This is a genomic window from Collinsella aerofaciens, assembly GCF_015552075.1.
In the GTDB taxonomy this organism is placed as follows: domain Bacteria; phylum Actinomycetota; class Coriobacteriia; order Coriobacteriales; family Coriobacteriaceae; genus Collinsella; species Collinsella aerofaciens_Y.
In genome coordinates, this window is record NZ_JADNDZ010000023.1 from 1 (window position 1) to 52,751 (window position 52,751).

Consider the following 52,751-nt stretch of genomic DNA (forward strand, 5'->3'; position numbering starts at 1 on the left):
AGCTGCGGAAACGCGGGGTCCGTTCAAGCTGTTGCGTTGAGATTGAAAATCAACCCTTTTTCGCAATCTTGTGGACGACCGTCTCCATAAGTTGACGATAGACAGTCAGGCATACAGCTTTGGGGTAAAGTATCCGGAGCCAACGATTCTGGAACGACTTTTCGAGAAAGGTGCCCGCGTGCTCAAAGCAGTCGTTTTCGATATGAACGAGACGCTTCTTAGCATCAACCTCAACGCGTTCATCCTTCGCTATTTTAAGGATGTCTCGTCGATGCTCGCGGATATCGGTCGCCGCAGCCGCGGTGGCACGATGGCGCGCCTCGGCACCATCTTGGTCGACCTCAACGCCAATCGCCGAAGCAGCACGGACAATCGCACCAATCTTGAGTTTTACCGCGCCGAGGTCGAGCGCCGATGCGGCATCTGCCTCTCCGATCCCCTCATCTACGAGGCGTTTACCTTCTACGACCGTGAAGTTCTTCCATACAAGAACGACGATGTCATTAACGCTCGCGCCATGCCGGGCGCGCACGCCGCGCTCCAGGCCGTACAGGACGCAGGGCTGCGCTGCGCGCTCTTTACCAACCCCAGCTTTCCGCAGGGGGCCATCGAGTGCCGCATGGGCTGGGGCGACCTGGCCGACGCCCCCTTTGAGCTCGTCACGCACATGGGAAACACCACCCGCTGCAAGCCCGATGCCACCTATTATCTTGAACAGCTTCAGGTGATGGGGCTCAAGCCGCACGAGGTCCTTATGGTGGGCAACGATCCCAAGCGCGACTTCCCGTCCCCCGATTGTGGCATCCAAACCGCCTTTGTGGGCCAGGGCAAGCCCAGCCGAGCCACCTGGCGCGGAACCATGGAAGACTTCGCCCGCGACTTTAACGCCGTAGTAGAAGCCTTCTACGAACACCAAGTAGCCGACGAACTGTCGTAGGACCCCTTGCTCCAAACCAAATATCGCCGCAGGTTGAGCACAAGTCAGCGAAAATGCCCCTAAGCGAGCAATGTGCCTTGAAAGAGGAGGGCATAGGCCTTCTGGCCATGCCCGACGATTGAAAGGCAGATTGCCGCTTAGGGGCGTTTGCAGCGTCAACTGGTTACGCGGTTTGGTAAAACCGCGTAACTAGCACACCTGGGTTTTGCCGATCATGATGTTGAGGATCTCGACGTCGGTGTCCTTCATGCCCACGCGGCCTACGTAGCCCATACTGGCGATCGTCTGCTCAACGGTATCTTGGATCAGGCCCTCGCCGGCGCGGAAGCCGCGGCCTTGCATGGCCATATCGTGGCCCAGAATCGCCGCATCGACGGCAGCCGAGATCTTGGCGGCACAGCTCGCCTTGGCGCCGTCGCACACGATGCCGCCCACGTTGCCAAGCGTATTCGAGACCGTCGCGCCAATCTGTTCGCGCGTGCCACCGCACAGCCAGGTAATCGCAGCGCCGGCGCCGCACGCAGCGCAAATAGCACCGCAAAACGCCGAGAGCGCACCAATATAGCTCTTGATATGCACGGCGATAAGATCGGACAGCATCACGGCGCGCACCAGGCGCTCGTGGTCGCAACGCAGGTACTCGGCATACTCCATGACGGGCAATGCGCAGGTAATGCCCTGATTGCCCGAGCCGCACACAATGGCGACCGGCAGCGCGCAACCGTTCATGCGGGCGTCGGACCCGGCGGCCGCACGGGCACGGGCGCGGCAAGCGACGTCATCGGCACGAGCACCCAGCAGCGTACGGCCCACCTCGGCGCCCCAAGCATGCGCGAGGCCCTCAGCACTGATCGCGCCATTCAGCTCAATCTGACGCTCAACGGCAGCGCGGGCGTCCTCAATGTCACCGTCCTCGATAAAGTCGATGATGGTCTCGATCGACATGGGCGTGTCGGCGTTATCTGCCGCACGATCAGCCACCACGCGCTCGGCGCAGGCGGCGCACTCCCCCGCCGACTTACCGCATACCGGAATACCGTCGAGCGTATGGCACGTGACATTAGTGTGGTGATCGGTAATCTCGACGACCGCGGTATGGCCCCCGGCCGTCGCAGTCACCTTGATGTAGAGGTTGGGCACACCCTCGACAAGCGACACATCGCAGTAGTCCGCATCGGCAAGCAGCTCGGCCACGCGGGCGCGGTCCGCGTCATCGACGCTCTCGAGCACCTCGAGCGCGCTCTTGGCGTCGCCGCCCACGGCACCCAGCACGGCCGCGGCTTCAATACCATGCATTCCGCCCGAGTTGGGCACGGTCACGCTCTTGACGTTCTTGATGATGTTGCCCGAGCAGGCAACATCCATATGATCGGGCTCGCAACCGAGCGTCTGGCTCGCCAGCGCCGCTGCATAGGCAACGGCAATGGGCTCGGTGCAGCCGAGTGCACAGACAAGTTCGCGGTTCAAAACATCGCAAAACGCGGCATCACGGATGGAATCGGTAGGCATAGGTATCTCCTGCTTGCATAACGGGCTGGGCTCTCAAAAAAGTTACCTCCTTTATTTGATAACAATGCATCAAAAACCGCAACCATGGTTCCGGCAGACGGCGCTCAAGCGCAAACTGACGACATTCATTCACGAGAAGCAAGTCTCGTTGCCTGCTAAAGCGTTTGACCAAAAAACGCTCGAGCGTTTACGCAAAAGTCGCGCTATTATGCAGTCGAACGCGGTAAACACCTTTAGCATTTGCGCCGCACAGACCAGAGAGGAACCATCCATGAAGATCGGTATCGGTAACGACCACGCCGCCGTCGAGCTCAAGAACATCATTTCCGAGCACCTGAAGGAGCGCGGCTGCGAGGTCGTGAACTTTGGCACCGACACCTCCGAGAGCTTTGACTACCCCATCGCCGGCTACAAGGTGGGTAAGGCCGTTGCCAACGGTGACGTCGATCTGGGTATCCTGATCTGCGGTACCGGCGTCGGTATCAGCCTGGCCGCCAACAAGGTCGAGGGCGTACGCGCCGTCGTGTGCTCCGAGCCCTTCAGCGCCAAGCTCTCCCGCATGCACAACAACACCAACGTGCTTGCCTTTGGCGCCCGCGTCGTGGGATCTGAACTCGCCAAGATGATTGTCGACGAGTGGCTCGACGCCGAGTTCGAGGGTGGTCGCCACGAGCGTCGCGTCAATCTCCTCAACGAGATCGACCACACGCGTGGCCTCAAGGTCGTCGACGAAGCCTAAAGACTTACAAAGCCATACACTAACGCCAGCCCCCGCCCGAAAGAAACGTCCGGACGGGGGCTCTTTAGTAGATTTGTGGGCATTTAACAAAAGTCTACTGAAATAAAAAGAGCGCCGCGGATGGAATTCCGCGGCGCCCAAGCCACACGCTAACAGCTTTAAGGAGTCAAAGCTGGTTTAGCCAAAGAAGCGCTTGATCTCGATCTCGGCGTTCTCCAGGCAGTCGGAGCCGTGGATCACGTTGGCGTTAACATCGACAGCGAAGTCGCCGCGAATGGTGCCGGGGGCAGCGTCAAGCGGGTTGGTGGCGCCCATGAGGGTGCGCATCTTGGAGACAGCGGAGAGACCGGAAACGACCATCTTGACGACCGGACCGCTCGTCATAAAGTCGCAGAGACCGCCAAAGAAGGGCTTGTCGGCCAGATGGGCGTAGTGCTCCTCGACGGTAGCGCGCTCGAGCGTGGTCATCTCCATGCGCTCGATGACAAGGCCGCTGCGCTCAATGCGAGCAACGATCTCGCCGATCTTACGGTCGCGCACGGCGTCGGGCTTAATCATGATGAAGGTCTTCTCGATAGCCATAAGGTAGCCTTTCAAGTAGGTTCGCGCGTGCCCAAGTCCCATTCCGGCACCCGCCTGGACTGCATCGTAACAGAGTTTTAGCTGCAGTTAAACAAAAAGCTGTTTATTGAAACGCTGCAATTTATTAAAGCGCTCCATATGTGTCACTTCTGTTTCGAAGCCCGATTAGAGTACCATCCGACCGCCCATCAACCGCACCGAACCGAGCGGACGGTCGGTTGCCACCCGCGAACGTACCCCCTTCACAACCTGCCCAAAGGTCCTACAGAAGTTCTCGACAAGCTCCTCCCCCAGGGCAACAAAATACGGACGCCCACATCAGCAGGCGCCCGTAAAGCGAAAACGATTTATCAATAAATGGCCAAAGCCGCTTCAGCCAAAACCTTACTTTGCCCCGTGACCCATTTCAACGACCTTGGTCAGCGACCCAAACACACCCTCGTCGGCCACGAGCTGTGCCTCGGCACGCTGCAACTGCACGGCAACGGCGGCAGGAGCGGTGCCGCCCTCGGTCGTGCGTGCGGCGACAATCGACGGGATATCGAGCGCCTCGGTAATGTCGCGCTCAAAAAGCGGGCTTGCCTCCTGGAACACCTCAAACGGCAGGTCCTCAAGATTGCAGCCGCGCTTCTCGCACATCAGGACCAGATGGCCCACCACGGCATGTGCCTCGCGGAACGGCAGACCACGCTTGGCCAGGTAATCGGCAACATCGGTAGCGGCAAGGTGCCCCACGCCGCACTCGCGCGCCATGGCATTCTCGTTGACGGTCCAAGTCGAAATCATTCCGGCCATAACGGACAGGCACTGCATGAGCGTATGGGCGGTATCGAGCGCGCCCTCCTTGTCCTCCTGCAAGTCCTTGTTATAGGCGAGCGGCAAGCCCTTCATGGTCACGAGCAACTGCACCAGGTTGCCGTACACGCGACCGCTCTTGCCGCGGATAAGCTCGGCAAAGTCGGGGTTCTTCTTCTGCGGCATGATAGACGAGCCGGTGGAGTAAGAGTCTGAAAGCGTGATAAAGCCAAATTCGGAGCTCGACCACAGCACGATCTCCTCGGAAAGACGCGACAGGTGCATCGCCGTGACGGAGCCGGCGTAATGCAGATCGAGCAGGAAATCACGGTCGGAAACAGCATCGAGTGAGTTAGGAATCACGCCCGCAAAGCCAAGTTCGGCAGCCGTCATCTGGCGATCGAGCGGATAGCTCGTACCAGCAAGCGCGGCAGCGCCCAGCGGGCAGTTGTCGGCGGCATCAAAGGCGGCCTTCAGGCGCGTAAAGTCACGCGCGAACATCCAGGAATATGCCAGCAGATGATGCGACAGCAGCACGGGCTGAGCGTGCTGCATATGCGTGTAGCCCGGCAGAATCACCTTGTCGTACTTCTTGGCCGCATCCACCAGCACATGGCGCAGCTCAAGATTGGCCTCCATGAGCTCCTTGGCCAGTGCCTTGACGCCCAGGCGCGTGTCGGTCGCCACCTGGTCGTTGCGCGAACGTCCGGTATGCAAGCGCTTACCGGCCTCGCCGATGCGACGCGTCAGCTCGCTCTCGATGGACATATGGATGTCCTCGTCGTTGATATCGAAGGTAAAGTTACCGGCATCGATATCCTGTTCGATCCCGGTCAGGCCCTCGGCAATCGCCTGCTCGTCCTCGGCACTGATAATGCCTTGGGCGGCCAGCATCTTGGCATGCGCCTTAGAGCCAGCGATATCCTGCTTATAGAGATGCTTGTCGACCGGCAGCGACGCGCCAAACTCCTGCGTGACCTCGGCCACGCCCGCCTCAAAACGACCGCCCCAAAGAGCCATGGAACCGTCTCCTTTCTCCAAATACCAAAACAAGCGCCCAAAGCAATGCGCCCTGTCGCTAAAGCGATTTATCAACCGCTAGTTTTACACACTCCCTGCCGTGCGCGAGGGCATATAGCTAATTTGCAAAGAAGTGACGCACCATGCACTTGGCGCCCAACGTCTCCCTCCGAATACTGCCCTGCGAACCATCGACCCAGGCCTTCAGGCTCATAGGGACCTCCTCGACCTTTGCAGCATCGAACTCGGGCGCGAGGGCAAGCAAAGCATGCACGACAGCATTGAACATAATGGATACTCCTCATATATATAGGCGCAGAGCCGCCAAATTGATAGAAGGAGCCCCGCCGGACAACCCCGGCGGGGCTCGGACTCAGCCGCAGTCGCGGCATCATATATGCGGGCGGAACGTAGGGGCCACCGATGTTAAGAAGTGTCAGCAAGCATAACGAAAGGTAGGGACCCCATGCGCCCGTTATGTATCACGCGGATGGGCCGCGCGGATACCAAGGAAAGGAAGACTTAAGCCTGGGCAGCGGCAGAGCTGGGACCCTGGACCTTGGCCCACGTCTTGAGCGACAGCGTATCGATCTCGATAAAGCCGGCGCTGGCCTTCTCGTCAAACGTGGTGTCGCGGTCGTAGGTAGCCAGGCCGTAGTCGTAGAGGCTGAAGGGGCTCTTGCGGCCGACGACATGGCAGTTGCCCTTAAAGAACTTCAAGCGGACGGTGCCGGTCACGAACTTCTGGGTGTCGGCCATAAAGGCGTCGAGCGCGTTCTTGAGCGGGCTGTACCACTGGCCGTTGTACACGGCGGTGGCCCAATCCTGCTCGAGCTTGATCTTGGTCTTGAGCAGGTCGCCCTCGACGCAGATGTCCTCGAGCGCCTTGTGGGCGGTGATGAGCGTCAGGGCGCCGGGAACCTCATAGCACTCGCGGCTCTTGAGGCCCACCAGACGATCCTCGACCAGGTCAAGACGGCCAAAGCCGTTGTCGCCCGAAATCTTGTTGAGGGCGATGACGATCTCGGAGAGCTTCATCTTCTTGCCGTCGACGGCGACAGGCTTGCCGGCCTCAAACTCGATCTCGGTATAGGTCGGGGTGTCAGGCGTGTCCTCGGGGTTCTTGGTCATAACCCAAGCGTCATCGAGCGGCTCATTCCAAGGGTCCTCCAGGTGACCGCACTCGATGGCGCGACCCCACAGGTTGTCGTCGACGGAGTAGGGGTTGTCGTTGGCACCCTCGGGAACCGGCACGTTGTGGGCGTGGGCATAGGCGACCTCGTCGGGACGGCACTTCAGGTCCCACTCGCGAACCGGGGCGATAACCTTGAGCTCGGGGTCGAGGGCCTTGACGGCGGCCTCAAAACGGACCTGGTCGTTACCCTTGCCGGTGCAGCCGTGGGCGACGTAGGTCGCGCCAAACTCGTGGGCGACCTCAACAAGCTTCTTGGCAAGCAGCGGGCGAGACAGGGCGGAGAGCAGCGGGTACTTGTTCTCGTACATGGAGTTTGCTGCGATGGCTTTGGTCAGGAACTCATCGGAGAACTCGTCGCGCAGGTCGAGCACCTGGCAATCGAGAACGCCCAGGTCGAGCGCCTTCTGCTTCTTGGCATCCAGTCCGGTCTCTTCCTGGCCCACGTTGCCGCAGACACAAACGACATCGAGATTCTTCTCGTCCTGGAGCCACTTGACACATACGGATGTATCAAGACCACCGGAATATGCGAGAACGACTTTTTCCTTGCTCATGGCTGTTTCCTTTCGCCCTTGGTAGCTAGTTAGAACATCGGTCAGTTGCAAGTCACCTTGAGGTCAAAAACCGTGCAATATCAGGTTATTCAGCAGAATGCATCACAGGCATGCCCTAGAAACATGCGGCTATGTCGTGCTAAGACTCAACGACCTCAAAATGACTCTGTTGAGGCAATTCGCCCCATGCGGACAGAGACGATTGTTATCGTCGTCGGGAAATTGCGCGCTGGCGTCGGATGGCATTGTCTGCAGTGGTGATGATCTTTACGAACTGCATCTGCCTCTCCTTTCACGTATCGCCGGGCGCAATTCAAATATCGTAAACGGTACCTTTTACTCGGTAAGCGGTTGTTTTCCGTCTCCGTTTTCGATGGTCGCTATATTACGCTAAAGTGCCCGCAGCACAAGCGACAAATTCAAATTTCTGAAAAGTTTTTTCATTACTTTGTGAAGCGTGGTGCAAATACGCACCATTCCTGCGAAAATACGCTCGACTACTAGTTGATGGTTATAACGTCTGAAACAATCTCGAAACGAAAGGCGCATTTTTATGCAAACTTACGAATCGGACGCCAATATCGGAAACATTAAGATTCTCGCCGTCGATATGGACAAGACGCTGCTGACCGACGAGCGCGTGCTGCCCCAGGGTCTTGATGAGCGCCTGGACAAGCTCGCCGACGCCGGCATCGTATTCTGCCCCGCCAGCGGACGTCCCGCCCCCAAGCTCGAGGAGATGTTCGAGGGCATCAAGAACCGCCTCGCCTTTTGTCCCGACAACGGAGCTTGCGTGATCTATCGCGGCAGCTATATCTATAAGAGCAATATTGACGTGGAGCTGTATCAGCAGGTCTTGAACCGTGCCTCGGAGGATCCTCGCGCTGTCCCCGTCCTGTGCTGCTTCGACGAGTTCTACGTGCTTGCCCGCGACCATCAATACCACGACGAGATCAGCGTCTACTACAACACAATCAACTACGTCGACAGCTTTGAGGGCATCGATTTCGAGTCCAACAAGATTTCGGTCTTCTTCCCAGGCTACGACGCCGAGCCCGCTTTCCGCGAGACCTATAGCCCCGAGTTCTCGGACAAGCTCTACGTCACCAACGCTGGGCGCGAGTGGATCGACTTTATGAACCTGGGCGTCGACAAGGGCGCCGGCATCGCTCACCTGTGCGAGCACCTGGGCATCGATATTGCCGATGCTGCCGCCGTGGGCGATACCTACAACGACATCCCCATGCTGGAGCGCGTCGGGCATAGCTTTATCGTGGACAATGCCGAGGAGCACATGAACGCGCACGCCAAGTGGCGCATTCCGAGCAACAACGACGGGGGCGTACTGACGCTCATCGACGCTATCTTGGCGGCCCGGTAGCCGTCCCATCGGGCCTGGCCGGGCGGCACAGGATAACTTTTCGCTCGGTCAGGTCCTGCGCAAGACGAAAGCCACATTAAGTGGCTTTCTTTGCGTGCGGAATCTACGAAAAGTTAACCTGTGCCGCCCGGCCAGGCCCTAGGTTTACTTGTTTGCCGCCTAGATGGCGTCTTGAGTGTCTAGATACTTAGGCTGAATTTAATTGAACGAAGGGGGCTCCTTGTTGGCAAGGAGCCCCCTTCTGGTTTGGTTACTTTAGGGTTGTGGGCACTTCCCTATTTGGCGTCGGCCCAGGTTATGCCGGTGCTGGCTTCGGCGATTAGGGGGACGCGGAGGTCTACTACGTGCTCCATGACGTCGCGGACCATGGTGGTTAGGCGCTCGACTTCGTCGATGGGGCACTCAAAGTCCAGTTCGTCGTGCACTTGCAGGATCATGTGGGCGGCAAAGCCTTCCTCTTCCAGGCGGCGGCTTACGCGGGCCATCGCGATCTTGATGATGTCGGCGGCGGTTCCCTGCATGGGATGGTTCATGGCCGTGCGCTCGCCAAAGCCGCGGAGTTGCGGGTTTTTGGCCTTGAGCTCCGGAATATGACGACGGCGGCCGTACATGGTCTCGGCGTAGCCCGTCTGCTTGGCGCGTGCCACCACGTTGTCGAGGAACGTGCGCACGCCCGGGTAGGCCTCGTAGTAGCGGTCGATCATGTCGCGTGCCTCGGCCATCGAGATATGCAGCGACTGCGACAGGCCGTAGGCCTGCTGGCCATACACGATGCCAAAGTTCACGGCCTTGGCGCGACTGCGCAAGTCGGGCGTTACCTCGGACACCGGCACACCAAACACGCGCGCCGCCGTCTCGGCATGGAAGTCCTCGCCCTCGTTAAAGGCGCGCACCAAGTGCTCGTCACCCGAGAGATGCGCCAGCAGACGCAGCTCGATCTGCGAGTAGTCCACCGCCAAAAAGACGCTTCCCTCGCCTGCCGAAAACGCCGTCTTGACGGTACGACCCAGCTCCGAGCGCGTCGGGATGTTCTGCAGGTTCGGGTCGCTCGAGGACAGACGCCCCGTTGCTGTGATGGTCTGGTTGTACGTAGTGTGCACACGACCGTCACCACGGCGTAGCGGGCCCAGCGTGTCCAGATAGGTGGACTTGATTTTGGACTTCTCACGCCAGTCCAAAATCAGGCGCACGATCTCGTGGTCGCGGGCAAGGTCACTCAGCACCTTGGCGTTGGTCGAATAATAGCCGCGCTTAGTCTTCTTGAGGCCCTTGGTCGGAAGCCCCATCACATCAAAGAGCACATGCGACAGCTGCATGGGACTGCCAATATTAAAGGTCTCGTCACCCGCCAGGTCACGAATGCTGCGCTCGACCTCGGCAATCTGAGTCGCCAGGCCCTCGGACAGACTATGCAGACGGTCGGGGTCTACGAGCATGCCCGCGCGCTCCATCTTGGCAAGCACCGGCACAAGCGGCATCTCGATGCCGTCGAACACGTTGGTGGCGTTCTCACGGGCCATGCGGTCGCGCAGCGGTGCGACCAGCGCCAGCGTTAAGGCCGCCGTGCGAGCGGCGGGCGCGGGGGCGTCCTCGCCGGCACCCTCTGCACCGCGCGCCGCAGGCAGCGCCATCTGCAGATAGGTATCGGCCAGATACGCCTCATCGAACTCGGAGCGGTCGGAATCCAGCAGGTAGGCGGCAACCACGGTATCGAAGATGCGCGTGGAATCGACTGCCAGCGGGTCCATAAGCTCGGGCTCAGAAGAATCGATGGGCGAAAGCTCGTGCAACAGCGCCTTCATATCCGGGCTCGCCACGCGACCCTCCATAAACAGACGCGCGAGCACGCCGGCAATCACGCCGTGGACGAAGTTGAAGCCCTCAACCTCAGCCGCCGCACAGCTGTCGCCCTCCTCGAGCGCGAACAGGCCCTTGGACGTCGCCAGCCACAGCGTGCGCGTCAGTCCAAAGAGCGCGCCCTCTTCCTTGTCGTCGTCCACCACGGCGGCAACCCACTCGTCGGCATCAATCGCGCGGGAGACCTCAGCCGCAACGGCACCAAGCGCGTCAGCTTCGCCGGCGGCTGCACGAACCATCGCAGGTATCTCAAACACACTGGAGGCAGCAGCAGCCCCGCCCTCGCCGCCAATCAGCGCCAAGAAACGGTTCTGCATGGCGGTGATACCAAGCGTACCCAGCGCCGCGGAAACCTCATCGGCAGAAAACGCCGGGAAGGACGTCGCCTCAAAATCGAGCTCAACGGGCGCATCGGTGCGGATGGTCGCCACCTTACGGCTCAGCAGTGCGTCGTCGATGTGTGCACGCAGGTTTTCACCCATCTTGCCCTTGACCTCGTCGGCATGCGCGATGACCTCGTCCAAGCTGCCGTACTGTGCGATGAGCGCACTCGCCTTTTTGGGACCGATGCCCGGCACGCCGGGGATGTTGTCGGACGTGTCGCCCTTCAGACCATAAAAGTCGGGCACGAGCGCCGGCGTAATGCCGTGATACAGGTCATCCACGCTCTCGGGCGTCATAATCGCAACGTCGGACAGGCCCTTACGGGTCGAGACCACGTTGACGTGCTCGGTAACAAGCTGATACATGTCGCGATCACCGGTCACCAGCAGCATGTCACAGCCGGCCTGCTCGCCCAGGCGCGCCATAGTACCCAGGATATCGTCGCCTTCCCAGCCCTCGGACTGCAGAATCGGCACGTTGAGCGCGGTGAGCAGCTCCTTAATCATAGGGAACTGCGCATGCAGATCGGGGTCCATGGGCGGACGTTGCGCCTTATACTGCGGCAGCATCTCCATGCGCACGCGCGGCTTACCCTTGTCAAACGCCACGACCACACCGTCGGGGTTAAAGGCATCGATCATCTTAAGAAACATGTTCAGAAAGCCAAAGATCGCGTTGGTGGGGCGACCGTCCGGCGCGTTCATGGTCGGCGGCACGGCGTGAAAGGCGCGGTGCATGAGCGAGTTGCCGTCGATAACGGCAAAAGTGCGGCGCTTGTCAGACATATTAAATACCTCGCTTTGGGCTGGGCACGGTTTGCTCACTCCAGTTTACACGCTCCCCGCCCCGCGGCCACCTCACATAAAGCTCCCCCGCCATCGTGAGCCCGCGCGTGATACGATGGCTCACGGTACATCAACCAGCACGATCGATCCGAAAGGAGCCTGCGTCATGGAGCGTCCCTGCGCATGGAAAAAGTACACGCCACAGCAAGTCGAGGAGCTCGAGGAGCTTTGCCGCGGCTATAAGCAGTTTTTGAGCGAGAACAAGACCGAGCGCCTGTGCGTCAAGACCGGCATCAAGATGGCCGAGGAGGCGGGATACGTCGACCTGGAGACCGTGATCGCCGAAGGCCGCGAGCTCAAGGCAGGCGACAAGGTGTACGCCGCCAATCACGGCAAGGACCTCATGCTCGTCAACCTGGGCAACGCCCCGCTCGAGCAGGGCTTTAACATCCTGGGCGCCCACGTGGACTCGCCGCGCCTAGACCTTAAGCAGAACCCCGCCTTCGAGGCCGGCGACATGGCCTACCTCGACACGCACTACTACGGTGGCGTCAAGAGCTACCACTGGGTGGCCTCCCCGCTCGCACTCGTGGGCGTCATCTGCAAAAAGGACGGTACCACCGTCGACATCAATATCGGCGACAAGGCGGACGACCCGGTCTTTACCATCTCCGACCTGCTGATCCACCTCTCGAGCGAGCAGATGTCCAAGCCTGCCAAGGACGCCGTCGATGCCGAGATTCTCGACGTGATCGTGGGCGGCCGCCCCGTCAAGTTCGATGAGGACGACAAGGACGCCCCCAAGGAGCCCGTCAAGCAGATGTTCCTGGATATCCTCAAGGAGCAGTACGACGTCGAGGAGGAGGACTTCCTCTCCGCCGAGATCGAGGTCGTGCCCGCCGGTCCCGCCCGCGACATGGGCCTCGACCGCTCCATGATTCTGGGCTATGGCCATGACGACCGCGTCTGTGCCTACCCCTCCATGCTTGCCCAGATCAACGTCACCAACGTGGAGCGCACGAGCATCACGCTCATCGTCGATAAGGAGGAGATCGGCTCCGTGGGTGCCACCGGTATGACGAGCCGCTTCTTCGAGAACACCGTCGCCGAGATCATGACGCTCGCCGGCGAGGATAGCCCGCTGGCCCTGCGCCGCGCGCTCGCCCGCAGCCGCATGCTCTCCTCCGACGTGTCCGCCGGTTTCGACCCGGGCTATGCCGGCAAGTTCGAGACGAAGAACGCCGCCTTTATGGGTCGTGGCCTGTGCTTTAACAAGTACACGGGCAGCCGCGGCAAGGGCGGTTCCAACGACGCCGATGCCGAGTACGTGGCCCTCGTCCGCGACATCATGGACGAGGCCGGCGTGGACTTCCAGACCTGTGAGCTCGGTCGCGTCAACGCGGGCGGTGGCGGCACCATCGCCTACATCATGGCCAAGTATGGCATGAACGTCATCGACTCCGGCGTTGCCGTCCTGTCCATGCACGCCCTGTGGGAGGTCGCCAACAAGGCCGATATCTACGAGGCCTATCGCGGGTACAAAGCCTTCCTCGAGCGCGCCTAACCAACCCTTGTAAGGCGCACCAAACCAGCCCTTTATAACTTGCGGTGGAATACGGACTAACCTGGCCTTCAACCGGCTCGCGCAGACCGTATTCCGCCGCGACTTTTTTGGCAGAGGAGAGTTCATGCTCCAGGTCATCGTTTCACCCGCCAAGCAAATGCGCGCGGCACAAGATGCTTTTGAAGTTCAGGGGATTCCGCCCTTTGCGCGCGAGACCGCTCAGCTGCACCATGCGCTCTTGGACATCGAACGAACCGAAGGCGACAGCGGCCTACAAGCTCTGTGGAACGTCAGCGACAAGCTGCTGGCCCCTTGTCTCGACATTTTGCATGAGTTCGAGCCCATCTTGGGGAACGGCGATCTCGACAATCCCGCACTCGCCCGTCACCTCTCCCCCGCCATCATGTCCTATCACGGCATTCAGTACCAGAGCATGGCACCCGAGGTGATGGATTCAGTGCAGCTCGCATGGCTGCAAGACCATCTGTGGATCCTCTCCGGCCTCTACGGGTGCGTTCGTCCCTTCCATGCCGTCGAACCGTATCGACTGGAGATGGGCGCGAAGCTCGCCGTTGACGATGCCCAAGACCTCTACGCGTTTTGGAGCGACAAGCTCGCGCGGGCTATCGCCCCGGCAGGCTCAAACACCACGATCGTCAATCTCGCCAGCGTAGAGTATGCCAAAACCGTTCTGCCCCACCTCGCGGACGACGCCATGGCCGTCACATGCCTTTTTGGCGAGGGTATCCGCAACGGCAAGCCCATCCAGCGCTCGACCGCCAGCAAAAAGGCGCGCGGCTCCATGGTGCGGTGGATGGCAGAAAACAAGCTCGAGGATGCAAGCGAACTTACCGCATTCAACATCGGCTATCGGCACATCCCCGAGCTTTCAGACAAAAACACCCTGGCATTCATGAACGCGCAGGCACAATAGGCCCGCCGTTTCCAAACGCCCCGTTACTCCGCCAAGCCATCGGCCTTTGCAATCTCGCTCGTTGAGCCATCTTGGTAGGTAACCTTAACGCGCTCTACGTCGGATACCGTAACGCCCGACGGAGGCTCCAGACGCCATTCCGTCAGGGCGATATCCATGGTCGTGGGCACATCTCCTTGATCTTTGAGCTTCACCGTCAGCGTTTTGAGCGCCGCGTCAAACGTCACGCGTTCGATTTCTTCACCTGGAATGGACCCACCACTCAGCTGCAACTGCACAAACTCATCGCGCGGGTACCAATAATCGCCCGGAATGGCGAGCGTATTGGCATTACCGCCGGTACTCCTCACCGTCATAATCGGTAGGCCATCATCAGCCTCGAACTCCCATGCAGCGCCGCCGTGACCGCCAAACGTCCAGATACAAAAGGCAATCACCAGCACGGCAAGCACCGCAAAACCAATCGCGACAAGGCCATGGTGTGCACGGCTTTCCTCGGCCGATACATCCCATTGCGTCTCTCGATATAGATGCTTGTCTTCCATGTTCGCCTCCCCACAGGCACGCTCGTTAGGCCAATCGTACCCATTCGAGCTATACTTGAGCCCATTACATAAACGGGGAGCTTGCGGGACAAGACGGCAGGCTGAGACTGGGCGCGCCCGCCCTGACCCGCAAACCTGATATGGGTAATGCCAACGAAGGGAGCCGTGCCAATGAGCACACAGACCGAGCCCAAGCTCGTCACGCAAATCGACTTCGCCCGCGCCGGGCAGATCACGCCGCAGATGAAGGAAGTCGCCGAGCGCGAGCATCGCGACCCCGAGTACATCCGCGAGCGCGTGGCCGACGGCCGCATCGCCATTCCCGCCAACATCGTGCACATCAAAAAAGGCATGCGCGCCTTTGGTGTCGGCGAGGGCCTGTCTACTAAGGTCAACGTCAACCTGGGCATCTCGGGCGATAAAGCCGATGCCGCCGAGGAATGGAAGAAGGTCAAGATCGCCGAGGACTTTGGCGCCGACGCCATCATGGACCTTTCCAACTCGGGCAAGACGCGCCAGTTCCGCCAGCAGCTCATCGACGAGACGCCGCTCATGGTGGGCACCGTCCCCATGTACGACGCCATCGGCTACATGGAAAAGCCGCTGGTCAAGCTTACCAAGGATGACCTGTTCGAGGTCGTGCGCGCGCACGCCGAGGACGGTGTGGACTTTATGACCATCCACTGCGGCATCAACAAGTCGGTCACCAAGACCTTTAAGGAGACCGGCCGCTTGATGAACATCGTGAGCCGCGGCGGCTCGCTGCTGTTTGGCTGGATGGAGGTCACCGGCAACGAAAACCCCTTCTACGAGTACTTTGACGAGCTGCTCGAGATCTGCCACGAGTACGACGTGACGATTTCGCTCGGCGACTCCTGCCGCCCGGGCTGCCTCTACGACTCCAACGACGCCACCGAGACCGCTGAGATGATCGAGCTGGGCAAGCTGTGCAAGCGCGCTTGGGCTGCCGGCGTCCAGGTCATGGTCGAGGGTCCGGGTCACATGGCGCTCGACGAGATCGCCGCCAACATGAAACTGCAGAAGCGCCTGTGCCACAATGCCCCGTTCTATGTGCTCGGGCCGCTGGTGACCGATATCGGCGTGGGTTACGACCACATCACCGCTGCCATCGGCGGCGCCATCTCCGCCAGCTCCGGTGCCGACTTCCTGTGCTACGTGACGCCGGCCGAGCACCTGTGCCTGCCCAACGCCCAGGACGTGCTCGATGGCCTCATGGCCACCAAGATCGCCGCACACGCCGCCGACATCGCCAAAAAGGTGCCCCACGCCCGCGACATGGACGACAAGATGGGCCAGGCACGCCGCAAGCTTGACTGGGACGCCATGTGGGAGTGCGCGCTCGACCCGGTTACGGGCAAGAAGCGCTACGAGGAGTCCCCCGCCGCCACCGAGGGCACTTGCACCATGTGTGGCAAGATGTGCGCCGTCCGCACCGTCAACAAGATCTTCGAGGGCACCACGATCGACCTCGGCATGGAGGACTAACCTGTCGCCGCGGCCGCTTCTGTCGGCGAGCTGGTGCCTGTCAATTGTTAACGTGTGAACATTTGCTTGCATTTGCGTAAAGATTGCATCGCCCGCCCGGGTTCGACATAGAGTCGGCCCGGGCATCATTATAATGCTGGCTTAAAGACCCATTTGATTCCGACCGAACAAGGGAGCGAACATGGATCGCAGTAAGGTACCTGCCGTTCTATCCATCGCAGGATCCGATTCCAGCGGTGGCGCCGGCATTCAGGCCGACATCAAGACCATCACGGCGCACCGTCTGTATGCCCAGACGGCCATCACCGCCATCACAGCGCAAAACACACTGGGCGTTACCGCCGTGCAGGATATCTCGCCAGATATCGTAGCCGCGCAAATTGACGCCGTTTTTGACGATATCCGCCCGAGCGCCGTCAAGATCGGCATGGTTTCTTCTGTCGAGATTATCGATGTTATCGCCGACCGCCTGAGCGCCTGGAAGGCGACAAACGTGGTAGTCGACCCCGTCATGGTAGCCACCTCGGGCGCACGGCTGATTGCCGAAGATGCCGCAGAGGCGCTCACTCGCCGCCTGTTCCCGCTAGCGACGGTTATCACGCCCAATATTCCCGAGGCCATGGCCCTGCTCGACTACGAGGTCGACTCCGAGCGCACGCAGCAAAATGCTGCCATGCTCCTCACCCGCCGCTTTGGTTGTGCATCCCTCGTTAAGGGTGGGCATCTTGTCAACGAGGCCAACGATGTACTGGCCGAACCCGCGCCACTCGATGACGAGGGCAACCATCTGGGAGATCCACTCACCACGTGGTTCCGCCACAAGCGCATCGAGACCGACAACACGCACGGCACCGGATGCACGCTCTCGTCCGCCATCGCCTGCGCGCTGGCTCAGGGCATGGATCTTGCCGACGCCGTCAACGCCGGCAAGGCATACCTGACAGGCGCTCTGGCCGCCGGCCTGAACATGGGCAAAGGCTCCGGCCCTGTCAACCACATGTGGCAGTATTAAGATTCGCAGCCCAAGCCACCGCAAAGGCGCCCGCCCCCTTTGCGGTGGCTTGGGGTCGCGCTACTCTCCGAGCATCTCTTGGAGCTTGGCTGCCACGGCGTGACCCAGGCTCTCATGGCTTTCGGGCATCATATGCAGATAGTCGATATCGCCCGGCTCGGCAAAGTCGGCGGCATTCAAAAAGTCGCAGCCAAACTGCTCAGCCACATGCGCGTAGTACTCACCAAAATGTTCCGAGGCTTCTACGGAATGCTCGTCAAAATCGGTCATATATACGTCGGCGATCTGCGGCTTAATCTTGATAGGCGCCATCAGCAGAATGCGCGGACAAGGCGCAGCGTCGGTCCACGGAAACGCGCGGACGGCGCGAATCAGCGCCATGGCGCCACGAGTGATATCGGCAGCCGTCACGTTAAAGACCGTCTTGCAGTCGTTGGTGCCCAGCATGATCACAATGGCGTCCAGCGGCTTATGGGCCTCGAGCATCATCGGAAGCGCGCGAATGCCGTTAAGATTGGTGTCCAGATGGCACATGTCGTCGCGTACCGTCGTGCGGCCGTTGAGGCCTTCTTCAATTACATGCCAGCCCTCGCCTAAGTCACGTTGGGCCACGCCACACCAGCGCACATCCCGCGCATAGCGCACCGCGGTGCCGTCGCGCATGCCCGCCGGATCGTAACCATAGGTGTTGCTGTCGCCAAAGCATAGAACGTTTTTCATCGTAAGCCCTTCCTTTTAGTAAAAAGCCGGCGGGAGCAGCCTCTCCCGCCGGCTCGACCTATCTGTCAACACGTACCGGTTACAGGTACTTGCGCCAATCGTCCTCGTCCTCATCATCCTCGGTAGCAGCCTGGGCCTGCTCGGCGGCGCGAGCTGCCGCAGCGCGAGCGGCAACCTGAGCATAGGACTCCTCGTTGCGCTCGGGGAAGTTTGCCAGCACGTGCTCGAACTTGGCAAAATCCTCATCCCAGCGCGTAGAAGGCACGGCAAAGAAGACTTGCTTGACCTTAAAGTCGCCCGACGCGAGCTCCTTGCGGAAGAGCTCGGCCACGGCCTCTGCGTCAAAGCCGTTGTTGTCGCAGCCCCAAGCACCCAGCACGAGCTTCTCGCGACCCAGCTCGTCGCAGATGGCAAGCACAAAGCGAATGCGGTCGCGCAGGGCATCCAGCAGAGCATCGTCGCTCACGCGATACTCCTGGCGGGCGCGCTTAACGTTGGGCGCGGCGGCCACGATCACGTCGGCGTATGCATGCACGTGGTTGCGGTCGAAGCGCACCGCAGGCACCACTAGGGCGCGGTTACGATAGAGCTCGCAGTTGATGTTGCGGCGACGGTTCTCGCCGTACCATTTGCGCTGCTTATCGAGAACGTTGTACAGATACGAATCGGCGCACAGTGTGGCCTCCTGGCCCAGATAACCCTGAATATAGCCACCGCCCGGGTTGGTGAACGAGGCAAAGGCGAGCACGGCCATGTCGCAGAACTGCGCATAGCCACGACCGTTGTCCAAGATGGCCTGCGTGGCGGAGGCATCGAGCACGGTGACCTCAGGCAGAGACGCAGCAGGCTCCTCAGCAGGCGCGGACTCAGCTTCGGCGATTTCCTCGGCAGGCTCCTCGACGGGCTCAGGAGCTGCCTCGGTCTCGGGCGCTGCCTCGCTCTCGGGTGCTGCCTCGACCTCGGCAGCCTCCGCGCCCTCGACGTCCTCGGCAATCTGTTCTTCGGTGGTCACAGCACTCTGAACCTTGGCCTTCATCGCCGAGACAAAGCCGGCAGGCATACCGTCAAACTCGCGAACACCGGCAAGCGAACGCTCGATATCCTTGGCGCACGCTTCGGACACAGTTGCCACGTGACGCTCGGCGGCCTTGGCACGGCCCTCGCGCTTGGGATTGGGCTGACCCGCTCGGTTGGACCTGCGGTTACGGTTCCTGTTGTCGACGTCTGCCATAAGTGGTCACCTTTCTCGGTCTCTGCCGCTATCGGCTTTTCCCATCCATGATACCCCGCCGCGTACAAAAAAGACGGCCCCGAAGGACCGCCTTTCGCATCGATTTACACGCACGGCAAGCACCGCCGCAATTCGCCACTAGTCGCGACGGCCAAGGATGTTCAGGATGCGCAAGAACACGTTGATAATGTCCACGAACAGATTGGACGCCATGAGCACGGCGTTGGGCAGCGTAGGCGGCACCGTCGTGGCAACATAGGTGTCATAGCCAATAAAGCCGGCGAACACCACGATCACGATCAGGTCGGTGATGGTCTGCGAGACGCCCATGAACATCAGCACGATCTCAACCAGAATAGTGGCGAGCAGAATGCCAAAACCGATGCCATATACGCGCTGGAAAAACTTGGGGAACGTCACGCCCAAGGCGCCAAAGACAAAGGTGATGGCGGCCGTGGCGATAAAGGCAGTGTTGATGGTGGGCAGGTCGTAGTTGGCAAGGCCAAACGACGCGGTCAGGCCAAAGGTGCTCGCAAAGATTACGTAGCCCACAAGGGATAGGCCCACGGACTGCTTGCTGGCGGCGGCCGACATCATGACCATGCCGACGATGGTCAAAATAAATGAGCCAAAGACCAGCGGCAAAGCGGCGCCGCTCATCATCATGCGGGCAAACGCCATGGTGCTCGTAAAGTAAGCACCAGCGCCCATGGCACAAAAGCCCAAGAAGATGAGGGCAGACATGGCAAGATTGTACGCACGCGGCGACATCTCCTTGGCACGGCTTGCGCCGGCCTCGATGGGGCCGTTCTGATAGCCCTGGATATCGTTCATAATTTCGTCCTTTCAAAAAGTGCCGTGAAAGACGGCGCAGCAGGTGACAAGATTCCTGTCATTGTACCCGAATGCCGTACGTCCTTACCCACGGCGCTCGCCCTCGAGCGTACGATCAAAGGCCCAGACCCACCAACGCATCACGTGCGCCTGCGAGCCGTCCGCCCGCTCGCGCGTCTGGTCCTCCAGATACAACTCGGTCGCGTGCCCGCCAAAACGCACCTTATAGGTCGCCGTACGGATGCCGTGGACCGTCAGGCCAAACCCGGTGGTCGAGATAATTTCATCGATTGTAAAACAACGTCCGTCGACCCAGCAGACGGCGACTGGCACGACTTGTCCGCCCGCGAGGATGCGAGCCACGACGTCCACATACTGCTTGTGTACGCGCCGAGTTTTGCCGTCTGTCTGTCGATATTCCATGCCTCCTATTATCGAACGCATGTTTGCATGTTGTAAAGCGAACAGACTGTGGTTTTGGAGTGTCGTAGTAATCGCACGTGTCCGCATGGCGTGTTAGCAAAAAGAACACCCGCGGTCAACAGGGCTAATATTCAATTTTAGTGCCAAAAAGTTCACTTCTCCCATCAGAACTCGGTAAAGAAACCCGCAGGAGGTGATACGATTTATCATGTTTTTGTAACGTGCCTGCAAACTTCGAGAAAGCCCATATATGGACGTAACGTTCTCAACCTTCCTCGGCCAAATTGTGTCGAACCCAGTCCTTGCCGTCACCGTGATCCTCGCGTTGGGCGCCATCTTCGTCAATGGATGGACCGACGCGCCCAACGCCATCGCGACCTGCGTCACTACGCGTTGCATGCCCGCCCGCGCCGCCATTCTCATGAGCGCCGCATTCAACTTCCTCGGCGTGCTCATCATGACGCACTTTAACGCGAGCGTCGCCAACACCATCTCACATATCGTCGACTTTGGCGGAAACAGCACCATGGCGCTCGCCTGCCTGTGCGCGGCGCTGTTCTCCATCGTCGTCTACGGCGCCACAGCGTCGCGTTTTGGCATCCCCACCTCGCAAAGCCACAGCCTTATCGCCGGCCTGACCGGTGCCGCCATCGCCCTCGGCGGCGCGAGCAGCGTCAACGTCCACGAGTGGATGAAGGTCATCTACGGCCTGGCGCTCTCCATCGGCCTGGGCTTTGTTATGGGCTGGGTCCTGTGCAAGCTCGTCTCGATTCTTTTCGCCGCCGCCAACAGGCGACGTGCCAATGTCTTCTTTAAATACGCTCAGATCGCGAGCGCCGCGGCCATGAGCTTTATGCACGGCGCGCAGGATGGACAGAAGTTCATCGGCGTGCTCTTTTTAGGCGTGGCCTTCGCCAACGGCCAGACGAGCATCGGCGATGCCGGCATCCCCATCTGGATTATGCTGCTGTGCTCGGCCACTATGGGTATCGGCACCAGCGTGGGCGGCGAGCGCATCATCAAGTCCGTCGGCCAGAGCATGGTCAAGCTCGAGAAGTATCAGGGCTTCTCTGCCGACCTCGCAGGCGCCGCGAACTTGCTGCTTGCCACCCTTACCGGCATCCCCGTGTCCTCCACGCACATCAAAACCTGCGCCATCATGGGCGTCGGCGCCGTCAAGCGCCTTTCGGCCATCAACTTCGGCGTGGTCAAGGACATGATGTTCACCTGGTTCTTCACCTTCCCCGCCTGCGGACTCATCAGCTTTGTCATGGCCAAGCTGTTCATGATGTTCCTCTAATCAAACCGAACGTCCATCCGGACCGCAACACTTCGCCCACCCGTCTTCGCCTCGAAAGGACCCACCCATGGCAAAGAAACCCGATTCGTTCTACTTTGACAACTACGTTGCCTGCGCCGACCTCGCCGTCCAGGCCGCAGAGCTGCTCACCAAGATTTTCGAGAACTTCGATCCCGCGCAGATTCACGACATGCTCAATAAGATGCATGCGATTGAGCATGCGGCAGACAAGAAGCACCACGAGCTCGAAGACGCCCTGCTCACCGCCTTTATCACCCCGCTCGAGCGCGAGGATCTGGACCTGATGAGCTGCGCGCTCGACACCGTGCTCGACCGCATCGAGGGCGTCGTGCAGCGCGTCTACTTCACCAACATCCAGAGCATCCATCCCGACGCCATCGTCATCGCCCACAAGGTGACTGACGCCTGCCGCGCCATGAAAGACCTGATGGTCGAGCTGCCCAACTACCGCAAGTCCAAGACCCTGCGCGAACTCGTCATCCAGATCAACACCATCGAGTCCGAAGCCGACGAGCTCTATATCAACGCCATGCGCAACCTGCACGTTAACGGCAAGGACCCGCTCGAGGTCATCGCCTGGCGTGACGTGTACGCCTTCCTGGAGTACTGCGCTGACTGCTGCGAGAATGTGGCCGATGTCGTGGATTCGATTGTCATGAAGAACAGTTAATTGGGGGTACGTGTCCCGGCGGCGAAGGGCCGGCCACGGTTTGCTTTCTCACTCCAGCTGCTTTGCAGAGTCGTTCGAAAGCAAACCGTGGCCGGCCCTTCGCCTTACGTACCACCATTGGGAACTTTGGCTGATACTTTGAAAGCAATGAGGCTTTTGTTGGCAGGGCCTTTGAGCCCGATTGGGGACTTTGGGACCGCCTTAAACGTTTGGCTGGATGGAGCTTTGGGTACCCTTTGTTTTGCTTTGGGTTGATACACTGAATTTGGAGGGCTTGGTTGTGAGTTATTTGGATCTGGCTCGGGCTCGGTATTCTTGTCGTGAGTTTGAAGATCGGGCTGTGGAGCAGGCTGTGGTGGATGCCATTGTTGAGGCTGGGCGTATTGCTCCTTCTGCTTGTAATAATCATCCAACCCGTGTGATGGTGTTGGATACGCCTGAGCTTCTGGAGAAGGCTGCTGCTTGTCAGCCTCGGTTTGCTCGTGATGGGTCTATCTTTGGGGCTCCGCTTGTCTTTCTTATTTGCAGCGTTACCGATGATGCTTGGGTGCGCCCGTATGACCAGATGAATTCCAGTGAAATCGATACGTCCATCGTGTGTGATCAGATGATGATGGAGGCCACCGAGCAGGGCCTGGGAACGTGCTGGGTATGCCATTTTAAGCCCGAGGTAGCCCGCGAGCAGTTCAACCTGCCCGAGGGCGTCTATCCCTATCACATGCTCGTCTGCGGCTATCCCGCCGACCATATCGCCGACCCCGAGCATCGCGAGGCCCGCACCATTCCCCTCTCCGACTTCATCCTTAAGTAGATTATTGGGACATGCCTTAACACCTACCTTTGACCTCCAGCCCGTCCGCCGAGCTCTGCACCACCACGCGTAGGGCTCGGCGTTTTGTTTCCCGACCCGTATACAGCCACAAAAAAAGAGCCCGCAGGTGCGAGCTCCTCTTAAGGACACTAGATTGTAGCTCTAATGCTAGTCCAAGTCGTCGGCGGCAAAGTTGTCGATCGGGGCGAAAGGATCGGCCACGGGGACAACCGGGTCAGCGACGGGCAGCGGCTCGGCGGGAACAGTCACCGCAGGAGAAGCGGCAGAACCGACCGGCGTGGAGGCCATGAGGTCGGCCGGGAAGGAATTCTGGGCATCGTCCATGAAGTGCTGGATGAGCTTGAGATACTCTGCCTTGAACTCCTCACGGGAAGCCTTGAGACGATCGATCTCCTCGAGCTCGGCCTGCTTCTCGGTCAGAGCCTGGCGGATAACCTCGCGGGCCTTGGCGTCAGCCTCGTTGCGGATACGCTCAGCGTTCTCGTTGGCATCGTTGACGATGGTCTCAGCGGTCTGCTGGGCAGCGATCAGGGCAGCGGAAATCTGGCGCTCCTGAGCGGAGAAGTCAGGGGCGGGAGCAGCCACGGGGGCGGCAGGAACGGCCTGGGCGGTGGCATCCTGAGCCTGGGCAAGCTGAGCCTGCGCATCGGCAAGCTGCTGCTCGGTAGCAGTCAGACGACCCTTAAGGTCGACGATCTTAGCGAGCATAGCGTCAACCTCGGAGGACAGCGTCTCCAAGAAGACGTCGACCTCGGCAGGATCGTAGCCACGCTTGGCCTCAGAGAAAGTCTGAGCCTGGATGTCTGCAGGGGTAATAGCCATAACAAGTCTCCTTTTTCATCGCCTCGGCGCTACACGCCCGACGTAAGTTACTAAGACAGTTCTACACGAGTATACCTATAAGAAGCTGCAGAACCAGCCTCTGCACCAACTGCAACGCAATAATCGCAACGACCGGCGAAAAATCGATACCGCCCATCGGCGGGATGAAACGACGGAACAGGTTGAGCCACGGACCGCAGACGCTATCGAGCACCGCGGCGATATCCTGCAGCAGGCCGCCCTGCTTCATGGGAATCCACGTCATGAAGCAATAGACCACGATGAGCGTGGAGTAGAAGTTGAACAGCGTGTTGACCAGCTGGACGATAGTGTAGATGTTGATGGGAATCTCCTCGTCTTGTCTTTACTTAAGGTAGCCGTCGGCACGAAGCTTCTTGAGATCGGAATCTTTGACCTCGCAACCGGCGGGCAGCACCATGAACACGCGGTCGCCCACCTCCTTGACCGTGGCACCCAGACCGCAGGCAAAGCCGTAAGAGAAGTCCAAGACGCGCTTGGCAACTTCGGTGCGTACGCCCACAAAAATCAGTGCGACAGGCTGCTTGGTGCGAACGCGGCGCACCACAGTCTCCACGTCGTCATAGCTCTCGGGGCGCAGGACATAGGCCGGCAGCTGCGGCGTGGCGTTGATGATATTGCTCGCATAGGCCGAGGCATCGCTCGGTGCGGGCGCGGGTGCAGCGGCGGCACGGGCGCGGGTATTCTCGGCGTAGCTCGACGGCGTGTCATAGGCACCGGGACGATAACCGCTCGCAACACTGTCCTGCGAGCGCGAAGGCGGGTTATACGTCGTGGCATGGCGGGAGTCATCGCCGACCAGCTGACCGGAGCGCGTATACACGGCAACCGACTCAGCTTCACCGCGGCGCGTCTGACCAAGCAGGCCGTTGCTCGGCTCGTCTTGGGTGTAGAAGCCCTCGCCCGAAGCACCGCTGTAGCCGTTGCCCTGATAACTATCGTCATAGCCGTCATCATAGCCGTAGTCGTCGTCCTGGCCATAACCCTGGTCGTAACCCTGCTGGCCGCCCAGGTGCATCTTATTTTTAATCTCGTCAAGGAAGCCCATGGTTGTGTCCTCTCGCGGTTTAGTGCAGGCGCCCCGATAATCAGTGCGCACTTCAGAGCCTTATTTTACTGCAAACTCCGGGCTAAATACTACCCTGCCCAGGCGAACGAGCGTAGAGCCCTCCTCAAGGGCAGGCTCAAAGTCCTCGCTCATGCCGCAGGAAAGCTCAGGCAGGTTCAAATCGGGATGCGCCGCCTCCAGCTCATCCCTCAGCTCACGAAGCCCCGCAAAGGTGCGGCGTGCCACATCCTTATTCCCCCGGGGCGCCATAGTCATAAGCCCCTGTACGCAAATTCCCTCAAGTTCCGCAAGCTCGCCCGCGTCGGCACGAATCTCATCGGGCGAAAAGCCTCCCTTCGACTCCTCACCACTCACATTGACCTCAATGAGCACACGCTGGGGGCCGGCGAGCTCGCCTGCCTCAATCTTGCGGACAGCACGGCTCGAGATCGCCTGCGCCAGATGCAGCGAACCCACCGAGTGAATCAGCTCGGCTGAGCCCAGCACCGCATTGATCTTATTGGTCTGCAGGTTGCCGATCATATCGAAGCGCACCTCGGGCAGCTCCGGATGCTCCGCCAGACCCGTGAGCTTGCGAACCAGCTCCTGCGGGCGATTCTCGGCAAAATGGCGATATCCCGCCTGGATGGCGGCAACGGTCTCATCGACACCAACGGTCTTGGACACGGCAATGAGGCGCGCGGCGTCGTGGGGACGGCCTGCGCGATCGAGCGCCGCATAAAAACGTTCCAGAATCTGCTCGCGGCGAGCGCGCATCAAGTCCAAATAGTTATCCATTGCCAATCGCCTCCGCTGACAGCCAAACAAGTAGTCCCATGCTATCGCAAGAGCGCGGCCCCGCATGTGCAAGGCCGCGCTCACTTAGGTATTTACAATCTTTCGACGAACGGAATTACTTACTCCTCGTCGTCCTCGCCATCGTCCTCGTCCTCAAGATGATCGAGCAGGTAGCGAAGACCCTCGCTGACCTCGTTAGTGGGCACCTTGGCAACGTAGCGAGCGTCGACGGCGGGCCTCATGATAACACCCTCGCCCGAAGGCACGCGCATGCTCTCGAGCTCATCCTCATCAGTGCAGGCGATATCACCGGCAGTCATACGCTGTCCGGTCAACAGGAAGGTCAGACGGCAGGCGGCATCGATGGAAATCGAGGCGATGCGATCGAGATAGCGCGATACCATGATGGCGCGGCGCAGGTCGTCATAGTTGCTGTCGTCGTCCATAAAATCGCCCGTGTCCATGCGGTTAAAGGTGCGGAAGAACTTCTCGTAGGCGGCGTGCACTGGCTCGTCCTCGACGGCCAAGTTGCAGATGATGGACATGTCGTTGGTGACGAGCGCAGAAAGCGAAGAGCCCAGCACCTGGTAGACGGCCTCAGCCTCGGCCTCGACCGTGCCGACAAGCTCCTTGGGCAGCGAGATGTCGGCCTTGATCATATGACGCGTGGCGCGGCAAATCTGGCGAACCTTATCGGTCATGCGCTGCAGGTTAAAGTCGACGTAGATGATCGTCTGCAGCAAGCGGAAGTCGGAGGCGACCGGTGACTGCGTGGCAATCAGGTTGTAGCAGACGGCCTCCAGGTTGGCGCAGCGTGCGTCAATCGAAAGCGTGCGCTTCTTGGTCTTGGTGGCGAGCTTGCGGTCGTCGGTCACATAGGCCTTCACGGCATCGTGGAGGGCCAGATCGACGGCCTCGTAGATGCTCAGCATCTCGTGACGGGCCTCGATGAGCTGACGGGAAAACAGTTTGCGCATGGTTCACTCCAATCAGTTGGGTGCGGTCATGCCGCCCGCACAGTGAATACGCACCGGACCAGATCCGATCGGCTTGGGACTAGTCGCACCGATCAGCCAAAGCGGCCGGTGATATAGTCTTCCGTCCGCGAGTCCACCGGGCTGGTGAAGATCGCGTCGGTTTGACCATACTCGATGAGCGTAGCGGGCTCGCCGGCAACTTCCTGCAAGAAGAATGCGGTGTAGTCGCTAATGCGAGCTGCCTGCTGCATTGAATGCGTGACGATGATGATCGTCATCTCGGGCGCCAGCTCGGCCATCAGATCCTCGACCTTAGAGACGGACGTGGGGTCGATGGCGGAGCAGGGCTCGTCCATCAGAAGGACATCGGGTTGCACCGCAAGCACGCGCGCGATGCACAGACGCTGCTGCTGACCGCCCGAGAGCGCCAAACCATCCTTGTTGAGCTGATTGGATACCTCTTTCCAGAGGTTGGCGCGCTTGAGCGATTCTTCCACGATGTCATCGAGGTCACTTTTGCTAGTCACGCCCTGCAGACGAGGGCCAAAGGCGACATTCTCGTAGATGGATTTAGGAAACGGGTTGGGCTGCTGAAAGATCATGCCCACGCGACGACGGAGATCGACCGGGTCGACACCCTCGGCATAGATATCGTTGCCGTCGAGCGTCATGGTGCCCTCGACGCGCGTGCCCTCGATCAGGTCATTCATGCGGTTGATGCAGCGCAAAAACGTCGACTTGCCGCAGCCCGAAGGGCCAATGAAGGAGGTGATGGCGTTTTTGGCGATGTTGAGGTCAAGCCCCGTCAGCGCATGAAAGTCACCGTACCAAAAGTTGAAATCCTTGGCCGTAATGGCCGCTTGCTCCAACGTGGGAGCGGACTGATAAACGGACATGGGACTCCTTAACTAGCGACGCTTGCGCGACAGGAAGCGCGCAAACAGGTTGAAGGCCAGAATGATCACCATCAGCAAGAGCGCGGTGCCGTAGGCTGCGTTCATGTTGATGCCGTCGTTGGCAAGCAGATACAGGTGAACCGTCATGGGGCGGCCGGAATCGAGCGGCGAAATAGGTAGATTGATGGCCTGCCCCATGGTATAGAGCACCACCGCGGTCTCGCCAATGGCACGGCCGATGGCGAGAACGATGCCCGTGGCAATACGGCCAAAGGCAGAAGGAAGCACGATCTTGGAGACAACCTGCCACTTGGTGGCGCCCAGGCCATATGCGCCCCAGCGGATATAGCGCGGAACGGCGCGAATGGCCTCTTCGGTGGTACGCATGACGATGGGAAGCATCAAGAGCGCGAGTGCCAGGGCGGCCGAGACCATCGAAAGGCCCAGGCCCATGGCCTCGACAAACAAGGCGTAGCCAAACAGGCCCATAACGATGGAGGGCACCGAGGCCAAAGCGTCAGCAGCGTAGCGAATGAGCTCGACGACCTTGCCCTGCTTGGCGTACTCGGCCAGATAGACGGCTGCCAGCACAGCGATCGGCGTGCAGATAAGCATGGCGAGCGCCGTCACGTAGACGGTCGAGACGATCGTGGGCCAAATTCCGCCCTCGGCGTTGACGCCCTGGGGCCAACCGAAGATAAAGTCGAGCGAGATGTGTGGCAGGCCGTTGATGACCACGTAGGCGATGATAGCGACCAGCACCAGCGTGGTGATGTAGGCAGCGGCACGAAACACGCAAAGCATGATCTTGTTGGACAGGTCCTTGTTGATGCGGCCCTTCTTGCCGTGGGAAAGGGCACGCTTGATGCGCTCGCGCGACGAGGTCGTATCGACCGTCGTGTCAACGGAATCGGACATAGCCTACCCCCTCTTCTTCTTGGAAATCAGACGGACGATGCCCACCAGCGTGGCGGAGATGATAAACAGGACCACGCCCATGCCGAACAGCGCCGAGCGATGCAGACCCGAGGAATAGCTCATGTCGAGCGCGATCTGGCTCGTGAGCGTCGAGATAGGGCTCGCAATGCTGTCGGGAATAACCGGGGCGTTACCTACGACCATGAGCACGGCCATGGTCTCGCCGATGGCACGGCCCATACCCAGCACGATGGCATCAACGATACCCAGCTTCGCGGCAGGTAGCACGACCTTATAGATGGTCTGCCACTTGGTGGCGCCCATGGCATACGATGCCTCGCGAATGCCCATGGGAATGGAATTGAGAGCATCGATGGTGAGCGTGGTGATGGTAGGGACGATCATGATGGCGAGCACAAACCACGCCGTCAGCGCACCAAAACCAAGGCCGCCGGTCAGTTGTGCGATAAACGGGCGGATGATGATCATGCCAAAGAAACCAAAGATGATAGAAGGGATGCCGGCCAACAGGTCAACGGCGGGGCTGATGAGCTTGCGCACGCGCTTGCTGGCAATCTCGACCAGGTAAACGGCCGTACCCACGCCCAGCGGCACGCCCATGGCGAGCGCACCGACGGTCACCAGACCCGAGCCGGCAAGCAGCGACAAGATGCCGTAGTGGCCCTCGGAAGGCGCCCACGTAAAGCTAAAGAAGTCCGCCAGACCGATGTCGGTAAAGACGGGCAGCGCCGAGTACGTGGTAAAGACAAAAATCAGGATGACGGTAACGACCGCCAAGAACGCGCAGGCAAAGAAGATCCACTGCAGCGCCTTCTCCTTGATATAGGTACTGCGCGATACGAGCGCCAGCTCGCGCTTCTTGGGCGTCTGAACATTCTGCTCAGTCTGGGAGTTTTCCTGTGCTTCCATGCTACTCACTCCCCTTCTCGTCGTTGGTGACGGGAATAAAGCCCGCCTCGCGAATCTGCTTGTCCATCTTTTCGGACGTCACATAGTCGATGTAATCCTGCGCCTGCTGCGAAGGCGCACCCTTCACAAAGAAGTAAAGGTCGCGCGAGATGGGATAGCCGCCACTCGCGACCGTCTTCTCGGACGCCTCAACATGATTGACCGAGACGGCCTTGACCGAGGTCTTGGCGTTGAGGCTATCGACGAAGCCCAGCGAAATGTAGCCGATGGCCCCACGCGAACGAGATACCACGTCGCGCACCTGGCCCGTACCCGAAAGAACAGCCGAGCGGCGATCGAACGGCGTGCCATCCATCACGATGGTACGGAAGGCCTCGCGCGTACCGGACGCCTCGTCTCGGTTGATGACCTGAATCCTCAGGTCCTCGCCACCGACCTCTTTCCAATTGGTAATCTTGCCGGCGTAGATATCGCGGAGCTGCTCGGTCGAGAGGTTATCGACCGGGTTATCGTCGTTCACGATGACCGCGATACCGTCGTGGGCAATTACGATGGGGGTCAGGCCCAGATCCTGTTCGTCGGCATTGAGCCCACGGGAGGAGCTGGCGATATCGGCCGTGCCGGCGCTGACGGCCTCGATGCCAGCGGAAGAACCCAAACCGGAAACGAGCACGTCGATGCCGGTCTCCTCCTTAAAGCCCTCTGCCGCAATCTCGGCGATAGGAAGGCAGGTCGTGGAGCCGGCCACGGTAATGGAAGAGGTAGAAGATCCCGAAGAACAGGCGCACAGCGTAAGCGTAAGCACAGCGGCGCTCAGGACCGATACGATCTTTCTCATAGCATCACGCCGATCGCGGCATGGCGCCCACAGGTGCCGTCCTCGTTACGGTAGGAATAAAAGCGGTCGTTCTGACGCACAGTCGAAAGCTGGGCATCCACGATATTATCCGCGTCCACACCGATATCTACCAACGCCTCACGAATGGCGGCAGATAGATCGAGCATGCGAGAAGCGCCCGCATCGATGCACGAAAACTCGACGGCAAAGCGATCCATGAGTTCCTGGGATACCTCATATTCGTCAGCCAAGATATGGGGGCCGATATAGGCGGAAACGTCGCTCGCATCGCAGCCGGCAGCATCGCAAAGCGCCCGGCACGCCTTGGCGGAAATACGTGCAATCGTGCCCTTCCAACCGGAGTGCACCACGGCAAATCCGCCGGGAGCCACCAGCACCACGGGAACGCAATCGGCAAAGCAGAGCAGCACGGGCACGTCATGGGCCGTACAGACGATGGCATCGCAGCCCTCGGCAATCTGCTCGCGAACAGCCTCAAGATCGTCGGCGCCGTTCGAAGTCACCGTAACGATATGGTCACCATGTACCTGATTGGGCACGAGCAGATTATGCTCGCACTCAGTGGCGCCCATAGCTTCGAGCGCTCGACGACGATTTTCTTGAACAGCAAAGGGGTCATCGCCTACATGCGAGCCCAAGTTGAGCGAGGAGTACGCATCTTCAGAAACGCCACCGGTGCGCTCGGTAAAGGCAAAGCGGACATCGGATGTCGCGCCCTCCACCAACGTAACTCCATCATGGTCGACACGCGAAACGTTGTCCGCACGTGCTGCCATACTAAAGCCTCCTAATAACACAAGTACCGCGGCGTCGCCGCGCAGTCCGCGTTTATACGGCTGTCATACTTCCTTAAAAGGATACCCGCAGCGGTAGGGACCAAACGTAAAGGGAACGTAAGGAGATTGGAGGCTTTCGTTTACAAACGAGAAACAAAACGGGGTGCATCCAAATGGACACACCCCGTGCAGGTCGTTGAGAAAAACGAACTAGAAGCTACCGCGCTTCAGGAAGTCGGGAAGCTCGAACTGGTCGTTGCCAAAGTTGGGCAGCTCGGTACCACCGACGTTGCGGGTCGGAGCGGCCTGAGCCGGGCTGGTAGCCGGAGCGGTGCGCTGCGGCTCAGCGGAGGCAGCGGCCTTGCTCTGAGACTGCTGAGCAGCAAAGAGCTCGTCCTGACGGTTGACGTTGGAATCGGAGAAGCCCGTAGCGATGACGGTGATACGCACCTGATCGCCCAGGGACTCGTCGACAACGGTACCGAAGATGATGTTCGCCTCGGGGTCGACGGCGTTGGCGACAACGTCGGCGGCGTCGCTGATCTCCTGGATGCCCAGGTCCTTGGAACCAGCGATGGAGAGCAGCACGCGCGTGGCACCATCGATGGAGCTCTCGAGCAGCGGGCTAGAGATGGCCTGCTGGGCAGCGTCGACGGCACGAGTATCCCCAGAAGAGGTACCGATACCCATCATGGCGGTACCGGCCTGCTTCATGATGGTCTTAACATCGGCGAAGTCCAGGTTGATGATACCGGGGACGGTGATGAGGTCGGTGATGCCCTGGGTGCCCTGGGAAAGAACGCCATCGGCAATCGCGAAGGCCTCGAGCATGGTGGTCTTCTTCTCGGCGATGTCGAGCAGCTTATCGTTAGGGATGACGATCATGGTGTCGACGCAATCGGAGAGGGTCTTGATGCCCTCCTCGGCGCTCTTCTTGCGCTTGCGGCCCTCGAAGGTGAAGGGCTTGGTCACGACGGCGACGGTCAGTGCGCCGACCTCGTTCATCGCGATATCGGCAACGATGGGAGCAGCGCCGGTACCGGTGCCACCGCCCTCACCGCAGGTGATAAACACCATGTCGGCGCCAGCGAGCGCCTCGGCAATGTCGTCGCGGGACTCATCGGCAGCCTTGCGGCCAACCTCGGGGTTGGCGCCGGCGCCCAGGCCGCGGGTAAGGTCGGTGCCGATGTGCACCTTGATATCGGCATCAGAGATCGCGAGTGCCTGAGCATCGGTGTTGATGGCAACAAACTCGACGCCGCGGATGCCCTCTTCGATCATTCGATTGACCGCGTTGGTACCGCCGCCGCCGACGCCGACCACCTTAATGACGGCAAGGTAGTTGTTGATCTCTGTCTCGTGCATGTCGGTCCTCCGAACAAAGGTTATAGCCATAGCATGGGTCGACCCCTGCGCACATTAACCTTCAGGTTGAAAGTAAATGCAAAGGTAAACCGTATTATGTTTGCACATTATGAACGTATCAGTCAAATAATTGACCGTGAAAACCAAACAAACCAGATAAACGGCGTGGTATGGCCCCTCAACAAAGCACCAACCAGCGCTACGAGGTCGGAGCATTCCTAAATGTGTAGTTGCCCGGAGAGCGCACATTGATATACGTTACGCCCTCTACCTGCGAAAGCAACTTGGTGACTACGCGTTCCTTCTTGGCGATATCGTCCGAATCGCCCAGCGACACCTCAATGCCGTTATTGAGGTTTGCCGAGATGGCTTCGACCGAAGGCGTGGAAATATCCTTGACTTGTCCCAAGAACTCGCTCGAAAAACCACGCACATAATCCAGACCGGCCTTAACGGCTTTGGAGTTCACCGCCTGGCCGGAAACCGGAGCGACATCCGCCGAGACATCAGTCAACAACACCGCGCCATAATGCTTGGCGAGCGCCAGCGCGGCATCGATTCCGGTCAAGGTATTTGAGCCCTGCCCTGTCGTGATGACGTTGCCCTGGTCGTCCACTTCGACCGACGTCGACAGCGGGGCGATCCAGGTGTCATCGTCTCCGATAGCCCAGGCAAGGTCGTCGGAGCTGATATACGCAATGGCAATAACTTTACGCTCCGTCGGCGTGATGATAAGCGTATGCGGGAACTGACGCTGGACATCCACGCCCGAGACCCACGGGTTCTGCTTGAGGTCCTCGGTGATCTGGTCGGGATCGACGTTAAATAGCGACGTTCCCTCGGGCAAATCGATCAGCTGGATAGCATCGTGCTTCGTCACATGCTCACTGCCTTGAATCTGAATATCAGTGGCAGTAAACAATCCAGAGTTGATCACCACGATGGCAACGACGACGAGCACGGCCAAGACGGCCAGAACGCCGCCCACGATTTTGCCTTTGCCTGTAACGACAGAAGCGGCGTCTGATGTTTTATTTGCCATCGCTCCAAGTGAAGATAACGGGTTGAAACCTTTTTTACTCGAAGGCTTCTTGGCGGTAGCCGGCACCGATGTCAGCGAGCGCGGTTTCGATGCGCCCAGCGTGCGACCTGGACGCGCCGCTTTAGTTCCCGTCGAGGGCTTGGGAGTTGCCATGGGACGGGCAGGCTTGGCGCCCATAACAGGCTTTGACGTCACCGAGGGACGCGAGGACTTTTTTGCGGCCGGACGATTACCGAGCTGCGAGCCGACGACCGGACGACCGATCTGTCGAGCATGCCCGACAGACTTAGAGTGCGCGACGGTATTGCGTTGAGGTTTGGCAGGCGTGCCGGAACGCCCTCCGGCGCGGCGGAAGGTGGGTTTCGATGCTCTAGAAGCCGAGGAATTTAACTTCCGGTCTGAGCTCGATGCCATACGCCTCCCTCACCTTTCCGTGCACATGTCTAATAACCGCGGCAACGTCATCGGCCGAGGCAGTTCCGTTATTAACGATAAAATTAGCGTGAACGGGCGAAACTTCCGCGCCGCCAATCGAAAAACCCTTTAATCCACAATCCTCGATAAGCTTGCCCACACTCGCATCGGGCGGGTTGCGAAAGACCGACCCGCAGGATGCGCGACCCATGGGCTGCGTACGCTTGCGCCTCGTCAGGTACCGCTCCATGCGCTCGCGAATGTCGGCCTTGGGCGCCGGTTTAAGCTTGAGCACGCACTCGAGGATGATCTCATTGCGGGGAAGGCTACATTCGCGGTAGCCCCAAGTGATCTCGGACCCCGCATAATGCTTGATACCGGATGCCGGGTCAAACGTTACGACATCCTCAACCAGCGAGCCAATCCACTCGGTCCGTGTGCCGGCATTCATAGATATCGCACCGCCGACCGAACCAGGGATGCCAACGGCAAACTCAAGGCCCGAGAGGCTACGCGACAGGGCATCGTTGACCAGACGCGCAAACATCACGCCCGCTCCGACCGTCAGCGTGCAACCGTCATCGGCAACAACCGTGCGCTGAAACTCACGTCCGAGCGAAATGACGGCACCGCGATAACCGCCATCGGCAACCAGCAGATTGGAGCCCTTGCCGATGATGACCCACGGCACCTGCTCGCGATCGAGCACCGCCACGGCGCGGCGAAGGGCATGATAGCTATGGCACGTCACAAAGAGGTCGGCCTTGCCGCCGATACGATAGCTCGTATGGCGCGCAAGGCGCTCGTCCTCGATGACATCCGTGTCGATCATGCCCGAGAGCGCCATGACGGCGTTAAACAGACCCATTAGACTTAAGCGTCTTTCTTGGCAGTCAGATACTCGATAAACTCAGGACCGACGGTCGTAACGTCACCGGCACCCATGGTGAGCAGCAGGTCGCCCTCGCCCACCATCTGCTCGAGCTCCTGATTGAGCTCAAGACGGCTGGAGCAGTACACGACCTCCTTGCCAGGATGCTTGGCGCGCACGGTATCGGCGAGCATCTTAGAGGTGACACCCGGAATGGGCATCTCGCCAGCCGAGAACACATCAATCAGCAGCAGTTTATCGGCATTGGCAAATGCATCGGCAAAGTCGTCGCACAGGGCCTGCAGGCGCGAATAGCGGTGCGGCTGGAACACGACGTCGACGTGCTTGTAGCCCAGCGACGAAGCGGCAGCAAGCGTCGCCTTGATCTCGGTGGGGTGATGGCCGTAATCATCGACCACGGTGATGCCATCGATATCGCCCACGTGGGTAAAGCGACGGCGGACGCCCTCAAAGCTCGAGAGCGCCTTGGCGGCGGCGTCGATGTCAAGGCCTAGGACATGGGCGACGGTGAGCACCGCCGTGGCGTTGAGCATGTTGTGGCGACCGGGATTGCTCTTGATCTCCACAGCATGCTCAGTGCCGTCCTCAAAACGAACGATAAAGTCGCTCTGGATGCCCTTGACATCCGGGTGCATGCAGACGATGTCGTTGCCCTCGGCAAAGCCGTAGGAAAGCACGTGACGGCCCGTCGACTTGGCGAGCTCGACCAGATGCGGGTCCTCACCGCAGACGATGACGGTGCCGTCCTCGCCCACCAGGCTCATGAATTTGGCGAAAGTTGCCTCGATCTCCTCGATACCCGAGTAGTGATCGAGGTGGTCGGCCTCGACGTTGGTCACAATGACCACGTTGGGGTTCAGGAACAGGAAGGAGCTGTCGGACTCGTCGGCCTCGGCGACAAAGTAGTCGCCCGAGCCGTTCTTGCCGTTCGTGTCATAGCCCTCGACGATGCCACCGATCAAGAAGCTCGGATCCAGACCCATGCGGTCGAGCATGGTGGCGCACATCGAAGACGTGGTGGTCTTTCCATGCGTGCCGGCAACAGCGACAGTCGTGTAGCCGTGGCCCAATGCAGAGAGCATCTTGGCACGGGGCCACACGGGAATACCAAGCTCGCGAGCGCGCACGAGTTCAGGGTTGGACTCCGGAATAGCCGTGGAGACAACAACCACGTCGGGCTTGACCTCGTCGATCGTGGCGGCCTCATGGCCCACATGCACCTTCACGCCAGCGCGGGTGAGCTGGCGGATATAGCGTGACGTCTTAAGGTCGGAGCCGGTAACGGCATAACCGCGCTCGTGCAGAACGAGGGCGATGCCGCTCATGCCGGCGCCGCCGATACCGATAAAGTGGGCGCTCTTAAACTCGGGCGCGGAGGTTGCAGTCTGGGAATCAGCCATGTGCTCGTGTACTCCTTGCGTAAACACTGCCTGTAACCCGTTAACTGTACCGCACCTACCGCATCAGCGCGAGGGCGACCGACGATATCCCGTCTAACTAACGCAAACCCTCTACCGCATCTGCCAGAAGAGCGGCGGCCCTATCCTGAGCCAGACCACGCGCCGCCTGGCGCATGGCGTCGCGCGCCGCCGCGTCATCGACCAGGTGCAGCAGCTCATCGGCAAAAGCAGAACCGTCGATATCGGCATCGGCGCAGAGCACGCCGGCCCCGGCGTCGACCAGATAACGGGCATTGGTGGTTTGGTGGTCGGCCGTCGCATGCGGATACGGCACGAGCACCGAGGGCACGGCGAGCGCCGCGATCTCGGCCACGCTCGATGCGCCCGAACGCGAGAGCACCAAATCGGCAGCAGCCAGCATATCGCCCATGTTGTCGATGTAAGGCTGGACGCGGTAACGCTTCGCCACCTCAGGCGTCAGCGCCAAAGCGCGCTCGGTCTCCTCAAAGCCGTCGGCACCCGTCGAATGCAACACATAGAGGTTCTTGCGCGAAAGCAGCTCGTTTTTGAGCGAAACCACACGCTCGTTGAGGTGCTGGGCGCCAAGTGAACCGCCAAAGACGAGCAGCAGCGTAGCGTCCTCAGGAACGCCAAGTGCTTTGCGGCCGCGAGCGCGATCGCCCTCGATCACCGAGCGACGTACGGGGTTGCCGGTCATGAGCACGTGGCCAGGGTCACCTTCGCGCTCAAAGACCGAGCGCGCTGCCGGCACCGAGATGCACACGCGGGCGGCGTGGGAGTTCATCATCTTGTTGGCCAGGCCCGGAACAGAGTTCTGCTCATGCAGCAGATACGGAACGCCCGCGCCCTTGCACCACCCCAGCAGCGGAACCTCGACATAGGCACCAAAACCGACGGCAGCATCGGGCTTGCCGACCTTTGAGAAATAACTGGCGAGCGCACGCTTGGCCTTGTTGACACGCCACAGCGAGGTCAGCGCCGTCCAAGGACGGGAGCGGTCGAAGCCCGTGACCGTAATGGGCACAAAATCAAACCCAGCCTCGGGGACCAGACGACCCTCGAGCTTGCGCGACTGGCCCACGAACACAACATGGTGGCCACGGTCACGCAGCTCTTCGGCCAAGGCAAGCGCGGGGTTGATATGTCCTGCCGTGCCGCCGGCTGCAATAGCAACGGTCATTTTATCGGTCATGGTAGTCCCTTCGTACACGCGGTCCCTGGTCGTCGGTGCGCAGACGCGCCGACGGGTCCGAGTTCAAATCGATTCGATTATATCCGCCGCCCGCATTGCGAGGAGTGGGGCGCTGAGGACGACCTTGCGGCGCCGTTCGCTGACGCGGGCGGGCTGCCGGCTCGGTCGCAGAGCCATCCAGGACGGTAAAACCGTTACGCGAAGATCGCTCGCCGCGCACGTGGGGCACGCCGGCGGTGCTCTCGTCCATAACGGCAAAGCTCTCACGGCGGCGGTCATACTCATCGCGGCGGGCGCTCTCGTACGAAACGCGCAGGATCAACCCGGCAAGCATGAGCGACACAATAATCGACGAACCGCCGTAGCTAATAAACGGCAACGGTTTACCCGTCATGGGAAACACGTTGAGGATGCCCAGCGCGTTAATCAAGAACTGCACCGCGAGAATGACCGCGGAGCCAGACGCCATAAGCGCGCCCCGACGATCGGTCGCCTGCTCGGCAATGCGAAACGCCGAGTAGATCAGCATCGCAAACACCAAGAAGAACAGCACGGTTCCGACAAAGCCGACTTCCTCGCCAATGATGGCCAGGATGTAGTCATTGTGCGCCTCGGGCAGATACGAGTACTTCATGGTTGAGTTGCCGATGCCACGGCCGAACAGACCGCCCGAGGCAAAGGCCATGATGGCAAGCGTGGCCTGATAGCCGTCACCATACTCGTCAGCCCAAGGGTTCAAGGCAACCTGAATACGCACCATACGGTACGGCTCTGCGACAAGTGCAATCACGATCACGAGAATGCCGAAGATTAGCACGCCGATGATAAATCTGGGGTCGAGACCCGCAAACAACGCCATGCACATGAGGGTCAACAGGATGATCAGGACAGTACCGAAATCGGGCTGGATAAAGATCAGAAAGAGCGAAATACCCAGGTAGATGCCCATCTTGCGAAGGAATTCGTTGATGTTGCCACCGGGCGAAAAGAAGCGATCAAGCATGATGGCCGAATACGCAATGGCAAATGGCTTTAAAAACTCGGAAGGCTGGAACTGAATACCGGCGATGTTGAGCCAGCGCGTGGCGCCACGGCTGCCGCTGCCCACCAAGAACACCAGAAACAGTAGCCCTATCATGCCGATAAGGAAGATCCTAAGCACATCCTCCCCAAACCAGCTGTCCGGCAAAACGCGCACGATGGCAATCAGCGCCAGAACACCAACCACGGCAAACGCGGCCTGTCGACCCAGGAAAAACGTCGCCGAGCCATTCTCGTGCAGCGCCTCGACCGAAGACGCCGAGTACACCATCAGCAGACCAAAGCACACCAAAGTAAACAGGCAGGCCATAAATATCAGACGGGGGCGCATGATGCGGGCGGGAACGCCGGCAATATAGCGTTCGCTAAACGACTGCCCGCCGCGACCGGAACGCGGTGTGCTGCGCCGCGAGGAAGCACGGTCCGAGTCGGGCCTCCTCATACCTTGTCGGGGGCTCTCCTCTCTCACCGGCAACCCCTATTCCATTTGCGATTTCGCCGCAGCGGCAAGCTGGGCCACATAGTCCTTAAACACGCGGCCGCGCTCCTCATAGCCCGAGAACTCATCGAACGAAGAGCAGGCAGGAGAAAGTAAGATCACGTCGCCACGGCTCGACAGCGAACGGGCAACGTCCACGGCATCGCGTAGGTCATCCGCCTGGGCGATATCCACATCGCCATCGACATCGGCCTCGTCCATAGCGGCGGTAAAGCGCTCGCGCGCGTCGCCAAAGCAGACGACCGAGCGCACGTTATCCATAACAACGCGCGCGAAGTCCGTGAGCGGCGTGCCCTTATCGTGGCCGCCGAGCAGCAAGATCACGTTGTCATCGGGAAATGCCGTCAGTGCCTTCTCGACCGCGTCGGTGTTGGTCGCCTTGGAATCGTTGACGTAGCGCACGCCATCAATCTCGCCGCACGGCTCCACGCGGTGCTCGAGCGGCTGGAACGAGGCCAGACCGCGGCAGACACCATCGACATCGGCACCGACTGCCAAGGCAGCCGTGGCAGCACAAAGGGCATTGATAACATTGTGATGGCCCGAGATCTTGAGCTCGGATGTAGCGATGAGCGGGGTCTCGACGCCCTTCAGGCGCACGATCATCTTGCCATCGCGCACAAAGGCGACATCCTCACCCTCTGGCTCGTCAAAGGCAACCTTGCAGATGCGACGACCCGGCGTGTAGATGTACTCATCGAACTCGTGAATGCCGGCATCTTCGACGTCGACAACCGCCAGATCGTCATCGACCATATTGTCAAACAGTTTGATCTTGGCAAGCGCATAGTTCTTATGGCTCTTATGCCAGCCCAAGTGGTCGGGAGTGATGTTGAGCAGCACTGCCACACGAGGGTGGAGCTCGGTGGTCGTAGCAATCTGATAACTCGAGAGCTCAGCCACAAACCATTCGTTGTGGGCTCGGCCGTCAATCTCGTTGACCGGCGGCTCGCCGATGTTGCCGACAGCTACGCTGGCCTCGCCGGCAACCTTGAGCAGATAATCAGTCAGCGACGTGGTGGTCGTCTTGCCGTTGGTGCCCGTGATGGCAATCCAGTTATCGGGCGACAGACGATAGGCAAACTCTGGCTCACCCATAATCTGAGCGGCATGTTCGCGCCCGGCCTTAAAGAAGCCCGAGAACTCCGAGATGCCCGGGCACGTCACGCATACGTCATAGGCGCCCTCGACCTGTTCGGTCCCATAGACAAACGACGCACCAGCAGCCTCGAGCGCACGCGTGGCGTCATTGGGCTCAGAGGTGCCGCCGCCATACACGGTAACGGCGTTTACGCGCTCGGGATGCGCCAGCGCCCAGCGGGCGACATCGAGACCGGACTTGCCCTGACCCAAAACGAGCAGGCTAAAGACATCAGCAAGAGGCATGAAAGACCACTATCCCAACTGGAAGAACAGAGCAAGGCCAACGGCGCCAAAGGCCGCAGCGATAATCCAAAAACAGATGACGACCTTGGTCTCGGCCCAGCCCTTCTTTTCGAAATGATGATGGATGGGTGCCATAAGAAAGACGCGCTTGTGCGTAAAGTGGAAGTAGACAACCTGAATCATGACCGACAGGGTCTCAACGATAAATAGCCCGCCGATGATGAGGGAGACGACCTCGGTGTTGGTCATGATGGACGTGCAGGCAAACGCGGCGCCCAGGGCAAGCGAGCCGGTATCGCCCATAAAGATGCTCGCCGGATAGCAGTTGAACCACAGAAAGCCCAAGCAGGCACCGGCACACGCGGTGCAGAAGATGGACAGGTTCACGTCTCCGTGCAAAAACGCCATGGCAGCCATGGCGAGCATGGCGATCATGGAGGTGCCGCCAGCAAGACCGTCAAGGCCATCGGTCAGGTTCACGGCATTAGAAAGACCGGCAATCATCAGCCAGCAAAAGACAATGTAGAGCCACGGGAACGAAAGGCCGCAGATGGTGGTCGAAAGAACACCGAGGTCAATCGTCAGGCCGCCGGGAAAACGAATCTCGGGGGCGACACCGCACCAGTTAACGGCAAGTACCGTAAAGGTGACACAGATAATGGTTAGGCCGATCATCTTGGCATGAGGCGTCAGACCGAGCGAGCGCCCATGCGTAACGGAGGTCAGGTCGTCGATCAGGCCCAGCACGCCGGTCGCCAGCGTGGCGAGCAGCACAAGCACGAGCTCGGTGGTGAGCTTGCCCATCAGCAGGCAGGTCAGCGAGATCGCGACGAGGATGACAACGCCACCCATGGTGGGCGTTCCCTGCTTAACCAAATGACGCTTGGGGCCGTCGGCACGAACCTGCTGGCCGATACCCTCGACCTTGAGTAGTTTGATCCACCACGGCATGAGCAGCAGCGCAATGGCAGCGGCGATGCCAAGCCCCAAAAAAGCCTGATACGTTGGATACGAGGGATTGCCGAACATGGGCTAGCACACACCTTCCACAAAGCGGTCGAGCTCAACAAAGCGGGAACCCTTGACCAGTACAACATCATGTTTTTCAAGCGCGCCGCCCATGCGGTCGAGCACCTGCTGATAATCGGAGAACACCTGGATGCGGTCCTCGTCCATGCCCATCATGCGCGCGGCATCGGCCATAAGCTGGGACAGCTCACCACCCACGCACGCCAGCATGTCGAGCTTCTTGGCGGCAGCATAGGCGCCCACGAGCTCATGCATGCGAGGAGCCTCATCGCCCATCTCGCCCATCTCGCCCAGGATAGCCATGCGAGACCCCGCGCACGAAAGCGAGCACAGCAGGTCGAGGCCAGCAGCCATCGATTCGGCACTGGCGTTATAGGAGTCATCGATGATGCGTGCACCGCTCTTGGCGCGCTTGATCTCCTGGCGGTGACCGGTGATCGTGAGGCCCCTAAAGGCAGCATCGATCTGCTCGGGTGTCACGCCCAGGCGATAGGCAACCGCGGCGGCCTTAACGGCATTAGGAACGGACTGCACGCCAGGGATGGCAAGCATGGTATCGATCGTCTCACCCTGGCCAAAATCGAGCGTAAAGACCGGACGGCCCTCGTCATCAACACGAATGTCGCGGGCGCGGACCTCATCATCGTCCGATACGCCGGCCAGCATCACGTCGATACCAGCAGGCTGGGCGAACGTATCGCGAATGAACGGCGTAAAGTCGTCCTCGCCGCCCAAAACCAGCAGCGGCAAGAAGTCGCCAGCGGCGCACATACCCTGGACAATCTCGGCCTTAGCGCGGGCGATGTTCTCGCGGCTGCCCAAAATGCCGATGTGAGAGGTACCGATCTTGCTCACGATGGCAAGGTTGGGATTGGCGGACTGGGACAGGCGCTCGATCTCGTGGAAATGGTTCATGCCCATCTCGAGCACCAGGACCTCGGTATCGGCCGGAGCGGAAAGCACCGTGAGCGGCATGCCGATCAGGTTATTGAAATTGCCCTTGGTGGCCCAAACACGATAGCGCTTGGCGAGCACGGCGGCGAGCACGTCCTTGGTCGTCGTCTTGCCGATGGAACCGGTAATACCAACGACCAGGCAGCCAAGCTCCAGACGGTACGTGTGCGCCAAACGCAGCAGAAAGTCCTCGGGATCATCGGTCAGCAAGATGGCACAGCCCTTGTCCTGCGCCAGCGAGACCAGCTCGGCCTCGGGCTCACGCGTCATTACGACGGCGCCGGCACCCGACTGGACGGCACGGGAAGCAAAATCATTGCCGTCGACGTTTTCACCGGGAAAGGCGACGAAAATCGTCCCTTCCTCGACCTGACGCGAGTCGATAACGCACCCGCGGCATACCCGATCGGCTTCTCCCGTCACGGTTCGGGCCCCTGTTGCGGCCGCGAGGTTGTTGACGGCGATCTCTATCATTGCAGCTCCCCTGTAAACCTAATAATGCTATCGGCGTATTGTATCCCAGCGCCGCGCATGCGTGGTGCAGGGCATGTGAACACCCCTCATATGGGACAACAAACCACGCCCCAAAGATTGTAACCCCCTACTTCGTGTGCGGGATACCCAGCACGTCGAGCGCGTTGGCCATAATGGACTGGAACGGCACCGCAGCGGCATCTGAGCCGCTCGGCGTTCCGTCAAGCGTGATATAGCACAGCACCTTGGGCGATTGTGCCGGCGCAAAGCCCATAAAGGACGACATGTAGTTCTCCTTGAGGTAGCCGCCGTTCTCGTCGGCTCGTTCGGCCGTACCGGTCTTACCCGCCACGTCATAACCGTCAACCGCGCCGCCAACGCCCGTTCCCTCGGACACGACCGTCTGCATGCACGATGTCACCTGGGATGCGGCGTCCTCAGAAATCGCGCGCTCGCCTTCGCCCCAGTCCTTCTCGTCGCCTTTGCTGGACTTATAGAAGTGCGGGGTCATCATCACGCCGCCGTTGGCGATGCCGCCCACGGCACGTGCGATCTCAATCGGCGAGACGGACAGCGCCTGTCCAAAGCTCATCGATCCCAGCGTGGCGCCGTCATACTGGTCACGCTCCTTGACGATGCCCAGGCTCTCGCCCGGAAAATCGACACCAGAGCTGTGACCGATGCCCCACTTGTCCACATAAGCGGCAAAGTCGTCGGCACCGATCTTGCGCCCCACCAGGACAAAGCCCACATTGGACGAACGGCGCATCATCTCGCGCACATCCATGGTCATGGCATAGTCGCGCTTGTCAGCATCGGTGACGGTATCGTCACCCACCTTGATGCTCGCCGGCACCTCAAACGACGTACTCGATCGCACGACGCCCAAGTCGAAGCCGGCGCCCGCCACGAGCGTCTTAAAGACCGAGCCGGGCTCGTAGGCGTCGGTGACCAGGCGCAGGTTCATATCCTCGGTCTTGGCGTTCTCCAGATCGGTCTGGTCGTAGGTCGGGTACGAGCAGGCTGCCAAAATCTCGCCTGTCGTAGGATCGGTGACCAGCGCCGAGCCGTTCTTGGCCTTAGTCTTCTCAACTGCCTCTGCCAGGGCATCCTCGGCCGCTCGCTGGATATTGACATCGAGCGTCGTCACGATATCAACGCCGTCGACCGCAGCCACCTTTTTATAGGCACCGCCCGCGATATAGCTGCCGTCTCTCGCGCGCTCGCGCACAAGAGAACCGTTCGTGCCGGTCAGAAGCTTGTTGTATTGCTTTTCGAGACCCGTCAAGCCGTCGTTGTCTACATTCACTACACCCAGCACCTGCGATGCCAGATTGCCGTATGGATATACGCGCTTCATGGCCTGCTCAAAAAGCACGCCGGGCAGGTTCTTCTTCTCCAGCGCCGCAGCATCGTCTTCGTCCACCTGGCGCTTGATATACACCCAGGTGCCATCGGACTCGACGAGCTTGCGGCAGGTCTTTTTATCGATTCCAGTTGCCTTGACCAGCGCCGACACCGTCTTGTCGACATCCTCGACAAGCTGCGGGTTCACGGCGATGTTGCGACATTCGACCGACGACGCCAGCACGTTACCGTTGCGGTCATAGATGGTGCCACGTTTGGCATAGAGGGTCTGTGCAAGCAGGCGGCGCGCATCGGCACGCTCGCGCAGTTTATCGGCTTCGACAATTTGATAGTCGGCAAGGCGAAAGACGCCCAAGCCCAAACCAAGCCCGATGAAGCCCATGACGGCTTTGCGGCGAGGCAGAGGCGTGCCTGTGAGCCATTCGGTCGACGAACTCTTGCGCGACCCGGTGTTATGCACTTGAGGGCCGCCCGAGCCGCGAAGTCGCGACGCCGGGTCGTTGCCACGGGACTGCCCGGCGTTGTAAGATTGCCGACCCGTTCCTTGATAACCAGAACGTCCCCGCGACGAGGGACGTCCAGAACCGCGGCCCCCATCGGAACCGCGGCGATAGTCATTTGTCATACTCAGCTACCGTCTTGCTACTGAGCGGTCGCGGTCGCGTTGGCGCCCGCGGCTGCATCCTGCGAAAAGTCAAGTGTAACGCTCTCGCTGGGCTCCACCATGCCATAAGCGCCCGCAAGGTCGCGAATGCGCGTGTCGGCGCCATAGACCGAATGCATGACCTCCAAGTCGGAGCTCTCATCGGTCGCCTTTTCGAGCGTGTTGGTAAGCTCGGCGTTGCTGTTGAGCACCTGGGCCGTAACGCCGGCGAGCGCCACGCGGGCGACGCCGATCGTCATGAAGATAGCCGCAATGATGCAAAACGTTTTAAGAACGCTCATGAAAACCGGGCTTACCGCCTGGTTTGCCTGACGGCCCGCGCCCGTGTAGACATCAAAGCGCGGCGCGCGCTGCTCACGGGGAGCAACGGGGGCCTGCGGCGTCTCACGATAGGCGGGCACGGCGTTCATATCATAGGCGAGTGCTGCGCTTGAAGTGTTGTAGCCCATGATATGCCGCCTCCCATCCCGAGTACGTTGGTAGTGTGTTTAAGCTTCGTTTATGGTGCGAGCGGGAGGTCCAATATCGCGCGGTCGCGCCTACAGACGCTGCGCCACGCGGATTTTGGCTGATCTCGCCCGAGGGTTGCGCTCAACCTCATCAGGCTGGGCAACCAAGGGTTTGCGGGTGATGACCTTGAGTATCGGCACGTTGCCGCACACGCACACCGGAATCTCCGGCGGACACGTGCACCCCTGGCTCATCTCCTTAAAGTGGTTCTTTACGATACGGTCCTCGAGCGAGTGATACGAGATGACGCAGATACGTCCGCCCGGGTTGAGCCACCTGGTGGCGGCATCAAGCCCTCGTTCGAGCACATCGAGCTCGTGATTGACCTCGATGCGAATGGCCTGGAAACTTTTCTTGGCCGGGTGTCCGCCATGCCGACGAGCGGCAGCCGGGATACCCGCCTTGATGATCTCGACAAATTGGCCGGTGGTTTCGATCGGTTCTTGCTCGCGGCGGCGCACGATCTCGCGCGCGATCTGCGAGGCAAACTTCTCTTCGCCGTAGACGCGTAGAATCCGGGCGAGGTCGTGTTCGTTATAGGTGTTGATGACCTCAGCTGCGTTTAAGGTGTTATTACCCGGATCCATCCGCATGTCCAATGGGGCGTCCTCGTTATACGAAAAGCCCCTGCCAGGGATATCGAGTTGCGGTGACGAAACGCCCAAATCGAACAGGAAGCCATCGACCCCGGGCACCTCGGCCGAGCAAAGCAGCTCGTCCAAGTCGCCGAAGTTGCCCTTCAGCAGCTGGTGCGGAACTCCGGGAACCTCGCGGTCCAGACGGGCGCCAGCGGCCTCGAGGGCCATGTCGTCCTGATCGACGCCGAGCAAAAGGCCCGTCTCCCCCACCTGCGCGGCCATCTTTACCGAATGGCCGGCACCGCCAAGGGTGCAATCGCAGACAACGGAGCCGCTCTTTAGCCGCAGCGACTCAAGCACTTCGCCGAGCATGACAGGTTCATGCCGATATTCTTGTGTCAAGATCCCACGCTCCATCCGTTACCCGTGCCTTGCCCTTACGAGAAGAAGAGGTCCAGCAGGGCCTCATCGTCATCGTCCTCATCGGCCGCGGCGCGATCCCAAACCTCAAGGTGGTCGTAGTTGCCCACAACCGTGACCTCGCGGTCGAGGTTCGCCTGCTTGCGGAGAGACTCGGAAAGACCGATACGACCGGCGCCGTCCACGTCCATCGACGTGGTGCGCTTGTTGATCGCCCTCATGAGCTTCTGGTCGTTAATGTCACGCGGGTTAAAGCCCTCGTGGCCCTCACGACCCGCGAAGAGTCCTTCGACCCACTTATCGAAGGCCTCGGCAGAGAACACGTACAGAGCATCGACATCCAGGGCTTTGAACACGCGAACGTGCTCTCCAAGTTCCTCGCGAAGGGGTGCAGGCAGGGACAGACGACCTTTTGCATCGAGATTGCGCTCGTATGCACCAGTCATTCCCATGTGCGCCCTCCTCTCGGTTACTCAGATGGCACGTACGCGGGGAACCACCCCGCCTGTCGACGTCATTAATAATATGGGGAACCGCCCCATTTTTCAACACCTTTCCCCACCCCTTCCCCCACCCCGCCCCACCACTCCACCCTCCATATATTGCAAAACACCCCCAAGCATATGTTCGAAAACACAATATGTTGTGTTTACAGCAACGACGGGATGCCACCTGTGGCACCCCGCCTTTCAACCTCAACCTTCAAGTTGACCTTGAGGCGATTTTTGCGTCCCCTTACATGCCGTTCACATCGCCCCCAAACTCCCCCACCCACGGTACACACGGCCCACCACCGCGTCGGTGTCTGGCGAAAAATGGGACGGGCCCCAGATTGCCCATGCGCGCAAAAGTGCGTCTCGGCAATCTGGGGCCCGTCCCATTTAATATTTATAAATATGCAGGTCAGCGAGGTGCTAGCGATGTGCTAGCGATGTGCTAGCGGATGCGCCGCCAGATAGACCTCGGTCAGTTGCGTTCGGTCGACATGCGTGTAGACCTGCGTGGTCGAAATATCGGCATGGCCCAAAATCTCCTGCAGCACACGCAGGTCGGCACCGCCCGCGAGCATGTGGGTGGCAAAGGAGTGGCGCAAGGTATGGGGATGGAGCCCCACCAGCCCCACCTGACGCCCATACCGCTCGCATATCGCATGCACGGCCTGGCGCGACAGGCGACGTCCGTTCTTATTTAAAAAAACCGCCGAGGTCTCGGTTCCGCGGGCATGGGCCGCCAAGCGAGAACGTCCCTCAGTTACATAGAGCGTCAGGGCTCGCGCCGCGCTTCCCACCAGCGGGGACAGGCGTTCCTTTGAGCCCTTACCGCGAACGAGTACAAAGCCATCGTCAATATGGATATCGCCCACATCGAGCCCCACCAACTCGCTCACACGCAAACCGCATCCGTAGAGCACTTCCAAGATGGCATGGTCGCGCAAGCCCATCTCGCCCTCGGGGAAGTCTTGATCGAGCAGTGCCGAGACATCCTCCACCGATAGATACTCCGGCAAACGCTCAGCCTTTTTAGGCAGGCGCAACGCCGCCGTCGGGTTTTGGGCCACAGCCCCATCGCGCACCAAAAAGGCATGCAGGCCCTTCACGGCCGCAAGCGCACGCTCCACCGAAGCATTGGAATAGCCCCCATCGCGACGGTCGGCGACAAAGCCCTCCACGACCTGACGGGTCACCTCTTCAAAAGACACAATACCCGCCCGCTCCAGATAGGCGCAGTACGTCGTCAGGTCACGACGATAGGCCGCAATCGTGTTGCGCGCCAAACCCCGCTCGACCGCGAGGTAATCGAGATACTCCCCCGCCGCCACGGCGAGCGACGAGGGAGTAGCTTCGGTATATTCCTTATTCGCCGGCACCCTTAGTCCGTAGCGAGGTTCATGGGCGTCACCTGCAGACGGTCGACACCCTCGTGCTGGCCGATCGAAGCGCGCACGAACTCGCGGAACAGCGGCTGCGGATTGGTCGGGCGGCTCTTGAACTCGGGATGAGCCTGGGTTGCCACATACCACGGATGCACGTCGCGCGGCAGCTCGACCATCTCGACCAGGCGCTCGTCGGGCGAAAGACCCGAGATAACCAGACCGGCGTCCTCGAGCTGGTCACGGAAGGCGTTGTTGAACTCAAAACGGTGACGGTGACGCTCGTAGACGAGCTCCTCGCCATAGGCCTCGCGCGCGAGGGTATCGGCGGCAAGCTTGCACGGATAGGCGCCCAGGCGCATGGTGCCGCCCTTCTCGGTCACGTCCTCCTGCGAGCTCATCAGGTCGATGACACTATACGGGCCATCCGGATCGAACTCGGAAGAGCTGGCACCGGCAAGGCCGACCACGTTGCGGGCAAATTCGCACACGGCCACCTGCATACCCAGGCAAATGCCCAGATACGGAATCTTGTGCTCACGGGCAAACTCGGCCGCGAGGATCTTGCCCTCCAGGGCGCGCTTGCCAAAGCCGCCAGGGACCAGGATGCCCGAGGCGTCACCCAGGACCTCGGAGACGTTCTGCTCGTCGAGGCTCTCGCCATCGACCAGCTGTACATCAACGTGGCGATCGTAGAAGACGCCCGCATGGTGCAGGGCCTCGATAACCGACAGGTAGGCATCGGGCAGCTGCGTATACTTGCCCACGACGGCGATCTTCACCTTGTCGGCGTGCTGGTTGGCATGGTTCTGCTTGCGCAGGAACTCGTTCCACTGACTCATGTCGCGCTCACGCGGGTCAAGACCCAGACGCTCGCAAATGCGCAGGTCAAAGTCCTGCTCGGCGAGCAGCTGCGGAACATCGTAGATGCTCGCGCAGTCCTCGTTGGTAAAGACACAGTCGGTGTCGACGTCGCAGAAGCTTGCAATCTTGCCGCGGATGGCATCATCGATATGGTGGTCGGAGCGCAGAACGATAATATCGGGCTGGATACCAAAGCTGCGGAGCTCCTTGACGGAGTGCTGCGTCGGCTTGGTCTTGACCTCGTGGGCGGCGGCGATATAGGGAACAAGCGACACGTGGATGTAGCAGACGTTCTCGGGGCCGGCCTCCTTGCGGTACTGACGGATGGCCTCGACAAACGGTTGGGACTCGATGTCGCCGATCGTGCCGCCCAGCTCGGTGATGACTACATCGGAGCCGGTCTGCTCCTCGATGCGGCGGAACTTGTCCTTAATGGCATTGGTGACGTGAGGAATCACCTGCACGGTACCGCCCAAAAAGTCGCCGCGACGCTCGCGGGCGATCAAGCTCTTATAGATGGCGCCGGTCGTAAAGTTGGAATCGCGGGTCAGGTTCTCATCAATAAAGCGCTCGTAATGACCCAGGTCCAGGTCGGACTCGTAACCATCCTCGGTAACGAAGACCTCACCATGCTGGAAGGGGCTCATGGTACCGGGGTCGACGTTCAGATACGGATCAGCCTTCTGCATCGTTACTTTGTAGCCACGCGACTTGAGCAGACGGCCCAGCGAGGCCGCGGTGATACCCTTGCCCAGAGACGAAACCACGCCACCGGTTACGAACACATGCTTGGTCATATTGAGTTACCTGCGCTTCCCGTAGAAGTTGTTTATCCACATCTTACGGGTCTTCATTGTAATACTCGCGCCGCGGACCGTTCGCAATTTTTCTCGCGTGAGATTGCATTTCTCAATCTTGAAACAAAACGCCGCCCGGTTTCCCAGGCGGCGTCGCTATGGCAAGGGTTACATGCTGCTATCGATCAGAAACCTCGTCCTCAAGCATTTCTTGAACGAGCATGCCGGTACGGACGCCCTCAAGATACCACTCGCCACGTTCGGTGAGGCAAATGCCATTTGCAAGCTGACCGCCGTCGTCGCTATAACGCGAGACGACATCAATCATGCCTTCGGAATCCAAGCGATCGATTGCGGCGCGGGCACGATACGGCGAAACCCCCACGCGCTCGGCAAGCGTTTTGCGCGAGAAACCATACGGCCCGCCATTGTCTTCGGTTTGCTGGTCGATCTCCATCAACACCAGCACCTCGACACGCTTCATATCGTTGACACTCGCACGACCCTTGCCCGCCATAGCAGCCTCCTCAAACCGAGCACGAGCATCTAACGCGCCGTGCGCGACCGACACACCTCACGATGGCAGGTAATATCCATCATGCGGCATCCCGCTAAGGATGAAACAGTTACGGTTATTGTATACCGCTCAAATTGTTTCTAGGCAGGTAAACAGCTATTTTTCGCCGAAATAGGCGCTTTATTGATCAAAAAGCCGTACCGGGCGCTAACCCGATACGGCCAAAATGCAATGCAATTACCGCGGTGCTTCAAACTTAGCGATGGAAGAAACCGCGGCGCTCAAACTTGGGCTCGCAGCACACGTTGATACCCAGTTTGCGCAGTACCGTCTCGTCCGTCGGCGAGATAATCACGCTAAAGAAGGCATCGCAACCGCGCAGCTGCTCCAGGCCCGAAAGGACGCGAGCGGCCGTCTCACTCGTGGCCGAGGTGATCGACAGCGCCATAAGCGTCTCGTCGGTGTGGAGGCGCGGGTTTTTGCTGCCCAGGAAATGCGTCTTGAGCTTGCTGATGGGCTCGATCGCCTCATCGCTAATGACCTCGAGCTCAAGGTCGACGCCTGAGACATGCTTAAGTGCATTCATGATGAGCGAGCTCGCGGCGCCCAGGCGCGTGGAAGTCTTGCCGGTCACCACGGAGCCATCGGGCATGACCATGGCACCCACGGGACCACCCGTCAACTGCTCCCTGGTGAGGGCCGCCGAGCGCGCCGGTGAGTAGTTCTTATCGATGCCGGCTTTCTTCATAATAATCTTGAGACGGTCGACTTGCTCATCGCCCACGCCGGTACGGCGCACATTTTCGACCGCGGTAAAGTAGCGGCGGACGATCTCCATCTTGGAAGCGTCGCGGCAGGCATCGTCATCGGTGATGGCAAAGCCGACCATATTGACGCCCATGTCCGTAGGGCTCTGGTAGGGGCTCTTGCCCAGGATCTTTTCCATCAGGGCACGGACTACCGGGAAGGCCTCGACGTCGCGGTTGTAGTTGACCGTGGTCTTGTTGTAGGCCTCAAGGTGGAACGAATCGATGATATTGGCGTCGTCGAGGTCAGCCGTGGCGGCCTCGTAGGCAATATTGACCGGATGCGTCAGAGGAAGATTCCAGACCGGGAAGGTCTCGAACTTGGCATAGCCGGCGGCGGTACCGTGCTTATGCTCGTGATACAGCTGCGAGAGGCAAGTGGCGAGCTTGCCCGAGCCGGGGCCGGGTGCCGTCACGACAACGAGCGGACGCGTGGTCTCGACAAACTCGTTCTTGCCGTAGCCATCGTCGGACACGATCAGATCGACATCGTGCGGATACCCCTCGATGGGATAGTGCAGCTTGGCGGGAATACCGAGCGCGTTCAGGCGGTTGCGGAACACATCGGCAGCAGGCTGGCCGGCATACTGGGTGATGACCACAGCCGCGACGGCAAACCCATTCCCTCGGAACAGATCGACCAGGCGCAAAACGTCCTCGTCATAGGTAATGCCAAGGTCACCACGAGCCTTGTTTTTCTCGATGTGGTTCGCGTTGATCGCGATGATAACCTCGACATCGTCGGCGATGCTCTTGAGCATGCGGAACTTGCTGTCCGGTTCAAAACCCGGCAGCACGCGGCTCGCATGATAGTCATCGAACAGCTTGCCGCCAAACTCCAAATAGAGCTTGCCACCAAACTGCGAGATGCGCTCCTTAATGTGAGCAGCCTGCAGCTCGATATACTTCGCGTTGTCGAAACCCTGGCGCATGTATGGCTCCCGTCCCGTTTCCATTTAATGTTCTAGGCGATTATAACGGAGCCCGCCCTCCCCGATACCCAGACCATCAACAGGCACCAACCAAACACGCCATCAATAAGTTGCGGTGAAATAGTTCCCGTTTAACCCCTCAAGACGGCCAAACAGGAACTATTCCACCGCAACTTCCCCTTTTTGGCGCAAACTAACCTGACCCCTTTGCATCAATAATGGAAACGTCGCAGGTTGAGCATAAGTCAGCGAGCGCCGCCCAGGACGTACAAGTTGGCATGAAAAAGGCAAGGCATAGACCTTCTGGTCATGCCTTGCCTTTT

At 59.7% G+C, this 52,751-nt stretch carries 48 protein-coding genes; 10 read left to right on the forward strand and 38 right to left on the reverse strand.

Annotated features, from left to right (window positions below; genetic code table 11):
- The first annotated feature begins 178 nt into the window (after nucleotides 1–178).
- Nucleotides 179–937 (forward strand): HAD family hydrolase, encoded by a 759-nt coding sequence (locus tag I2D41_RS01565; RefSeq protein WP_271741623.1) that lies wholly within the window; start codon nucleotides 179–181, stop codon nucleotides 935–937.
- A gap of 189 nt (nucleotides 938–1,126) precedes the next feature.
- On the opposite strand, the gene I2D41_RS01570 is transcribed toward I2D41_RS01565, so the two are convergent.
- On the reverse strand, nucleotides 1,127–2,446 hold the full coding sequence (locus I2D41_RS01570) for an L-cysteine desulfidase family protein (RefSeq protein ID WP_195363321.1): 1,320 nt from the start codon (nucleotides 2,444–2,446) through the stop codon (nucleotides 1,127–1,129).
- Nucleotides 2,447–2,717: 271 nt separating this feature from the next.
- Between I2D41_RS01570 and rpiB the strand changes: the two genes are divergently transcribed.
- On the forward strand, nucleotides 2,718–3,185 hold the full coding sequence (gene rpiB / locus I2D41_RS01575; RefSeq protein ID WP_006234151.1) for a ribose 5-phosphate isomerase B: 468 nt from the start codon (nucleotides 2,718–2,720) through the stop codon (nucleotides 3,183–3,185).
- Between the two features lie 177 nt (nucleotides 3,186–3,362).
- Here rpiB and ndk read toward each other — a convergent pair whose 3' ends face one another.
- From ndk to I2D41_RS01595, 4 genes are all read right to left on the reverse strand, one after another.
- Nucleotides 3,363–3,767 carry a nucleoside-diphosphate kinase gene (ndk, locus tag I2D41_RS01580; protein WP_055251725.1) on the reverse strand — a complete coding sequence of 135 codons (405 nt, stop codon included), beginning with the start codon at nucleotides 3,765–3,767 and terminating at the stop codon, nucleotides 3,363–3,365.
- A gap of 384 nt (nucleotides 3,768–4,151) precedes the next feature.
- Nucleotides 4,152–5,582, reverse strand: coding sequence for an argininosuccinate lyase (gene argH / locus I2D41_RS01585; RefSeq protein ID WP_195363322.1), 1,431 nt, complete (start codon nucleotides 5,580–5,582; stop codon nucleotides 4,152–4,154).
- Nucleotides 5,583–5,700: 118 nt separating this feature from the next.
- Nucleotides 5,701–5,871, reverse strand: a complete 171-nt coding sequence (locus I2D41_RS01590) for a hypothetical protein (RefSeq protein ID WP_195363323.1) — start codon at nucleotides 5,869–5,871, stop codon at nucleotides 5,701–5,703.
- A 233-nt stretch (nucleotides 5,872–6,104) separates the two neighbouring features.
- Nucleotides 6,105–7,331 (reverse strand): argininosuccinate synthase, encoded by a 1,227-nt coding sequence (locus I2D41_RS01595; RefSeq protein WP_195363324.1) that lies wholly within the window; start codon nucleotides 7,329–7,331, stop codon nucleotides 6,105–6,107.
- Between the two features lie 553 nt (nucleotides 7,332–7,884).
- On the opposite strand from I2D41_RS01595, the gene I2D41_RS01600 reads away from it, so the two are divergent.
- Nucleotides 7,885–8,712 carry a Cof-type HAD-IIB family hydrolase gene (locus I2D41_RS01600; protein ID WP_195363325.1) on the forward strand — a complete coding sequence of 276 codons (828 nt, stop codon included), beginning with the start codon at nucleotides 7,885–7,887 and terminating at the stop codon, nucleotides 8,710–8,712.
- 275 nt (nucleotides 8,713–8,987) lie between these two features.
- Here I2D41_RS01600 and polA read toward each other — a convergent pair whose 3' ends face one another.
- Nucleotides 8,988–11,738 (reverse strand): DNA polymerase I, encoded by a 2,751-nt coding sequence (gene polA, locus I2D41_RS01605; RefSeq protein ID WP_195363326.1) that lies wholly within the window; start codon nucleotides 11,736–11,738, stop codon nucleotides 8,988–8,990.
- Between the two features lie 166 nt (nucleotides 11,739–11,904).
- Between polA and I2D41_RS01610 the strand changes: the two genes are divergently transcribed.
- Both I2D41_RS01610 and I2D41_RS01615 read left to right on the forward strand, forming a co-directional pair.
- The gene (locus I2D41_RS01610; protein ID WP_195363327.1) at nucleotides 11,905–13,302 is read left to right on the forward strand and encodes an aminopeptidase; all 1,398 of its coding nucleotides are present in this window, start codon (nucleotides 11,905–11,907) and stop codon (nucleotides 13,300–13,302) included.
- Between the two features lie 124 nt (nucleotides 13,303–13,426).
- The gene (locus I2D41_RS01615; RefSeq protein ID WP_117746764.1) at nucleotides 13,427–14,236 is read left to right on the forward strand and encodes a YaaA family protein; all 810 of its coding nucleotides are present in this window, start codon (nucleotides 13,427–13,429) and stop codon (nucleotides 14,234–14,236) included.
- Nucleotides 14,237–14,259: 23 nt separating this feature from the next.
- Here I2D41_RS01615 and I2D41_RS01620 read toward each other — a convergent pair whose 3' ends face one another.
- Nucleotides 14,260–14,781: a hypothetical protein gene (locus tag I2D41_RS01620; protein ID WP_195363328.1), complete on the reverse strand. Its 522-nt coding sequence runs from the start codon at nucleotides 14,779–14,781 to the stop codon at nucleotides 14,260–14,262.
- A 171-nt stretch (nucleotides 14,782–14,952) separates the two neighbouring features.
- Here I2D41_RS01620 and thiC point away from each other — a divergent pair, with 171 nt between their 5' ends.
- Both thiC and thiD read left to right on the forward strand, forming a co-directional pair.
- Nucleotides 14,953–16,287, forward strand: a complete 1,335-nt coding sequence (gene thiC / locus I2D41_RS01625) for a phosphomethylpyrimidine synthase ThiC (protein ID WP_195363329.1) — start codon at nucleotides 14,953–14,955, stop codon at nucleotides 16,285–16,287.
- Between the two features lie 181 nt (nucleotides 16,288–16,468).
- Entirely contained in the window at nucleotides 16,469–17,299 is an 831-nt protein-coding gene (thiD, locus tag I2D41_RS01630; RefSeq protein WP_195363330.1) for a bifunctional hydroxymethylpyrimidine kinase/phosphomethylpyrimidine kinase, read from the forward strand.
- 60 nt (nucleotides 17,300–17,359) lie between these two features.
- On the opposite strand, the gene I2D41_RS01635 is transcribed toward thiD, so the two are convergent.
- The 4 genes from I2D41_RS01635 to I2D41_RS01650 form a co-directional block, all read right to left on the reverse strand.
- Nucleotides 17,360–18,019 carry a GDSL-type esterase/lipase family protein gene (locus tag I2D41_RS01635; RefSeq protein ID WP_195232059.1) on the reverse strand — a complete coding sequence of 220 codons (660 nt, stop codon included), beginning with the start codon at nucleotides 18,017–18,019 and terminating at the stop codon, nucleotides 17,360–17,362.
- Nucleotides 18,020–18,098: 79 nt separating this feature from the next.
- Entirely contained in the window at nucleotides 18,099–19,250 is a 1,152-nt protein-coding gene (locus tag I2D41_RS01640; protein WP_195363331.1) for a TIGR02452 family protein, read from the reverse strand.
- Between the two features lie 138 nt (nucleotides 19,251–19,388).
- Complete coding sequence (locus I2D41_RS01645; protein ID WP_195232061.1) at nucleotides 19,389–20,084, reverse strand: Bax inhibitor-1 family protein; 696 nt, start codon at nucleotides 20,082–20,084, stop codon at nucleotides 19,389–19,391.
- Nucleotides 20,085–20,168: 84 nt separating this feature from the next.
- On the reverse strand, nucleotides 20,169–20,507 hold the full coding sequence (locus I2D41_RS01650; RefSeq protein WP_195232062.1) for a hypothetical protein: 339 nt from the start codon (nucleotides 20,505–20,507) through the stop codon (nucleotides 20,169–20,171).
- Nucleotides 20,508–20,757: 250 nt separating this feature from the next.
- Between I2D41_RS01650 and I2D41_RS01655 the strand changes: the two genes are divergently transcribed.
- The 3 genes from I2D41_RS01655 to I2D41_RS01665 all read left to right on the forward strand — a co-directional run bounded on the left by I2D41_RS01655 (nucleotide 20,758) and on the right by I2D41_RS01665 (nucleotide 23,309).
- A complete protein-coding gene (locus tag I2D41_RS01655; protein WP_195232063.1) occupies nucleotides 20,758–21,807 on the forward strand; it encodes an inorganic phosphate transporter in 1,050 nt (349 codons plus the stop codon).
- Nucleotides 21,808–21,874: 67 nt separating this feature from the next.
- Nucleotides 21,875–22,498: a DUF47 domain-containing protein gene (locus I2D41_RS01660; RefSeq protein WP_138112201.1), complete on the forward strand. Its 624-nt coding sequence runs from the start codon at nucleotides 21,875–21,877 to the stop codon at nucleotides 22,496–22,498.
- 280 nt (nucleotides 22,499–22,778) lie between these two features.
- On the forward strand, nucleotides 22,779–23,309 hold the full coding sequence (locus tag I2D41_RS01665) for a nitroreductase family protein (protein WP_195363332.1): 531 nt from the start codon (nucleotides 22,779–22,781) through the stop codon (nucleotides 23,307–23,309).
- A 168-nt stretch (nucleotides 23,310–23,477) separates the two neighbouring features.
- Here the strand turns inward: I2D41_RS01665 and I2D41_RS01670 are convergent, their stop codons facing one another.
- The 27 genes from I2D41_RS01670 to I2D41_RS01800 form a co-directional block, all read right to left on the reverse strand.
- Complete coding sequence (locus I2D41_RS01670) at nucleotides 23,478–24,152, reverse strand: DivIVA domain-containing protein (RefSeq protein ID WP_006234242.1); 675 nt, start codon at nucleotides 24,150–24,152, stop codon at nucleotides 23,478–23,480.
- 61 nt (nucleotides 24,153–24,213) lie between these two features.
- Nucleotides 24,214–24,501, reverse strand: coding sequence for a YggT family protein (locus I2D41_RS01675; protein ID WP_040358293.1), 288 nt, complete (start codon nucleotides 24,499–24,501; stop codon nucleotides 24,214–24,216).
- A 15-nt stretch (nucleotides 24,502–24,516) separates the two neighbouring features.
- On the reverse strand, nucleotides 24,517–25,239 hold the full coding sequence (locus tag I2D41_RS01680) for a cell division protein SepF (protein WP_055251691.1): 723 nt from the start codon (nucleotides 25,237–25,239) through the stop codon (nucleotides 24,517–24,519).
- A gap of 60 nt (nucleotides 25,240–25,299) precedes the next feature.
- A complete protein-coding gene (locus I2D41_RS01685) occupies nucleotides 25,300–26,037 on the reverse strand; it encodes a YggS family pyridoxal phosphate-dependent enzyme (RefSeq protein ID WP_161162100.1) in 738 nt (245 codons plus the stop codon).
- 119 nt (nucleotides 26,038–26,156) lie between these two features.
- Entirely contained in the window at nucleotides 26,157–27,014 is an 858-nt protein-coding gene (locus tag I2D41_RS01690) for a phosphate signaling complex PhoU family protein (RefSeq protein WP_161162099.1), read from the reverse strand.
- A 92-nt stretch (nucleotides 27,015–27,106) separates the two neighbouring features.
- Nucleotides 27,107–27,910: a phosphate ABC transporter ATP-binding protein PstB gene (pstB, locus tag I2D41_RS01695; RefSeq protein ID WP_089571588.1), complete on the reverse strand. Its 804-nt coding sequence runs from the start codon at nucleotides 27,908–27,910 to the stop codon at nucleotides 27,107–27,109.
- Nucleotides 27,911–27,922: 12 nt separating this feature from the next.
- Nucleotides 27,923–28,828 (reverse strand): phosphate ABC transporter permease PstA, encoded by a 906-nt coding sequence (gene pstA, locus I2D41_RS01700; protein ID WP_161115576.1) that lies wholly within the window; start codon nucleotides 28,826–28,828, stop codon nucleotides 27,923–27,925.
- A 3-nt stretch (nucleotides 28,829–28,831) separates the two neighbouring features.
- A complete protein-coding gene (pstC, locus tag I2D41_RS01705) occupies nucleotides 28,832–29,758 on the reverse strand; it encodes a phosphate ABC transporter permease subunit PstC (RefSeq protein ID WP_195363333.1) in 927 nt (308 codons plus the stop codon).
- A gap of 1 nt (nucleotide 29,759) precedes the next feature.
- Nucleotides 29,760–30,596 carry a phosphate ABC transporter substrate-binding protein gene (locus I2D41_RS01710; RefSeq protein WP_055251678.1) on the reverse strand — a complete coding sequence of 279 codons (837 nt, stop codon included), beginning with the start codon at nucleotides 30,594–30,596 and terminating at the stop codon, nucleotides 29,760–29,762.
- Nucleotides 30,593–31,393, reverse strand: a complete 801-nt coding sequence (locus I2D41_RS01715; RefSeq protein ID WP_195363334.1) for a polyphenol oxidase family protein — start codon at nucleotides 31,391–31,393, stop codon at nucleotides 30,593–30,595. The genes I2D41_RS01710 and I2D41_RS01715 overlap by 4 nt, the downstream gene beginning before the upstream one ends.
- A 210-nt stretch (nucleotides 31,394–31,603) precedes the next feature.
- A complete protein-coding gene (ftsZ, locus tag I2D41_RS01720; protein ID WP_022094491.1) occupies nucleotides 31,604–32,758 on the reverse strand; it encodes a cell division protein FtsZ in 1,155 nt (384 codons plus the stop codon).
- A 199-nt stretch (nucleotides 32,759–32,957) separates the two neighbouring features.
- The gene (locus tag I2D41_RS01725; protein ID WP_231501570.1) at nucleotides 32,958–33,746 is read right to left on the reverse strand and encodes a cell division protein FtsQ/DivIB; all 789 of its coding nucleotides are present in this window, start codon (nucleotides 33,744–33,746) and stop codon (nucleotides 32,958–32,960) included.
- Between the two features lie 424 nt (nucleotides 33,747–34,170).
- Nucleotides 34,171–35,082 (reverse strand): UDP-N-acetylmuramate dehydrogenase, encoded by a 912-nt coding sequence (gene murB, locus I2D41_RS01730; RefSeq protein WP_006234257.1) that lies wholly within the window; start codon nucleotides 35,080–35,082, stop codon nucleotides 34,171–34,173.
- A gap of 5 nt (nucleotides 35,083–35,087) precedes the next feature.
- On the reverse strand, nucleotides 35,088–36,506 hold the full coding sequence (murC, locus tag I2D41_RS01735; RefSeq protein ID WP_195363335.1) for a UDP-N-acetylmuramate--L-alanine ligase: 1,419 nt from the start codon (nucleotides 36,504–36,506) through the stop codon (nucleotides 35,088–35,090).
- Nucleotides 36,507–36,603: 97 nt separating this feature from the next.
- Complete coding sequence (murG, locus tag I2D41_RS01740; RefSeq protein ID WP_195363336.1) at nucleotides 36,604–37,719, reverse strand: undecaprenyldiphospho-muramoylpentapeptide beta-N-acetylglucosaminyltransferase; 1,116 nt, start codon at nucleotides 37,717–37,719, stop codon at nucleotides 36,604–36,606.
- Nucleotides 37,709–39,202: a putative lipid II flippase FtsW gene (gene ftsW / locus I2D41_RS01745; RefSeq protein ID WP_195363337.1), complete on the reverse strand. Its 1,494-nt coding sequence runs from the start codon at nucleotides 39,200–39,202 to the stop codon at nucleotides 37,709–37,711. The genes murG and ftsW overlap by 11 nt, the downstream gene beginning before the upstream one ends.
- A 36-nt stretch (nucleotides 39,203–39,238) precedes the next feature.
- The gene (murD, locus tag I2D41_RS01750) at nucleotides 39,239–40,645 is read right to left on the reverse strand and encodes a UDP-N-acetylmuramoyl-L-alanine--D-glutamate ligase (protein WP_195363338.1); all 1,407 of its coding nucleotides are present in this window, start codon (nucleotides 40,643–40,645) and stop codon (nucleotides 39,239–39,241) included.
- Between the two features lie 9 nt (nucleotides 40,646–40,654).
- Nucleotides 40,655–41,674, reverse strand: a complete 1,020-nt coding sequence (gene mraY, locus I2D41_RS01755) for a phospho-N-acetylmuramoyl-pentapeptide-transferase (RefSeq protein WP_195363339.1) — start codon at nucleotides 41,672–41,674, stop codon at nucleotides 40,655–40,657.
- A gap of 3 nt (nucleotides 41,675–41,677) precedes the next feature.
- On the reverse strand, nucleotides 41,678–43,102 hold the full coding sequence (locus I2D41_RS01760; RefSeq protein ID WP_195363340.1) for a UDP-N-acetylmuramoyl-tripeptide--D-alanyl-D-alanine ligase: 1,425 nt from the start codon (nucleotides 43,100–43,102) through the stop codon (nucleotides 41,678–41,680).
- 127 nt (nucleotides 43,103–43,229) lie between these two features.
- Nucleotides 43,230–44,930, reverse strand: coding sequence for a peptidoglycan D,D-transpeptidase FtsI family protein (locus I2D41_RS01765; protein WP_324249157.1), 1,701 nt, complete (start codon nucleotides 44,928–44,930; stop codon nucleotides 43,230–43,232).
- A 182-nt stretch (nucleotides 44,931–45,112) separates the two neighbouring features.
- Nucleotides 45,113–45,583 (reverse strand): hypothetical protein, encoded by a 471-nt coding sequence (locus I2D41_RS01770; protein WP_195363341.1) that lies wholly within the window; start codon nucleotides 45,581–45,583, stop codon nucleotides 45,113–45,115.
- A 90-nt stretch (nucleotides 45,584–45,673) separates the two neighbouring features.
- Nucleotides 45,674–46,639 (reverse strand): 16S rRNA (cytosine(1402)-N(4))-methyltransferase RsmH, encoded by a 966-nt coding sequence (rsmH, locus tag I2D41_RS01775; protein WP_006234266.1) that lies wholly within the window; start codon nucleotides 46,637–46,639, stop codon nucleotides 45,674–45,676.
- Between the two features lie 20 nt (nucleotides 46,640–46,659).
- The gene (locus I2D41_RS01780; protein WP_138112171.1) at nucleotides 46,660–47,094 is read right to left on the reverse strand and encodes a division/cell wall cluster transcriptional repressor MraZ; all 435 of its coding nucleotides are present in this window, start codon (nucleotides 47,092–47,094) and stop codon (nucleotides 46,660–46,662) included.
- A 473-nt stretch (nucleotides 47,095–47,567) separates the two neighbouring features.
- Nucleotides 47,568–48,509, reverse strand: a complete 942-nt coding sequence (xerD, locus tag I2D41_RS01785; RefSeq protein ID WP_195363342.1) for a site-specific tyrosine recombinase XerD — start codon at nucleotides 48,507–48,509, stop codon at nucleotides 47,568–47,570.
- 2 nt (nucleotides 48,510–48,511) lie between these two features.
- A complete protein-coding gene (locus tag I2D41_RS01790; protein ID WP_195363343.1) occupies nucleotides 48,512–50,173 on the reverse strand; it encodes a CTP synthase in 1,662 nt (553 codons plus the stop codon).
- 178 nt (nucleotides 50,174–50,351) lie between these two features.
- Nucleotides 50,352–50,690: a helix-turn-helix domain-containing protein gene (locus tag I2D41_RS01795; protein ID WP_055286058.1), complete on the reverse strand. Its 339-nt coding sequence runs from the start codon at nucleotides 50,688–50,690 to the stop codon at nucleotides 50,352–50,354.
- Between the two features lie 256 nt (nucleotides 50,691–50,946).
- A complete protein-coding gene (locus I2D41_RS01800; RefSeq protein WP_006234276.1) occupies nucleotides 50,947–52,428 on the reverse strand; it encodes a DUF1846 domain-containing protein in 1,482 nt (493 codons plus the stop codon).
- Nucleotides 52,429–52,751 lie beyond the last annotated feature (323 nt).

What these genes read in the sequence shown, in the direction of transcription:
- I2D41_RS01570 (WP_195363321.1), bottom strand. Translation starts at nt 2,446, where the DNA reads ATGCCTACCGATTCCATCCGTGATGCCGCGTTTTGCGATGTTTTGAAC.
- rpiB (WP_006234151.1), top strand. Translation starts at nt 2,718, where the DNA reads ATGAAGATCGGTATCGGTAACGACCACGCCGCCGTCGAGCTCAAGAAC.
- ndk (WP_055251725.1), bottom strand. Translation starts at nt 3,767, where the DNA reads ATGGCTATCGAGAAGACCTTCATCATGATTAAGCCCGACGCCGTGCGC.
- argH (WP_195363322.1), bottom strand. Translation starts at nt 5,582, where the DNA reads ATGGCTCTTTGGGGCGGTCGTTTTGAGGCGGGCGTGGCCGAGGTCACG.
- I2D41_RS01590 (WP_195363323.1), bottom strand. Translation starts at nt 5,871, where the DNA reads ATGTTCAATGCTGTCGTGCATGCTTTGCTTGCCCTCGCGCCCGAGTTC.
- I2D41_RS01595 (WP_195363324.1), bottom strand. Translation starts at nt 7,331, where the DNA reads ATGAGCAAGGAAAAAGTCGTTCTCGCATATTCCGGTGGTCTTGATACA.
- I2D41_RS01600 (WP_195363325.1), top strand. Translation starts at nt 7,885, where the DNA reads ATGCAAACTTACGAATCGGACGCCAATATCGGAAACATTAAGATTCTC.
- polA (WP_195363326.1), bottom strand. Translation starts at nt 11,738, where the DNA reads ATGTCTGACAAGCGCCGCACTTTTGCCGTTATCGACGGCAACTCGCTC.
- I2D41_RS01610 (WP_195363327.1), top strand. Translation starts at nt 11,905, where the DNA reads ATGGAGCGTCCCTGCGCATGGAAAAAGTACACGCCACAGCAAGTCGAG.
- I2D41_RS01615 (WP_117746764.1), top strand. Translation starts at nt 13,427, where the DNA reads ATGCTCCAGGTCATCGTTTCACCCGCCAAGCAAATGCGCGCGGCACAA.
- I2D41_RS01620 (WP_195363328.1), bottom strand. Translation starts at nt 14,781, where the DNA reads ATGGAAGACAAGCATCTATATCGAGAGACGCAATGGGATGTATCGGCC.
- thiC (WP_195363329.1), top strand. Translation starts at nt 14,953, where the DNA reads ATGAGCACACAGACCGAGCCCAAGCTCGTCACGCAAATCGACTTCGCC.
- thiD (WP_195363330.1), top strand. Translation starts at nt 16,469, where the DNA reads ATGGATCGCAGTAAGGTACCTGCCGTTCTATCCATCGCAGGATCCGAT.
- I2D41_RS01635 (WP_195232059.1), bottom strand. Translation starts at nt 18,019, where the DNA reads ATGAAAAACGTTCTATGCTTTGGCGACAGCAACACCTATGGTTACGAT.
- I2D41_RS01640 (WP_195363331.1), bottom strand. Translation starts at nt 19,250, where the DNA reads ATGGCAGACGTCGACAACAGGAACCGTAACCGCAGGTCCAACCGAGCG.
- I2D41_RS01645 (WP_195232061.1), bottom strand. Translation starts at nt 20,084, where the DNA reads ATGAACGATATCCAGGGCTATCAGAACGGCCCCATCGAGGCCGGCGCA.
- I2D41_RS01650 (WP_195232062.1), bottom strand. Translation starts at nt 20,507, where the DNA reads ATGGAATATCGACAGACAGACGGCAAAACTCGGCGCGTACACAAGCAG.
- I2D41_RS01655 (WP_195232063.1), top strand. Translation starts at nt 20,758, where the DNA reads ATGGACGTAACGTTCTCAACCTTCCTCGGCCAAATTGTGTCGAACCCA.
- I2D41_RS01660 (WP_138112201.1), top strand. Translation starts at nt 21,875, where the DNA reads ATGGCAAAGAAACCCGATTCGTTCTACTTTGACAACTACGTTGCCTGC.
- I2D41_RS01670 (WP_006234242.1), bottom strand. Translation starts at nt 24,152, where the DNA reads ATGGCTATTACCCCTGCAGACATCCAGGCTCAGACTTTCTCTGAGGCC.
- I2D41_RS01680 (WP_055251691.1), bottom strand. Translation starts at nt 25,239, where the DNA reads ATGGGCTTCCTTGACGAGATTAAAAATAAGATGCACCTGGGCGGCCAG.
- I2D41_RS01685 (WP_161162100.1), bottom strand. Translation starts at nt 26,037, where the DNA reads ATGGATAACTATTTGGACTTGATGCGCGCTCGCCGCGAGCAGATTCTG.
- I2D41_RS01690 (WP_161162099.1), bottom strand. Translation starts at nt 27,014, where the DNA reads ATGCGCAAACTGTTTTCCCGTCAGCTCATCGAGGCCCGTCACGAGATG.
- pstB (WP_089571588.1), bottom strand. Translation starts at nt 27,910, where the DNA reads ATGTCCGTTTATCAGTCCGCTCCCACGTTGGAGCAAGCGGCCATTACG.
- pstA (WP_161115576.1), bottom strand. Translation starts at nt 28,828, where the DNA reads ATGTCCGATTCCGTTGACACGACGGTCGATACGACCTCGTCGCGCGAG.
- pstC (WP_195363333.1), bottom strand. Translation starts at nt 29,758, where the DNA reads ATGGAAGCACAGGAAAACTCCCAGACTGAGCAGAATGTTCAGACGCCC.
- I2D41_RS01710 (WP_055251678.1), bottom strand. Translation starts at nt 30,596, where the DNA reads ATGAGAAAGATCGTATCGGTCCTGAGCGCCGCTGTGCTTACGCTTACG.
- I2D41_RS01715 (WP_195363334.1), bottom strand. Translation starts at nt 31,393, where the DNA reads ATGGCAGCACGTGCGGACAACGTTTCGCGTGTCGACCATGATGGAGTT.
- ftsZ (WP_022094491.1), bottom strand. Translation starts at nt 32,758, where the DNA reads ATGCACGAGACAGAGATCAACAACTACCTTGCCGTCATTAAGGTGGTC.
- murB (WP_006234257.1), bottom strand. Translation starts at nt 35,082, where the DNA reads ATGGGTCTGTTTAACGCCGTCATGGCGCTCTCGGGCATGATCGACACG.
- murC (WP_195363335.1), bottom strand. Translation starts at nt 36,506, where the DNA reads ATGGCTGATTCCCAGACTGCAACCTCCGCGCCCGAGTTTAAGAGCGCC.
- murG (WP_195363336.1), bottom strand. Translation starts at nt 37,719, where the DNA reads ATGACCGATAAAATGACCGTTGCTATTGCAGCCGGCGGCACGGCAGGA.
- ftsW (WP_195363337.1), bottom strand. Translation starts at nt 39,202, where the DNA reads ATGAGGAGGCCCGACTCGGACCGTGCTTCCTCGCGGCGCAGCACACCG.
- murD (WP_195363338.1), bottom strand. Translation starts at nt 40,645, where the DNA reads ATGCCTCTTGCTGATGTCTTTAGCCTGCTCGTTTTGGGTCAGGGCAAG.
- mraY (WP_195363339.1), bottom strand. Translation starts at nt 41,674, where the DNA reads ATGTTCGGCAATCCCTCGTATCCAACGTATCAGGCTTTTTTGGGGCTT.
- I2D41_RS01760 (WP_195363340.1), bottom strand. Translation starts at nt 43,102, where the DNA reads ATGATAGAGATCGCCGTCAACAACCTCGCGGCCGCAACAGGGGCCCGA.
- I2D41_RS01770 (WP_195363341.1), bottom strand. Translation starts at nt 45,583, where the DNA reads ATGGGCTACAACACTTCAAGCGCAGCACTCGCCTATGATATGAACGCC.
- rsmH (WP_006234266.1), bottom strand. Translation starts at nt 46,639, where the DNA reads ATGGAGCGTGGGATCTTGACACAAGAATATCGGCATGAACCTGTCATG.
- I2D41_RS01780 (WP_138112171.1), bottom strand. Translation starts at nt 47,094, where the DNA reads ATGGGAATGACTGGTGCATACGAGCGCAATCTCGATGCAAAAGGTCGT.
- I2D41_RS01790 (WP_195363343.1), bottom strand. Translation starts at nt 50,173, where the DNA reads ATGACCAAGCATGTGTTCGTAACCGGTGGCGTGGTTTCGTCTCTGGGC.
- I2D41_RS01795 (WP_055286058.1), bottom strand. Translation starts at nt 50,690, where the DNA reads ATGGCGGGCAAGGGTCGTGCGAGTGTCAACGATATGAAGCGTGTCGAG.
- I2D41_RS01800 (WP_006234276.1), bottom strand. Translation starts at nt 52,428, where the DNA reads ATGCGCCAGGGTTTCGACAACGCGAAGTATATCGAGCTGCAGGCTGCT.